52 protein-coding genes and 1 tRNA gene (2 of these 53 running past the window's edge) are annotated in these 56,438 nt (G+C 65.1%); 28 read left to right on the top strand and 25 right to left on the bottom strand.

Going from position 1 to position 56,438, the window contains the following annotated elements:
- Together U1700_RS06080 and U1700_RS06075 are read right to left on the bottom strand one after the other, a co-directional pair.
- Nucleotide 1, bottom strand: a 1-nt sliver of a protein-coding gene (locus U1700_RS06080) for a hypothetical protein (RefSeq protein WP_332751020.1). Its footprint begins 194 nt before the window's first position; a 1-nt sliver of its 195-nt coding sequence is all that appears in the window; only part of the start codon is in view: it crosses the left edge, with 1 base visible at nt 1; the stop codon falls past the left edge of the window.
- A 347-nt stretch (nt 2-348) separates the two neighbouring features.
- Complete coding sequence (locus U1700_RS06075) at nt 349-561, bottom strand: hypothetical protein (protein WP_332751018.1); 213 nt, start codon at nt 559-561, stop codon at nt 349-351.
- A gap of 1,062 nt (nt 562-1,623) precedes the next feature.
- Between U1700_RS06075 and U1700_RS06070 the strand changes: the two genes are divergently transcribed.
- The 5 genes from U1700_RS06070 to U1700_RS06050 all read left to right on the top strand — a co-directional run bounded on the left by U1700_RS06070 (nt 1,624) and on the right by U1700_RS06050 (nt 10,386).
- Nucleotides 1,624-2,043 (top strand): hypothetical protein, encoded by a 420-nt coding sequence (locus tag U1700_RS06070; protein ID WP_332751016.1) that lies wholly within the window; start codon nt 1,624-1,626, stop codon nt 2,041-2,043.
- A gap of 1 nt (nt 2,044) precedes the next feature.
- Nucleotides 2,045-3,088, top strand: a complete 1,044-nt coding sequence (locus tag U1700_RS06065; RefSeq protein WP_332751014.1) for a hypothetical protein — start codon at nt 2,045-2,047, stop codon at nt 3,086-3,088.
- A complete protein-coding gene (locus U1700_RS06060) occupies nt 3,088-8,328 on the top strand; it encodes a hypothetical protein (RefSeq protein WP_332751012.1) in 5,241 nt (1,746 codons plus the stop codon). The genes U1700_RS06065 and U1700_RS06060 overlap by 1 nt, the downstream gene beginning before the upstream one ends.
- Nucleotides 8,329-8,544: 216 nt before the next feature.
- Nucleotides 8,545-8,736 (top strand): hypothetical protein, encoded by a 192-nt coding sequence (locus U1700_RS06055; RefSeq protein ID WP_332751011.1) that lies wholly within the window; start codon nt 8,545-8,547, stop codon nt 8,734-8,736.
- 33 nt (nt 8,737-8,769) lie between these two features.
- Nucleotides 8,770-10,386, top strand: coding sequence for a hypothetical protein (locus U1700_RS06050; RefSeq protein ID WP_332751009.1), 1,617 nt, complete (start codon nt 8,770-8,772; stop codon nt 10,384-10,386).
- Between the two features lie 237 nt (nt 10,387-10,623).
- On the opposite strand, the gene U1700_RS06045 is transcribed toward U1700_RS06050, so the two are convergent.
- Nucleotides 10,624-10,699 (bottom strand) — tRNA-Thr (locus tag U1700_RS06045).
- A 166-nt stretch (nt 10,700-10,865) separates the two neighbouring features.
- Here U1700_RS06045 and U1700_RS06040 point away from each other — a divergent pair.
- Complete coding sequence (locus tag U1700_RS06040; RefSeq protein WP_332751007.1) at nt 10,866-12,128, top strand: PAS domain-containing protein; 1,263 nt, start codon at nt 10,866-10,868, stop codon at nt 12,126-12,128.
- A 163-nt stretch (nt 12,129-12,291) separates the two neighbouring features.
- Complete coding sequence (locus U1700_RS06035; RefSeq protein ID WP_332751006.1) at nt 12,292-12,468, top strand: hypothetical protein; 177 nt, start codon at nt 12,292-12,294, stop codon at nt 12,466-12,468.
- Nucleotides 12,469-12,485: 17 nt separating this feature from the next.
- Here U1700_RS06035 and U1700_RS06030 read toward each other — a convergent pair whose 3' ends face one another.
- A complete protein-coding gene (locus U1700_RS06030) occupies nt 12,486-13,133 on the bottom strand; it encodes a response regulator transcription factor (RefSeq protein WP_332751004.1) in 648 nt (215 codons plus the stop codon).
- Between the two features lie 181 nt (nt 13,134-13,314).
- Between U1700_RS06030 and U1700_RS06025 the strand changes: the two genes are divergently transcribed.
- Both U1700_RS06025 and U1700_RS06020 read left to right on the top strand, forming a co-directional pair.
- The gene (locus U1700_RS06025; RefSeq protein WP_332751002.1) at nt 13,315-17,925 is read left to right on the top strand and encodes an NAD-glutamate dehydrogenase; all 4,611 of its coding nucleotides are present in this window, start codon (nt 13,315-13,317) and stop codon (nt 17,923-17,925) included.
- Nucleotides 17,922-18,791 carry an ATP-grasp domain-containing protein gene (locus U1700_RS06020; RefSeq protein WP_332751001.1) on the top strand — a complete coding sequence of 290 codons (870 nt, stop codon included), beginning with the start codon at nt 17,922-17,924 and terminating at the stop codon, nt 18,789-18,791. Before U1700_RS06025 ends, U1700_RS06020 begins: the two co-directional genes overlap by 4 nt.
- Here the strand turns inward: U1700_RS06020 and U1700_RS06015 are convergent.
- The 5 genes from U1700_RS06015 to U1700_RS05995 all read right to left on the bottom strand — a co-directional run bounded on the left by U1700_RS06015 (nt 18,705) and on the right by U1700_RS05995 (nt 24,644).
- Nucleotides 18,705-18,986 carry a ribbon-helix-helix domain-containing protein gene (locus tag U1700_RS06015; RefSeq protein ID WP_443025886.1) on the bottom strand — a complete coding sequence of 94 codons (282 nt, stop codon included), beginning with the start codon at nt 18,984-18,986 and terminating at the stop codon, nt 18,705-18,707. The genes U1700_RS06020 and U1700_RS06015 overlap by 87 nt on opposite strands.
- A gap of 10 nt (nt 18,987-18,996) precedes the next feature.
- Entirely contained in the window at nt 18,997-19,719 is a 723-nt protein-coding gene (phbB, locus tag U1700_RS06010) for an acetoacetyl-CoA reductase (RefSeq protein WP_332751000.1), read from the bottom strand.
- An 82-nt stretch (nt 19,720-19,801) separates the two neighbouring features.
- Nucleotides 19,802-20,818 (bottom strand): ferrochelatase, encoded by a 1,017-nt coding sequence (gene hemH, locus U1700_RS06005; protein ID WP_332751152.1) that lies wholly within the window; start codon nt 20,816-20,818, stop codon nt 19,802-19,804.
- A gap of 8 nt (nt 20,819-20,826) precedes the next feature.
- Nucleotides 20,827-22,980 (bottom strand): molybdopterin cofactor-binding domain-containing protein, encoded by a 2,154-nt coding sequence (locus tag U1700_RS06000; protein WP_332750999.1) that lies wholly within the window; start codon nt 22,978-22,980, stop codon nt 20,827-20,829.
- Nucleotides 22,977-24,644 carry a class I adenylate-forming enzyme family protein gene (locus U1700_RS05995; RefSeq protein WP_332750998.1) on the bottom strand — a complete coding sequence of 556 codons (1,668 nt, stop codon included), beginning with the start codon at nt 24,642-24,644 and terminating at the stop codon, nt 22,977-22,979. The genes U1700_RS06000 and U1700_RS05995 overlap by 4 nt, the downstream gene beginning before the upstream one ends.
- A 60-nt stretch (nt 24,645-24,704) precedes the next feature.
- On the opposite strand from U1700_RS05995, the gene lgt reads away from it, so the two are divergent.
- The 5 genes from lgt to U1700_RS05970 are packed head-to-tail and all read left to right on the top strand — an operon-like array spanning nt 24,705 to nt 29,183.
- Nucleotides 24,705-25,580 carry a prolipoprotein diacylglyceryl transferase gene (lgt, locus tag U1700_RS05990; protein ID WP_332750996.1) on the top strand — a complete coding sequence of 292 codons (876 nt, stop codon included), beginning with the start codon at nt 24,705-24,707 and terminating at the stop codon, nt 25,578-25,580.
- A gap of 12 nt (nt 25,581-25,592) precedes the next feature.
- Nucleotides 25,593-26,570 carry a class I SAM-dependent methyltransferase gene (locus tag U1700_RS05985; RefSeq protein WP_332750994.1) on the top strand — a complete coding sequence of 326 codons (978 nt, stop codon included), beginning with the start codon at nt 25,593-25,595 and terminating at the stop codon, nt 26,568-26,570.
- Nucleotides 26,567-27,076: a GNAT family N-acetyltransferase gene (locus U1700_RS05980; RefSeq protein WP_332750993.1), complete on the top strand. Its 510-nt coding sequence runs from the start codon at nt 26,567-26,569 to the stop codon at nt 27,074-27,076. The genes U1700_RS05985 and U1700_RS05980 overlap by 4 nt, the downstream gene beginning before the upstream one ends.
- Nucleotides 27,073-27,828, top strand: coding sequence for a peptidoglycan editing factor PgeF (gene pgeF / locus U1700_RS05975; protein ID WP_332750992.1), 756 nt, complete (start codon nt 27,073-27,075; stop codon nt 27,826-27,828). The genes U1700_RS05980 and pgeF overlap by 4 nt, the downstream gene beginning before the upstream one ends.
- Nucleotides 27,829-27,875: 47 nt before the next feature.
- Nucleotides 27,876-29,183, top strand: a complete 1,308-nt coding sequence (locus tag U1700_RS05970) for a cystathionine gamma-synthase family protein (protein ID WP_332750991.1) — start codon at nt 27,876-27,878, stop codon at nt 29,181-29,183.
- 109 nt (nt 29,184-29,292) lie between these two features.
- Here U1700_RS05970 and U1700_RS05965 read toward each other — a convergent pair whose 3' ends face one another.
- Together U1700_RS05965 and U1700_RS05960 are read right to left on the bottom strand one after the other, a co-directional pair.
- Nucleotides 29,293-29,961: an HAD family hydrolase gene (locus U1700_RS05965; protein WP_332750989.1), complete on the bottom strand. Its 669-nt coding sequence runs from the start codon at nt 29,959-29,961 to the stop codon at nt 29,293-29,295.
- Nucleotides 29,958-30,737 (bottom strand): NTP transferase domain-containing protein, encoded by a 780-nt coding sequence (locus tag U1700_RS05960; RefSeq protein WP_332750987.1) that lies wholly within the window; start codon nt 30,735-30,737, stop codon nt 29,958-29,960. Before U1700_RS05960 ends, U1700_RS05965 begins: the two co-directional genes overlap by 4 nt.
- A gap of 84 nt (nt 30,738-30,821) precedes the next feature.
- Between U1700_RS05960 and U1700_RS05955 the strand changes: the two genes are divergently transcribed.
- Genes U1700_RS05955 through U1700_RS05940 form a run of 4 tightly spaced genes read left to right on the top strand, consistent with a single transcriptional unit; the run spans nt 30,822 to nt 34,337 of the window.
- Nucleotides 30,822-31,922: an ABC transporter permease gene (locus tag U1700_RS05955; RefSeq protein WP_332750985.1), complete on the top strand. Its 1,101-nt coding sequence runs from the start codon at nt 30,822-30,824 to the stop codon at nt 31,920-31,922.
- On the top strand, nt 31,919-32,779 hold the full coding sequence (locus tag U1700_RS05950; protein ID WP_332750983.1) for an ABC transporter ATP-binding protein: 861 nt from the start codon (nt 31,919-31,921) through the stop codon (nt 32,777-32,779). The genes U1700_RS05955 and U1700_RS05950 overlap by 4 nt, the downstream gene beginning before the upstream one ends.
- Nucleotides 32,779-33,732 carry an MlaD family protein gene (locus U1700_RS05945; protein ID WP_332750981.1) on the top strand — a complete coding sequence of 318 codons (954 nt, stop codon included), beginning with the start codon at nt 32,779-32,781 and terminating at the stop codon, nt 33,730-33,732. Before U1700_RS05950 ends, U1700_RS05945 begins: the two co-directional genes overlap by 1 nt.
- Nucleotides 33,732-34,337, top strand: coding sequence for an ABC-type transport auxiliary lipoprotein family protein (locus U1700_RS05940; RefSeq protein ID WP_332750979.1), 606 nt, complete (start codon nt 33,732-33,734; stop codon nt 34,335-34,337). Before U1700_RS05945 ends, U1700_RS05940 begins: the two co-directional genes overlap by 1 nt.
- 220 nt (nt 34,338-34,557) lie before the next feature.
- Here U1700_RS05940 and U1700_RS05935 read toward each other — a convergent pair whose 3' ends face one another.
- The 3 genes from U1700_RS05935 to xseA all read right to left on the bottom strand — a co-directional run bounded on the left by U1700_RS05935 (nt 34,558) and on the right by xseA (nt 39,516).
- Nucleotides 34,558-37,641 (bottom strand): TonB-dependent receptor plug domain-containing protein, encoded by a 3,084-nt coding sequence (locus U1700_RS05935; protein ID WP_332750977.1) that lies wholly within the window; start codon nt 37,639-37,641, stop codon nt 34,558-34,560.
- A 257-nt stretch (nt 37,642-37,898) separates the two neighbouring features.
- On the bottom strand, nt 37,899-38,114 hold the full coding sequence (locus U1700_RS05930) for a DUF2093 domain-containing protein (protein WP_332750975.1): 216 nt from the start codon (nt 38,112-38,114) through the stop codon (nt 37,899-37,901).
- A 4-nt stretch (nt 38,115-38,118) separates the two neighbouring features.
- Nucleotides 38,119-39,516, bottom strand: coding sequence for an exodeoxyribonuclease VII large subunit (gene xseA, locus U1700_RS05925; RefSeq protein WP_332750973.1), 1,398 nt, complete (start codon nt 39,514-39,516; stop codon nt 38,119-38,121).
- Here xseA and purD point away from each other — a divergent pair.
- The 3 genes from purD to U1700_RS05910 all read left to right on the top strand — a co-directional run bounded on the left by purD (nt 39,509) and on the right by U1700_RS05910 (nt 41,733).
- Nucleotides 39,509-40,756: a phosphoribosylamine--glycine ligase gene (purD, locus tag U1700_RS05920; RefSeq protein ID WP_332750971.1), complete on the top strand. Its 1,248-nt coding sequence runs from the start codon at nt 39,509-39,511 to the stop codon at nt 40,754-40,756. The genes xseA and purD overlap by 8 nt on opposite strands.
- Nucleotides 40,753-41,067 carry a hypothetical protein gene (locus tag U1700_RS05915; protein ID WP_332750969.1) on the top strand — a complete coding sequence of 105 codons (315 nt, stop codon included), beginning with the start codon at nt 40,753-40,755 and terminating at the stop codon, nt 41,065-41,067. Before purD ends, U1700_RS05915 begins: the two co-directional genes overlap by 4 nt.
- 120 nt (nt 41,068-41,187) lie before the next feature.
- Nucleotides 41,188-41,733, top strand: a complete 546-nt coding sequence (locus U1700_RS05910; RefSeq protein WP_332750968.1) for a hypothetical protein — start codon at nt 41,188-41,190, stop codon at nt 41,731-41,733.
- A 51-nt stretch (nt 41,734-41,784) separates the two neighbouring features.
- Here the strand turns inward: U1700_RS05910 and U1700_RS05905 are convergent, their stop codons facing one another.
- From U1700_RS05905 to U1700_RS05895, 3 genes are read right to left on the bottom strand one after another with little or no spacing between them, the layout of a single operon-like run.
- Complete coding sequence (locus tag U1700_RS05905; RefSeq protein WP_332750966.1) at nt 41,785-43,116, bottom strand: hemolysin family protein; 1,332 nt, start codon at nt 43,114-43,116, stop codon at nt 41,785-41,787.
- Between the two features lie 48 nt (nt 43,117-43,164).
- Nucleotides 43,165-43,623 carry a nucleoside deaminase gene (locus U1700_RS05900; RefSeq protein ID WP_332751150.1) on the bottom strand — a complete coding sequence of 153 codons (459 nt, stop codon included), beginning with the start codon at nt 43,621-43,623 and terminating at the stop codon, nt 43,165-43,167.
- A gap of 46 nt (nt 43,624-43,669) precedes the next feature.
- Nucleotides 43,670-43,999 (bottom strand): hypothetical protein, encoded by a 330-nt coding sequence (locus U1700_RS05895; RefSeq protein WP_332750964.1) that lies wholly within the window; start codon nt 43,997-43,999, stop codon nt 43,670-43,672.
- Nucleotides 44,000-44,156: 157 nt separating this feature from the next.
- On the opposite strand from U1700_RS05895, the gene rpmB reads away from it, so the two are divergent.
- A complete protein-coding gene (rpmB, locus tag U1700_RS05890) occupies nt 44,157-44,450 on the top strand; it encodes a 50S ribosomal protein L28 (RefSeq protein ID WP_332750962.1) in 294 nt (97 codons plus the stop codon).
- A 15-nt stretch (nt 44,451-44,465) separates the two neighbouring features.
- Here the strand turns inward: rpmB and U1700_RS05885 are convergent, their stop codons facing one another.
- The 4 genes from U1700_RS05885 to U1700_RS05870 form a co-directional block, all read right to left on the bottom strand.
- The gene (locus tag U1700_RS05885; RefSeq protein WP_332750960.1) at nt 44,466-45,482 is read right to left on the bottom strand and encodes an esterase-like activity of phytase family protein; all 1,017 of its coding nucleotides are present in this window, start codon (nt 45,480-45,482) and stop codon (nt 44,466-44,468) included.
- A 140-nt stretch (nt 45,483-45,622) separates the two neighbouring features.
- Entirely contained in the window at nt 45,623-47,443 is a 1,821-nt protein-coding gene (gene cobT, locus U1700_RS05880; RefSeq protein ID WP_332750958.1) for a cobaltochelatase subunit CobT, read from the bottom strand.
- The gene (gene cobS / locus U1700_RS05875) at nt 47,440-48,444 is read right to left on the bottom strand and encodes a cobaltochelatase subunit CobS (RefSeq protein WP_332750956.1); all 1,005 of its coding nucleotides are present in this window, start codon (nt 48,442-48,444) and stop codon (nt 47,440-47,442) included. Before cobS ends, cobT begins: the two co-directional genes overlap by 4 nt.
- A gap of 32 nt (nt 48,445-48,476) precedes the next feature.
- A complete protein-coding gene (locus U1700_RS05870; RefSeq protein WP_332750954.1) occupies nt 48,477-49,139 on the bottom strand; it encodes a winged helix-turn-helix transcriptional regulator in 663 nt (220 codons plus the stop codon).
- A 125-nt stretch (nt 49,140-49,264) separates the two neighbouring features.
- Here U1700_RS05870 and U1700_RS05865 point away from each other — a divergent pair, with 125 nt between their 5' ends.
- Genes U1700_RS05865 through U1700_RS05840 form a run of 6 tightly spaced genes read left to right on the top strand, consistent with a single transcriptional unit; the run spans nt 49,265 to nt 52,265 of the window.
- A complete protein-coding gene (locus tag U1700_RS05865; RefSeq protein WP_332750952.1) occupies nt 49,265-49,495 on the top strand; it encodes a DUF4287 domain-containing protein in 231 nt (76 codons plus the stop codon).
- On the top strand, nt 49,492-49,860 hold the full coding sequence (locus tag U1700_RS05860; RefSeq protein WP_443025885.1) for a DUF1428 domain-containing protein: 369 nt from the start codon (nt 49,492-49,494) through the stop codon (nt 49,858-49,860). Before U1700_RS05865 ends, U1700_RS05860 begins: the two co-directional genes overlap by 4 nt.
- Nucleotides 49,857-50,651, top strand: coding sequence for a VOC family protein (locus U1700_RS05855; protein ID WP_332750951.1), 795 nt, complete (start codon nt 49,857-49,859; stop codon nt 50,649-50,651). Before U1700_RS05860 ends, U1700_RS05855 begins: the two co-directional genes overlap by 4 nt.
- Before the next feature lie 11 nt (nt 50,652-50,662).
- Entirely contained in the window at nt 50,663-51,154 is a 492-nt protein-coding gene (locus U1700_RS05850; protein WP_332750949.1) for a VOC family protein, read from the top strand.
- Nucleotides 51,151-51,609: an SRPBCC domain-containing protein gene (locus U1700_RS05845; RefSeq protein WP_332750947.1), complete on the top strand. Its 459-nt coding sequence runs from the start codon at nt 51,151-51,153 to the stop codon at nt 51,607-51,609. The genes U1700_RS05850 and U1700_RS05845 overlap by 4 nt, the downstream gene beginning before the upstream one ends.
- A complete protein-coding gene (locus U1700_RS05840) occupies nt 51,609-52,265 on the top strand; it encodes a glutathione S-transferase family protein (RefSeq protein WP_332750945.1) in 657 nt (218 codons plus the stop codon). The genes U1700_RS05845 and U1700_RS05840 overlap by 1 nt, the downstream gene beginning before the upstream one ends.
- Here U1700_RS05840 and U1700_RS05835 read toward each other — a convergent pair.
- The 4 genes from U1700_RS05835 to U1700_RS05820 form a co-directional block, all read right to left on the bottom strand.
- Nucleotides 52,262-53,119, bottom strand: a complete 858-nt coding sequence (locus tag U1700_RS05835; RefSeq protein ID WP_332750944.1) for a MipA/OmpV family protein — start codon at nt 53,117-53,119, stop codon at nt 52,262-52,264. The genes U1700_RS05840 and U1700_RS05835 overlap by 4 nt on opposite strands.
- Before the next feature lie 165 nt (nt 53,120-53,284).
- Entirely contained in the window at nt 53,285-53,623 is a 339-nt protein-coding gene (fdxA, locus tag U1700_RS05830) for a ferredoxin FdxA (RefSeq protein ID WP_332750943.1), read from the bottom strand.
- A gap of 203 nt (nt 53,624-53,826) precedes the next feature.
- Nucleotides 53,827-54,090, bottom strand: coding sequence for an RNA-binding S4 domain-containing protein (locus tag U1700_RS05825; RefSeq protein WP_332750941.1), 264 nt, complete (start codon nt 54,088-54,090; stop codon nt 53,827-53,829).
- Nucleotides 54,091-54,092: 2 nt separating this feature from the next.
- A protein-coding gene (locus tag U1700_RS05820; protein ID WP_332750939.1) for a helicase-related protein crosses the window boundary here: on the bottom strand, nt 54,093-56,438 show its 3' portion. It continues 165 nt past the right edge of the window; 2,346 of the gene's 2,511 nt are visible here — the last part of the coding sequence; its start codon lies beyond the right edge, outside the window — the gene reads right to left on this strand; the stop codon is at nt 54,093-54,095.

The following is a 56,438-nucleotide window of genomic DNA, read 5'->3' as shown; positions in this document are numbered from 1 at the left end:
TGGCGAGAGGCATCTGCTGGGTCTCAAGGCTTAAACGTCCTCGCGTCCGGCGGGTGCCAAAAGTTTCACCCGCGTTACGGAAGCGATCAACCTAGCCATTGTGCGCCCGCTCCGTTCGCATTGGGGATTAGGTATTTGCCAAACCCGCAATCAGAAATGCGGCTGCACCGACGCAAATGGCTGCGTTGAATGCCGCCGCGAGCCAGAACATGATTGGCTGCTTCGATCGGGTGTATCGTGCGTAAGGGACCCCAGCCGCGTCCATGGTGCCCGTTCGAAAGCCATGCATTAGCGACCACCCCATCAGCGGAACGCCCACAATGAGGATGACCAGCATTAGCCCATCTCTCATTCAGGCTTCTCCACCGGCTTATGCTTCACCAGCTTCTTTATCGGCCCGTCAAAGCGCGCCACGTCATCTTCCAATTTAGACACGCTTCGTTCGAGCCGGTTAATCAAACTCAAATCCTGCCGACCACTGTCGCGTGCAATGCTCAGCTTTATGCGGAGGTGGTCCATTTCCGCCAACAAGCGATCCAGCTCGGCGTCGGTCGGTGTCATTCGCATATGTTGTCATTCGCACTAAGGAAAGTCGGGCTGGCCATTGGGACCGAATGCGCTGCATCAGCCTCCTGAATCATGGGCCAGCGCCAGTCTTGCTTTTGCTCGGCCGCTTGGTCAGCTTGGTCCATCGCACGAAGTAAATCGCCGAAACAGTGTGTCTCATCAACCGGGTACGCACGTGCAAATATCGGGCTCAGAAACTCCGACCCTTCTTGCGTTACTGCTGCGCAGGCAGCGATTTGTTTCGGCACGACAAGCTCTCTCTTCTCATGCCAAAACGCTTTTAAAATGTGATCGTGCCAATTGTTACGACGCCGCGTCATTCTCACGGACGGGCGAGCGCCGAGTCAGATCATGCGGAAAAAATGAGGGAAGCATCCGCGTAAGTTGGCCCCGTAGCTCCGCTTGATCGACCAATGCCTGATACTGCTTCGCGAGCTCCATGTGGATCACTGCTACGTTCGATCGGCTGGCCTCAAGTGCACGGTAGCGTTCGTCAATCGCCCTTTGGCGATAATAGGCAACGTCTGAGTCGTCCATTTCACCTCTCCCACTTAGGCGGCAACCACTGGATCGCTCCAGCGCTTCACCAAAGCCCAATAATTATCCGCATTGCGCGAGGAGTCGAGTCATCGAGGCGGGGGCGGGGGAAGCACTGCCAGCCTGGCCTCGCGCTGACCGCAGCGCGCACACCGCAAGCGCCCTTGCAGGGCGCTTAGCTGCCCGCTGCCGCCCAGTGACGCCGCAGCGTAGCCGTCCACAGTGCGTGATGAACCACATGACCCGCAGTCGATCCTGAGACCGCATCGGAACCTGACGAGATCAGCAACTGTGCGGACGTGCTTCGTGGACATCACGCTAGCGTAGGCTCGGCGGAACGATTCGGGAACAAACTTGCGGATGAGACTTGCTTTTTCTGTGGATTTGTGCTAGCGGCATGTCATCGCTGTTTTGGGGACGGGCATGGAAGTGAATCACTGCCAACTTGGGCAAGCGCCCTCCGCCTATTTCAGGGCCGCTCGTGGTGACCATGATGCGCAGGCGGCGATGGCCAACTTGATGATCGAGCAGGGGCTGGCCGGTGATGTCCCGCTCGACGCCGCAATCACGATGGCGCTGATCTGGAGCCACATGGCGACGACCTCGGGCAAGGCGACCCACCTTCTTGGGTATGCTGGCCTGCTTCTTGCGCAGGTCAGCCGCGCGCCAGTCGAGGCGTACGATTCTGGCGTGTTCGATGATTACTTCGCGACAGCCCTCGCGATTACCGACGCGGTGGCCGACGCTGGGCACAGCCGCGCCGAGATCATTGCTTTCGCGCTGGCCTCCCGGTTGTCCCCGGCAGTCATCGCCAAGGCGGTCGAACTGAAAAGACAGTTCGCGGTCGCACCGCTTTCAGATGACGATAAGCAAGGTGACATCACCGCAATGCAATGCGTCGTGGACGCACTTGGCGCTGATGAAATGGGGAGTTGTTAAGATGGCAATGATCGGCGCCAAGCGCATCGTCCCGATGGCAGTACAGCCGGGCCCATCTGCACCGGTGGCGGGTGGTGCGGTCGATAGCCGTCCCTCCCTTTCGTTCGCCTCGAACGCTTCCCCTGCGCTCATGGGCGGCAACATCCCTTCGCCCTATCAGCCCGCGATGGCGAACATGGGCCCGGCCAACGATCAGGGGTCGCCGAACGCTGCGCTACTGTCCGCCGCGATGCGATCGGCAGCACCGGGCGGGGCGATGTCACTCCCCGACATGGGGCCGATGACTGTCGGCAATGAGCAGATCACGATGCCGACGCCCAAGCCGCATCATTCGTTTTTCATGGCTGACGGCTCCGGTACGGGTAACCGTATCCTCGGGATGATCGGCGACGGCTTGCTAGGCGCGGCGGGACAGCCGGGAACCTATGCCAAGACGATGGAAGCGCGTCGGCAGGACCAGACGGCATTCGAGCGTGGCGAGGTGCAGTACCAGCGCCGCCGTGCGGACGAGCTTACCGATCGCGCGGCGGACGCGAACAAGGTCCAGTATTTCAGCGGGAACGAGGACCGTGTTGCCTATGATCCAAGCACCGGCACGGCGCGGACGCTCTATGACGCCCCTACCGCGCCCCAGGCCTACGCGACGACGCTGGGGCTCACACCGGGAAGTCCAGCCTACTCCAGTGCGATCAAGGATTATGTGCTTCGCTCCAATGGTCCGACCGCATTCGAAGGACGCGATGCGCTGCAGACGGAGCGCTATGGGTTCATTGGTCAGCTACAGGCGCCTCGTCTTGCGAACTCTCGTCGCAACACCGACGCGCGGATTGCAGGCTCGACTGCGAACAGCATGCGGACGACTGCTGCTCGCCAGCGCGGACAGGACCTGACCGATGCCCGTGTCCGTGGAAGTGCTGGGTATCAGGGACGTAACGCACGTGGCGGAGGCGGTGCCGCCGCTGTTGCAGTGGGGCCAAACGGCCATCGCATAGTCGTGAAAGGCGGGCGCTGGGTTGATGCGCAGACTGGCGCCCCGGTTCAATAATGGCCGACCTTCCGCCGTTGCCGCCCGGGTATGCGCTCGATGGTCCGCCGAAAGCCGATCCGAACCTGATCAGGCCACTGCTCGATGCGGGAGTGGTGCCGACCAACGGCTATCGCACGCCGGCCGATATTCAACGGCTGCGGTCGCAAGGGTATCATCCGGCCTCGAACTCGTTGCACCTCAATGGCGATGCGGTCGATCTGACCCCGGGCTCGTCGGGCATGAGGCTTGGCGACGTGCAAACCCGCGCCCAAGCCATCGCAACCCATTGGCCCGGCGGGAGGGCGCTGAACGAAGGCGATCACGTCCATCTGCAGCTTCCGGGCTGGGGGATGGCACCGGGAACGCCTGGCACGCCCAACTCCGGGCTTCCTCCGCTCCCCTCTGGCTACTCGCTCAAGCAACGCGGTTCACTGAGCGGCGGCAACTATGTCGCGTCGGGCGCGGTGCATGATGGTGACACGCTGAGCCTCAAGGGCGGCGGCAATGGTCGCGTGCTGGGTATCGATGCTTGGGAGGTCAATCAGCAGGGTCGCCGCGCCGATGGCTCGCTGGTCCCACTGGGCACGCAAGCCCGCGACGCGCTGGCTTCGCAAGTCACGTCAGCGATGCCCGTCACCGGCATGGGAGCGCAATCCTATGGTCGGCCGATCGTCACGCTCGGCAGTCCGGGCAATGATCCAGCGGAGGGCTTGCTTCGCTCTGGAAATGCACTGGCTGAGCCGCAATATCTGAACGGCGATCCCCGGTTCGCGCCGTACATGGAGGCCGAGCGCCTGGCGCGACTTAACCGTCTGGGTGGCCACGGCACCAATGCCGAAACGCCGGAGCAATATCGCCATCATGACGGACCGTGGAAGGGGGCCCAACCGGGCGCCTACGGCGAAGGTGCGCAGGCAGTATTCGGCGATGAGGCCAGTCCTAACTTTGGCGTGCGCGACGACATCGCCAAGGCCTATGTCGAGTTCTCCCGCAATCCTGCCCATGGTGTCGAGGACATCATCGCCTTCGGCAAGGCCAATGGGTTCGTCGTTCCCCGTAAGGGCACAGAGAAGTTCGTCGCGGCCCGTGCCAAGGGTGCGGTGGTCGGCGATCATCCCGAATATGTCGCGCCCCCTCAGCCGTCGATCGATCCCGGCGACGGCAAGTTCGGAACGACCCTGCGCGGCGTTGCCGATCCATTCAACATGATCGACGAATTTGGCGGCGTTGCCGACTCGCTTGGTGCGACTGGCGGCCGTGAGAATATCTGGAACAGCGACCGCCGCTTCGGCGACATGCTGTGGAACAACATTGATCAGAACCGGGCGATTATCGCGCATGATGAAGACACCCATCCTTATTATCGGCTGGGCGGTCAGCTGGCGGGCGGATTGACCGTGCCCGTGCTGGGAGAAGCGAGGACCGTTGCTCAGCTTGCCAAGATCGGGGCAGTCGAGGGCGGTATCTCCGGCTTTGGCGCGGGTGAGGGCGGCATAACGCAGCGCCTGCCGGGCGCGGCGCTTGGTGCAGGCGTCGGTGCTGTAGGTGGCGTTGTCCTTAGTGGCCTCGGCCTCGGTGCCGCGCGTGGGGCTAGGTGGATGCGCAGTCGGTTTGCCGATGAGGCTGCAGTGCCCGGCTTGCGCACGGCCAGCGGCGACGCCTCCGATATTCCTGCGCCGCCGCCGGGCTATACGATCGAAGGTCCCGCACCGGCGGCGGCGATAGGCAACAATTCGCGTCCCGTCCTAAATGGGCCAACGCCCATTCGAGCCTATCACGGGACCAACGCCCCTGACCTCTCCGGCTTCGATCCGTCGGCGAGTCGGGAGGGCCTCAGCTGGTTCACCAAGAATCCGTCGGACGCCGGGCGTTTTGGGACGCGCGTGATCCCGACGGACCTGAACCCGCAGAACCTACTTCGCGCTTCGGATGACGTGCATGGATGGGTGACTTCCAAGCAATACGATCCCGCCGCCCCGTGGTCCCAAGATGCGATCCTGCAAGCAAAGCGCGCAGATGGGACGATGAGCGTCGCGGACCTTAACCAAGCGTTCGGTCGATGGCTGCGCGACCAAGGGCACGACGCCGCTTATTTCCCTCAGGACGGGCGCTTCGCAGTGGCTGATGGCAAGGCGGTTGCGATGGCATCGGACCCAATGCCTTCGATCTCCGGCGAAGTCCGTCAACGCGATTACATCAACGTGGGCCCGGAGACAGCGACCCCACTCCCCTCGCTGCCACCGGGTTATGTTCTTGATAACCAGTTTGGCATTACCCGCAAGACCAGCGATCCACTCGATAGCAGTGACATTGCCAAGCTTGCCGAGGGCGTCGATCCGGCATCTGTCCTACCGCGCCCGGCAAGCCAGGTGGACACGATGGAGGAAGCGTCGCTCGCCAATCCCGGTCCTTTCCGCGACTTGCAAGCGCCCGACGAACATGCGCAGCTCGACGTTCGCAAGGTCGGCAATGGCGTTCGGGTTCGTGGACCGTTCGACATTACGCAAACGCTTCGCGCCAAGGGCGGCGTCCGCGATGAAGGCGGCACGCTTGCGCACCTCGGCATAGGCAATGCGCCCCGTCGAATGGACTTCGGCAGCAACGAGCAGTTTCTGGGCAAGCTGGTCCATGATCAGGGGATGCCACTCGACGATGCGGCGCATGCGCTGTGGGAAGAGGGCTATTTTCCCGAGTTCCGTGAAAGCCCCACCGGGCACGATCTGATTGACAGGCTGCATCTAGAAGCAAGCGGCGCAAACCGGTTCTTCCACCCTGACAGCCTTGATGAAGTCGCACGCTTCGAGGATGCGCAATCGCAGCGGTTCGCGGTCGAGCAGGCGCAACACAACGGCGCGCCGCTAACTGAGAACATTGGCCAGCATATCACGCTCGACGATCTGGAGGCCAACCGCGCGCCGGTGTCCGCCTATGAAGACACGCCGCGCCTTGTCGGCAAGTTGGGCAACATCAACCTCGATCGACTTGAGAACCCCGGCGACGTGGCGCAGTTGATCGACCAGGTGCAAAAGCGCGTGGGCGGGTTCGATGCTGCCAGTCGCGGGCGGGTAACCAATGAACAAACCCGCCTGATGGCCGACGAACTTGGCCTGTCCCCCGAGATGCTTCTCAAGCGCAAGGGAGGGCAGGCTCTCAATGCCGAGCAGCTCTACGCAACCCGCGCGCTGGTTCAGAAGTCGCGCGGGTTGGTCGGCAAGCTGGCACAGAAGGCCGTTGGTGGCTCCGATGAAGACGTGCTTGGCTTCCGCAAGGCATGGGTCCGCCACGTCGCACTTGAGGAGCAGGTGACCGGCGCGACTGCAGAGGCGGGTCGTGCGCTGCAGCAGTTCAAGATGCTGGCCAAGGCAGGTGACGCTCGTGGGGCGGCGGTGAAGTCATACCTCAAGGGCGCTGGTGGCCGGGAGTCGATCGAGGATGCGGCAAGGGCGATTGTCGATCTGATCGAGGATCCCGCACAAGCCAATCACTTCATGCGCGAAGGTCTCAAGCCCACGTGGAAGGACAAGTTTAACGAGCTATGGATCAACTCGTTGCTGAGCGGCCCCAAGACGCACGTGGTCAACTTCGTCGGCAATGCGCTCACCTCGATCTACTCGCTGCCCGAGCAGGCGTTGACCGCTGGCATCGGCAAAGCGCTGGGCTCGGCTGACCGCTCGTATCTTGGCGAAGTCGGGGCGCGAGTGTCGGGCCTCGCCAATGCATCGGTGGAGGGGCTGGCGCGGGCAAAGAAGGCATTCGTGACCGGCGACGCTGCCGATGACGTGATGAAGGTCGATAGCCATGTGCAGGAAGCCATCGGGGGCACACTCGGCAAGATCGTCCGCCTGCCGACCCGTGCCCTCACTGCGGCGGATGAGTTTTGGAAGTCGATTAACGCTAGTGCCGAGCTGCATGCTTTGGCGTATCGCAAAGCCACCAAGGAGGGCGTCGATGCGGCCGATCGCAAGGTCCGGTACGAGAGCCTGGTCAAGGCACCGACCGGCGAGATGGCAAAGGCTGCCGAGGACGCCGCCCGCTATTACACGTTCCAGCGCGAACTCGGGACTGCGGGCCAGGCTGTCCAGAACCTCTCGAACAAGGTGCCCGGCCTCAAACTGGTCATCCCGTTTGTCAGAACTCCCGCCAACATCGTCAAATTTGCGGGCGAGCGGTCCATCTTTGGTGTTGCGATGCCTGAGGTCCGCGCTGCGCTGGCTGCTGGCGGTCGCTCGCGGGACGAAGCGCTAGCCAAGATCACGCTTGGCTCCGGTCTGTCCACAGCGGCGGTCCTTGCGGCCATGCACGGGCGTCTGAGCGGCAGCGGGCCTTCTGACCCCCGTGAGCGTGCATCACTCCTGCAGGCGGGCTGGCAGCCCTACAGCATCAAGGTGGGCGACCGTTGGGTGTCTTACTCCCGGTTCGACCCGCTCTCGATGCTGGCAGGCGTTGCAGCGGACTTTGTCGAGGCTGGGCACACCGCCAAGCCGCAGGAGGCCGACAAGCTTGCGGTTCACCTCACGCTCGGCATTGCCAAGAACCTGACCAGCAAGACGTGGCTCTCGGGCGCTGCGGACTTCTTCCAGATGCTCGACGATCCCGATCGCTACGGTGATCGCTACTTCCGCAATCTCGCTGCGACTGCTGCGGTGCCGTCGATCCTCAACCAGACGGCTCAGGCGATCGATCCCAACTTACGCGATGCGCGGACGCTGATGGATGCGATCAAGGCTCGCACGCCCGGCTTGTCTCAGTCGGTCATGCCCCGTCGCGACATGTGGGGCGAGGCGATCACGCGCGGGGACTCGGTCGGGCCTGACATTGTGTCGCCGCTGTACGCGACCAACGTCACCTCTGATCCGCTGCGGGCGGAGATTGCCCGGCTTCGGGCGCCGGTGTCGATGCCGCAGCGCGATGTAATGGTGAACGGCGAACGAGTGCCGCTCAACGCGCAGCAGTACGACGAATATCAGCGCACGGCTGGGTCCTTAGCCTCGCAAGCGCTGCGACCGTTGGTCTCGTCGCCACAGTGGAAAGCCCTGACCGACACGGACAAGGGCGAGGCCATCAAGGATGCGTTCCAGTCGGCACGGCATGATGCACGTGACACGCTGTTGGCAAATCATCCCGAACTTCGGGCCGCCTCGCTACCGCCTCTGCCGCCTGGCTATGGTTTGCCGGGGCAAGGGCTATCGAGGTCGGCTAGGAGCTCGCCGACCTCGGGCATTCCGCCGTTGCCTTCGGGATTCATCATCAGCCGATAGAATTATATATGTTTTCTAGTGTTAAAGGCGCGGATGGATCGCACGCCTTCCAATCGCTAGCCGGGTATTGTGGAACGGATTGTAGCGTTACGGATTCACCGTTCACAAAGAAGTTTCGGGCAATCGGATCTGACAACCGGGCCGATTGCGTCCCGATTCGAACGCTGATAGAGCAATGCAATCGAGTTGCCGTGTCTCTGACGAAAGGCAAATCAGATGGAGAAGACTGACACCATGCCCCCCGGCGGCCTCGCAAACAATCGTCATGGACGCGTCGAGATTGCAGATCCTGCCATCTTTGAACGCCTGAATCTTCGTCTGACGGACGCGGTGGTACAGCAGATCCGCCAGCTTGAGGAATCGATTCAGACGGCGGAGCAACGGCTCGGCACGTTCCGCGTCGGCTAAAAACCTCCCCTCAGGACAGGAAGCTGGGGGTCGATGAAAGCCGGCATTTCGGTCCACGCTTTGAAAGACGATGCGCAGTGGGCGGCTTTCGTCTCTTCACTGAACGGCGTGCCAAATCTCTTACTCCAGAACCTAGCTGATCGGCTCCGCGCAGCCGGAGCTATTAGTGCGCTTTGGGAAGGTGCTTACATCGATCGCGACTTCTCGGCCGCGTATTCAGCTTTCTACTCAACGCTGTTTCGCCCGTACCGGAAGTTCTGCAGCCGCGTCCATTTCTTCGCGTCGGATGTGGCTCCCATCCTTGCTCTGGCCAACGTTTCGGAGGTCGTAGCCGGGATTGAGGCTGTAGCGAAAACCTACCTAGGGGACATCGTGTTGCGTCCCTTGGCACATGCACCAGTCAGCTCGGCGCACTTGGCGGCGGTAGCGCTTGCCGGAGATCCCGTCCAAGAAGTCTCGGTCCGGTCGGTTTTCAAAATCCACTTGCTCGGAGTGGAGTTAAAGGTCGACGCGATGCCGCTCACGCAGCAGGATACGCGCACCGGCGCCTGCGCTCAGGCCACGATGTGGATGGCGGGCCGCCACTTTCACAACCGGCACTCTGCACCCTGGTTCTCGATGCCAGACATCACTGAGATCGCGCTAAATCCGACAGACAGCGGGATAACGCGGTCACTACCGGCCGGATCTGAGTATTTGACGCAGGACAATATGGTTAGGGCTTTGCGCGCCATGGGGCGGCACCCAGTCATGTACGCCCCCGATGAGATCGTAGCAGGCGCCTTGGTGTGGCAAAATGTTCGGCCGAAGGACATTGTCGCTCGCTATGTGGACTCGGGCATCCCGGTCTTGCTTGGGGTGCAAAGCGCCGGAACGGCGATCGGTCACGGTCTGGTAGCTGTCGGCAGCGAGCGGGATGCCGCAAAGGACTTAAGCACGATCGCGGCCGGGTCAACGACGGCAGAGTTTCTGACCCATTTTTTGGTTAATGACGATCAACGTGGCGCCTACAACCGTCTACCTATCTCAGCGACCCAAAAGACTGGCAACGACCCGTTTTGCCTCGAAACAGACATCAAGTTCATTCTCGTCCCACTACCCGAGAAGGTCTTCATGACCGGCGAAACGGCAGAGCTAATCGCAAAAGACATGATGGGACAGGTTGCTGCTAGCCGCCAAGTGCTTGCTGACCAAGCATTGGGTGCGGGAAGCGGGTGGGATGTTGAGCCGGGGACCTACGCGGCGGTCGCGGCGGGAACGCTCGTGACCCGGACATACCTGACATTCGGGTGGAAGTACAAAGCTCGCACCTTGCGGAATGGCGTGTCAGAGCATCTGAAGAAAGAGTTGCTGATGACTCAACTGCCCAGGTATGTCTGGGTAACTGAGTTTTCTCAGCCAACTGAGGCAAGCGACGTTGATACTTGCAAACGATTAGTTAGAGGTCATGTCGTTGTTGACGCGACGGGCAGCCGCTTCTGGGACAGCACGTTGATAATCGATGCTCCCGGCCTGTCGGTTCTGTGGCACTTTGACCCTGTTACACCTTCGTCACCTCCGTCCTTAATTGTAAACGCTGACATGGTCAGCACGCCCTACTGGCCGAAAATTAGAGGTGACCTCGAATACGCCAGTTGCAAGGTCACGTGATGTAGCCGTTTTGCCTGAGATTAGGTCGGCCTCAGCCGCCGATCAGCAAAGAGTGCCCCACCGATCGGCGAAGGTCTAATGGTGATCTATTGTCCAAAGGTCTGACGCGCTCATTCGCTGACGCAGAAGCATTTGATCCGCAGCGAAACAATGATCCGTGCTTGCTATATGATTGCTAGCGCGGAAAAAAGGAATCCCTTGCCACACCCGCAAGCTTGCTAAGTCATTGATTTTAGGTGGTGCCGCCTACAGGACTCGAACCTGTGACCCCCGCATTACGAATGCGATGCTCTACCAACTGAGCTAAGGCGGCGTATGGACCAGCGCTGCGCCCACTATCAGGCGTTGCGTGAGGCGGCAAGCGGCTTGGCGGTGGGGGCGCAATCGGGTCCGCGCCCAAGATGCTTAACGGTTTCGCAACGGCTTTGCGGGCATTGGTATCTCCGATCTGGATTTACCTAAGGCGGACGCGACACACGATGGACAGCTTCAGCCCCACCGGCGCCTCGTTCGACGACGCCACGCTCGCCGGTGTTGCGGCGGGTCCCTCGCTCGAGCCTGAAGCGGCATTGGTGATCGGCAATGACGAACGGCGGATGCACGTTCGCGCCTATAATTACTGGGCAAGCTTGCTCGAGGAGCGCGATTTCCCCTCAATCGAGGACCTCGATCCCGACAGCGTCGCCGACTTCAGCGCGCATAGCGTATTGCTCGACTTCACCGCCGGGCGTGACAATCCCGCGACCCCCTATGTCGGGGCCGCGATCCGCGCCGAGTGCGGGCTCGACGGTGATGTCGCGACGATCGCCGGCGTGCCCCCGCGATCTTTGTTGTCGCGGCTTACCGACCATTATCTTCAGATTATCGCTAACCGCGCCCCGATCGGGTTCGAGGCCGAGTTCGTCAATCAGCGCGGCGCATCGATCTGCTATCGCGGTATCCTGATGCCCTTCTCGTCCGATGGCGAAACGATCGACTTCATCTATGGCGTGATCAACTGGAAGGAAGCCGCCGACGAGCCGAAGGAGGGGAGCGCGCCGCTGATTGCTTCGCTTGCCCCGGTCGACCCCGAGCCTGCCGCGACGGTGCCGCACCTTAGCTGGAACGATGGCCCGCTTCATGACGAAGGGGACGGCAGCAATGCCGTCGCGCTTGTCCTTGACCCGGAAGCAGGACTTGCCGACCGCTTGTGTGTTGCGCGCGCCAGTGCCGAAGTGTGCAAGGCGCAGGATGGCCGTAGCCGCGCCGCCCTCTATCGTGCGCTGGCCATGGCCTATGACTTTGCCGTCGCCACCCGCCGCGCGACGGCCGATTATGCCGAGATCCTCGACGATGCCGGGGTCAAGGCGCAGGCCCGCGCGCCAATGACCCCGATCGTCAAGCTCGTCTTCGGGATCGATTATGACAAGACCCGACTGACCGAATTTGCCGCTGCGCTAAGCAATGCCGAGCGCTGCGAGGTCGACTTCGGCGGTTTTCAGTCATTCATCGATCATCGCCCGGGCGGGCTCAAGGGCCTTGTCGCGGCCGAACGGATCGCGCGCCGCCCCGCCACAACGGAGGCCGCGGTCGACCCGCGCGACGCACTTCGCTCGGTCGCGTCGATGCGCCTCGAAGACCTTGCCACCAACCAGGAATTCGCGCTTGTGCTCACGCGGCGCGGCCCGTCGGGGGTCCTTGAGATTATTGGTTTGGTCCATGACGACAAGATGGTCGAGCGTGCCGTCCGTCGGATTGGCTGATCGGGCGACGCATCACCCGGATGTCGACCGGCACCGCTGACTTTTCCGACGTCCCGTATTTTCAACAGCTAGCGGTTAAACTCCCGAGGTTCGACATCACTCGTCGAACGATGAGGGGCCGCACGGTGACGATGCTTGCTCGCGTTGCGGCAAGGAGATCAAGGTGGGAAGCGGTTCCGCCGGTCATTACTGGGCTGAACGCCATCGCGACGCGCTGGCCAAGGCAGACCAGACAAGTGACCACGGACTGCGCGAGATTTATATCGAGCTTGCCGACCATTATCTGACGATGGAGCAACTGGTGACGGAGGCCGAGAAACGGGCTGCGGCCAGATTCTAGCTGGCCAGCGAGCGCCGTCAGTAGCGTCGATCCGCCGGCAATGGCCATGGCACGATGCCGCCGAGCATCGCCAGGTGAATCGCTTCGGCGGTGCTGCGCGCGCCCAATTTGGCAAGCATGTTGGCGCGGTGCATTTCGACCGTGCGCACGCTCAGGTCGAACGTCCGCGCGATGATTTTGTTGGGCGCACCGGCAACCAGCATGCGCAAGACCTCGCCTTCGCGCGGCGACAGGCTGGCGGTCCGGTCAAGCGCGTCCTGGCGGTCGGCGGTAGCGCCTATACGCTTGGCAAGCGCCGTCTGGGCGGAGCCGACGAGGTCAAGCAACGCACTGCTGGCGAACGGTTTTTCGATGAAGTCGAGCGCGCCGGCCTTGATCGATCGGACGGCTCGGCCAATGTCGCCATGGCCGCTGATCACGATCACCGCAAAGCGCTGGAGCAACAGCATATGCTCCTCGAGCAGGTCGAGCCCGCTAAGGTGCGGGATCCTCAGGTCGAGCAGCAGCACGCCCGGCGGAACCGTGGGCGCCACCTTTAGGAATTCCACGGCACTGGCATAGCCGCTGCTGTGATAGCCGACCGATGCCAGCAGCGCGACCATCGACGTCCGAAACGACGGGTCGTCGTCAACGACGTAACAGGTGCCAGTAGCGCCAGGCGACACACAACTCTCCCACCCAAGCCCGCTTCTCGTTACCCTCATTACGTTAACATGGTTTAGCGACCATGGCCCAGCTTATGCCTGCACCGTAACGGGCCGGGCGTTTTTGCATGGGGTTGGCTAGCGTTCATGGCAGGGTCTATAGTAGCAACGACCCTCAACGACTTTGCTGGAGCTTGCCGCGATGACCGCCGAAACCCTCGTCGACGACTCGATCGCCGACGCGATTCGCCGTGCACTGGTCGGGCATGCGCTTCCCGGCGAGATTGCCGGCTTCGACAAAGCGGCGCAGACCGAAGCGGCACTGTTCATCGCCTTGTTGATTACCACCCGCCCCCCCGGAAAAATCGCGATTCGCCTCGAATCGATTGGTGGGGAGGCGGGGCATCGGCGGATGCGGCTGGGTATCGTCAATGACGACATGCCGTTCCTGGTCGACAGTATTTCAGGCGCAATCTCGGCCAAGGGGCTGGCGCTTCACCGCCTGCTTCACCCGATCGTTCACGTCACCCGCGATGCAGAAGGCAAGCTGGTTTCGATCGGCAAGGGCAATGCTGAATCAATCGTCTATGTCGAGCTTGACCGCGCCGATGCCCGTGCTCGTCATGAACTTGAGAATGAACTGGAGGACGTGCTCGGCGACACACGCGCGGCGGTTGCCGACTGGCCCCGGATGACCGCGACGATGGTCGAGGATGCCGCCTCGCTCGATGGCAGCGATGCCGAGGGCGCGGCGCTCCTGCGCTGGCTCGCCGACAATCATTTCACGCTGCTCGGCCATGCCCTGCTCCGCGCCAACGGCAAGGTCGAAGGGCGGCTCGGCGTGCTCAAGCGCAGCGTCGCCTTGTGGGAGGGCGAGGACGATGCCGTCATCGACCATTTGGCAATGACCAAATGGCCGGTCCAGATTTTGAAGGCCGACCGGATCTCACCGGTTCACCGCCGCGTGCCACTCGATGTCGTGCTGGTGAGACATGGCAAGGACAGCGTGTCGATTTTCGCCGGACTGTGGACCAGCGCCGCGCTGCGCCGTCCGGCAGGCGATGTGCCGGTCCTTCGCCAGTGGCTCAAGGAACTCGACGCGAGCCTTGGCTTCGCCACCAACGGCCATGCCGCCAAGGCGCTGACACACGCCATTTCGACCCTGCCCCATGACGTGCTGATATCCCTCGGTCCCAATGAAGTGCGCGAAGCGGCGCTGACCGCTATGTCGCTCGCCGATCGTCCGCGACCGACGCTACTGCTTCTCCCGGGCTCGCTGCGCCGCCATTTGTTTGCCTTCGTGTGGCTACCCCGCGACGAGCTGACCACCCGCCGCCGCCTCGCGATCGGCAAGATGATCGGCGATGCCGCACGATCGACCGTGACCAATTGGTCGGTCGAGCTTGGCGACGGTGAGCTTGCGCTGATCCGATATACCCTGCCGCTCGCTCCCGGCAGCGCCACCCCCGATGCCAAGGCGCTTGATGCCCAGCTGGTCGAGATGGTCCGCGGCTGGACCCCGGCGGTCGAGGCCGAGCTCGCCACTCTCGCCGGACCGTCGCGCGCAACCCGCCTCTCGCTGACCTATTTGTCCCAGCTTCCCGACGACTATCGCCAGCGCACCCCGGCGCGAGAGGCCGCGACCGACATCCTCCGCCTGGCCGACCTCCACGAAAGCGAGCGCGGCGCGCGGCTGGTGCGGATGGCGAGCGATGGCCAGGGCCAGTTGCACCTCAAGACTTACCGCCGCGACGGGCTGATCGCGCTCAGCGAAGCCGTGCCGGTGCTCGAGAATTTTGGCTTCCGCGTGCTTGAGGAAATACCGACCCCGCTCGGCGACGGCAATCATGGCACGATCCATGATTTCCTGCTTGAGCTCCCTCCCGAGACCAACCTTGACGCGCTGATGGCGCGTGCGACACTGATCGAAGATGCAATTGCCGAAGTGCTCGGTGGCGGCGCCGAGAATGACGCCTTCAACCAGCTAGTGCTGTTCGCCGGGCTCGACCCCAAGCCAGTAGTCTGGCTGCGCGCCTGGTTCCGCTACCTGCGCCAGACCGGGGTCGCTTATGGCCTCGCCACGGTGGTCGACGCGCTTCGTCGTGCCCCGCAAGCGACCGAAGCGCTGATCGCGCTGTTCGGCGAGATTCACGATCCGGCGAAAAAGGGCCGCGACGCCGATCGCCAGCGCTCCGGCTTCGATGCCGCATTGCAGGCCGTCCGCGGGATCGACGACGACCGCATCCTGCGCCTGCTCCGCGCAGTTGTCGAAGCGACGCTGCGGACCAACGCCTTCGCCCCCGCCGCAGCTGAGGCGATCGCCTTCAAATTCAACTCCAGCCTTGTCCCCGGCTTGCCCGTGCCGGTGCCGTGGCGTGAAATCTGGGTTTATTCACCGCGCGTCGAAGGCATTCACTTGCGCGGCGGCCCGGTGGCCCGCGGAGGGCTTCGCTGGTCCGACCGGCGCGATGACTTCCGTACCGAGATCCTCGGGCTGATGAAGGCCCAGCTGGTCAAGAATGCGGTGATCGTGCCGACCGGGGCCAAGGGCGGTTTCTATCCCAAACATCTGCCCCCCGCGTCGAACCGCGACGCGTGGCTGGCCGAAGGCACCGAAACCTACCGCATCTTCATCCGCGCTCTCTTGTCGATCACCGACAATATCGTCGATGACAAAGTCACCCATCCCGATGGGATTGCCGTACTTGACGGCGACGATCCCTATTTCGTGGTTGCCGCCGACAAGGGCACTGCGACCTTCTCGGATGTCGCCAACGCGATCGCGCTGGATCGGGGTTTCTGGCTCGGCGATGCGTTCGCATCGGGTGGCTCCAACGGCTATGATCACAAGGCGATGGGGATCACCGCCAAGGGCGCGTGGATCTCGGTCCAGCGCCACTTCCGCGAGGCCGGAGTCGACGTTCAGGTCGATCCGGTACTTGTCGCGGGCTGCGGCGACATGTCGGGCGACGTGTTCGGCAACGGCATGCTGCTGTCGCAATCGATCAAGCTGGTCGCCGCCTTTGACCATCGCCACATTTTCATCGATCCCAATCCCGATGCGGCCAAGAGCTTTGCCGAGCGGACGCGCATGTTCGCCCAGCCCCGCTCGAGCTGGGACGATTATGATCGCAAGGCGCTGTCAAAAGGCGCGATGATCATTCCGCGCTCGCTGAAATCGATCGACCTGACCAAACAGGCCGCCGCCGTGCTCGGCCTTGCCGATCGCAAGACCGACCCGACCGCGCTGATCAACGCGGTCCTTAAAGCGCCGGTCGACCTGATGTGGTTCGGCGGCATCGGCACTTACATCAAGGCCTCGACCCAACCCCATGGTGCGGTCGGCGACCCGGCCAATGATGCGCTTCGGGTTGACGCTACCGAACTCCGCGCCAAGGTCATCGGCGAAGGTGCCAACCTCGCCATCACCCAGGCCGCGCGGATCGAGTTTGCCGCACGCGGCGGGCGGATCAACACCGACTTCATCGACAATAGTGCCGGGGTCGATTGTTCGGACAACGAGGTCAACATCAAGATCCCGCTCAACCGCGAAATGCGCGAAGGGCGGCTGACCGAGGACAAGCGCAACAAGCTGCTGGTCAAGATGACCGACGATGTCGCCGAGCTGGTGCTTGAGGACAACCGGTTGCAAAGCCTTGCCTTGTCGATCGCCGCGGCGCGCGGAGCGACTGGCCTGCCCGGCTTCGTGCGGACCGTCGAAATGCTGGAGGCATCGGGCCGGCTCGATCGACGGGTCGAGGGGCTCGAGACGAGTGAGGCGCTGCTTCGCCGGGTGTCGGAAAATCGTGGCCTGACCCGGCCCGAACTCGCGGTGCTGCTGTCGATGTCGAAGATGGCGCTTCAGTCGGCGGCCGAGCGGCTGCTACTCGCCGACGATCCGATCCTCGAGCCCGAGCTGTTTGCTGCCTTCCCCAAGCCGATGCAGAAGGAACATGGCGACGCGATCCGCCGCCACCGCCTGCGGCACGAGATCATCGGCACCAAGGTCGCCAACCGCCTCGTCAATCGCCTGGGACCGAGCATGGCACTCGACCTGACCGAGGAAGAGGGTGTGTCGCTCGGCCAGGTCGTGGCGGCGTTCCTCGTTGCCGAGCGATTGCTCGACCTCGACATGTTGTGGACCCGCATCGAGGAGGCCAGAATTTCCGAGCTGGCCCGAATCCAGCTGTTCGCGACGGCTGCCCAGGCCATCCGCAGCCATTTGTCCGACGTGCTTAGATCAGGTGGGAGCGAGACCAGGGTATCGACGCTGATCGAACTGCTTGCCCCGGGCTTTGCCAAGGTCGCCAAGGGCCGCGCGACGCTGATCCGCAGCGAGGTGCAGGCCGAGTCCGCCGCGCGACGTGAGCAATTGCTTGGCATGGGCGCGGGTGAGGTGATCACCGACACGCTCGTGCGCCTGTTCGAGCTCGACGGCGTCTTCGCCATTGCCGCGCTCGGGGCCCGACGCGACGTCGACGAGCTTGCCCTGACGAAAGCTTACACCAGGCTGGGTGAAGCGCTCGGACTCGACTGGGCGCAGCAGCAGGCAGCGCGCATCATGCCCGCCGACCCCTGGGAGCGGTTGCTCGTCGCCGGGCTCAACCGCGACTTCGAACAGCTGAGGATCGACTTCCTCGGCCGCACCCGCAACGACGATCCCGATGCCGCGGTCGATCGCTGGGTTGAGCGCAACCAGGCGCGGATCGACCAGTTCCGGCGGCTGGTCGCCCGGGCGCGCGGGACGGGAGCGGTGTCGGTGCCGATGCTGGCCCAGGTCGCGGCCCAGGCGCGGATCCTGCTGGCACGATGATGAAGGCCGTCCTGCTGTGCCCCGCGCCCGATTATCCCGAGGCGTTCGACTGGGCCTATGACAACCAAGCCGCGGCGTTGGAGCAGGCGGGGTTTGAGGTGGTCGGGCGGCGCTGGACCGACGAGGCGCCCGAGGCGGGGGCCGACATCGTCCTGCCGCTGGTGGCGTGGGGCTATCATCAGCGGGTCGCCGAATGGCACCGCTTGCTCGACCGGCTCGAGGCCGATCGGGTGCCGCTGATCAACCCCGTCGCGCTGCTCCGCTGGAACAGTGACAAGGCCTATCTGGAGGAACTTGGGCAAGCCGGAGTGGCGGTCGTTCCGACGATGCGAAGCGACACGCTTGGACACGGTACCCTGGCCGCCGCCAGGGCCCGGTTCGGGGTCGACGATCTGGTCATCAAGCCGCCGGTCAGCGCGGGGGCCGATGGGACTTATCGGATTGGAATCGGGGATGAAATTCCGGTTGACGTGTACGGAAAGGCGATGCTGGTCCAACCTTACCAGCGATCGATCGGGAGCGTCGGCGAGCTGTCGATCTTGATGTTCGGCGGTACCTATTCGCACGCGCTGATCAAGCGGCCAAAGGCGGGGGATTACCGCGTCCAGCCGCACCTCGGCGGAACGGAGCAATTGTGCGACGCGCCAGTGGAAGCGATTGCGGTAGCCGAGGCGGCGCTGGCCAAGGCCCCGGCACGCCCGATCTATGCCCGCATTGACCTGATCGCCGACGATGCGGGCCAGTGGCAGCTGATCGAACTGGAGCTGATCGAGCCTGCCTTATGGCTGGGGCTCGCCCCCGGCAGCGCTGCCCGTTTCGGCGATGCGATCCGCCGCGAGGCCGAAGAGATATTGGCGAAGCGCTGAGGTCAAGTTCGGAACGCGCGTCGCCGACAATCGCGCCGCATCGACCTCCGCCACCACCGCCGCGAGCGCCCTGCCCTGCCGCGCCGCCTCTGTCTCGAGCGCCGCCCAGAAAGCCGGCTCGAGGCTGATCGAGGTCTGGTGCCCGGCGATGGTCATCGATCGCTTGAGCGGCGGGTGATAGTCGGGACGCGGCACGCGGCGCCCGTCAGTACATATGCTGGCCGCCGTTGATGCTGAGTGTCGAGCCAGTCACAAACCCCGAATCCTCGCCGGTCAGGAAGACCACGCCTTTGGCGATCTCGCTGGCCTTGCCGAGGCGGTTGACCGGGATTTTGGCGACGATCTTGGCGAGCACTTCCTCGGGCACCGCCGAGACCATGTCGGTGTCGATATAGCCCGGCGCGATGGCGTTGACGGTGACGTTATTGCGTGCGCCTTCCTGCGCCAGCGCCTTGGTAAAGCCGTGGATGCCCGACTTGGCGGCGGCGTAGTTGACCTGGCCATATTGTCCGGCCTGGCCGTTGATCGAACCGATGTTGACGATCCGGCCATAGCCGCGCGCCTGCATGCCCTCGAACACCGCTTTCGCCATGTTGAAGCAACCGCCAAGGTTGGTGTCGATGACGTCCTGCCACTTCTGGTGGTCCATCCGCTTCATCGTCGTGTCGCGGGTAATGCCGGCGTTGTTGACGAGGACATCGACCGGGCCCAGATCGGCCTCGACCTGCCGGACACCCGCCATGCACGCTTCGTGGTCGGCGACGTCCCAGCGATAGACTTTGATCCCGTTGGCGACGCTGAAGGCGTTTGCCCGGTCGTCATTGCCCGCGTAGGTGGCGGCGACGGTCATTCCGGCTTCCTTGAGGGCAAGACTGATTGCCTCGCCGATCCCGCGCGTGCCCCCGGTGACGACTGCGACTCTGCCCATGATGCTCTCCTGTTTTTCTGGCCTGATTTTCTGGCCTGATTTTTGCCAAGGCTAGAGGCTGATCGGCGGTGGGGGAAGCCTTTTACGCGAGCGAATTGCCCGGCCACCATCCACCCAGTTCCCGGCGAGTGATTTTCTCAAGCATTGCCATCCCGGCCTCGCCGTCGTTGAGACAGTCGAGCCGCGCGAAATGAGTGCCCCCGGCTTCGATAAATTGCTCGCGACCGCGAATGCCGAGCTCCTCGATCGTCTCGAGGCAGTCGGCCGAAAAGCCCGGCGCGGCGATGGCGAGCTTTTTGACACCCTTCCCCGGGAGCCCGGCAAGCACGGTATCGGTCGCGGGTTCGAGCCATTTGGCGCGGCCGAAGCGCGACTGGAAGCTGACTTCGGTGGCGATCGAGAGCTTCTCGCCGACCAGCCGCGCAGTCTTGCGGCAATGGCAATGATAGGGATCACCGAGAGTAAGCGTGCGCTGCGGCATGCCATGGAAGCTCAGGAGGAGGCGATCGGGGGTGAAGTCGAGCCCGTCCAGCTGGCGACCGAGGTCGGACGCCAGCGCGTCGATGTAAAGCGGGTCGTCATGATAGGGCGGGAGCGTGCGAAGGGCGGGCTGCCAGCGCTTCGAGGCGATGGCGGCGAAGATGGCGTCGTTGGCACTGGCCGTCGTTGCGCCGCTATATTGCGGGTAGAGCGCGGCGGCGAGAATGCGGGTGCAGCCCTGGGCGAACAGCCCGTCGAGCGCGGCGAGGATGGCGGGATTGCCGTAGCGCATGGCGTAATCGACCACGACATCGGGGCCGAGGCGCTGTTGGAGCGCGCGTGCCTGGCGCTTGGTGATCGCGGCAAGGGGGGAGCCGTCCTCGCTCCACACCTGCGCATAGGCATGGGCGGATTTCTTGGGGCGGGTGCGGAGGATGATGCCGTGGAGAATCGGTTTCCACGCGATGGCGGGGATTTCGATCACGCGGCGGTCGCTGAGAAACTCGGCGAGGTAGCGGCGCACGGCCTTGGCATCGGGGGCGTCGGGGGTGCCGAGGTTGATCAGCAGGACGCCGATTTTTGCGGGCGGGATGGCCGGGTGGTCGGCGGGGAGCGGCATGGCGTCGATCATGCGGTTGCACTTAGATTGAACGGCAGTTGGCGCAAGCGGCGACCGGCCGAGGCGAGGGCATTGGCGACGGCGGCGGCGAGCACGGTCGAGGCGAGGCCCGACACGCCGCCGGGGGGTTCGTGGCTGGGGATGAGTTCGACCTCGATCTTCGGCGCAGTGGCGAGGGTGACGAGGCCGAGGGCGCGGCGCGGGCGGGCGCGGGGCATGGCGGCAACGATTTGCGGCGCGAGCGCGGTGGCGGTGTCGAGCGCGGCGAGGAGTCCACCCTCAATCTGCTGGCGGACCAGCGCCGGGTTGATGGCGCGCCCGCAATCGACCGCAGCGACGAGCCGGTCGACGATGACGTGCTGATCAGGGCCGATGTGCGCCTCGGCAAGCAGGCCGATGTGCGAGCCGAAGGCGCTGGCGCAGGCGAGGCCCTTGCTGCCACCGCCGCCGCCGTCCCAACCGCCGATGGTCGAGGCCGCCATCAGCGCCTTGGCCAGCCGGACATTGCCGCCGAGCAGGCCGATGCGGAACGACAGCGGCTCGGCGCCCTGCGCGCGGGCGAGTTCGTCGATAAAGCTTTCGCTGAGGAAGCTGGCCACGCCGTCGAACCCGCCGCGCAGATAGCCGGTGCGGATCGGCAGAGTGACGGGAACGCGGTCGATGCGGATCGTCGGGACGCCATAGGGAATGATCGCGGCGGCGAGGTCTGGTGCGGGGAGCGCGGTGCCGGCGAGGGTCGCGAGCGCGCCCTCGATCCCGGGGGCGGTGACGATCCGCGCGCTCCACGCCGACAGACCCCCGCCGGGGGCAGGCAGCGCGGCGAGGCGGGCAAGGAGTGGTGGGCGGAGCGGTTCGTGGTTGGTGGCCACGCTGTGCGGGATGGTCAGCTGGACGGGGCGGCCGGTCCGCTTGGCGAGGGTCACCGCGATGGGGACGGCGTCGGCTTCCAGCGCGCGACCCGAGGCGCTTCCGACGGGCATCGGGTAGAGGGTGATCGCGCCGAGCGGGGCGCCGGCGGCTTTCGCGGCGGCGGCGCGGGCGAATTCGGGGGCTTGCGTGGGCGCCCAGACTTCGAGCCGGTCGCCGGTGAAGCGGGCGGTGGCTGAGAGCGGTTCGAGCCCGAGATGCTGGGCGGGGGCGATGCGGTAGGTCGCGGTCAGCGGGCGAGTGCCGGCGACGGCCTTGGCATAGTCACCGCGCTGGAAGAAGGTGTCGCCGCCGTCGCCGTCGAGTGCGGCGGTCATGGCGGCATCGAGGTGGCGGCTGTCGGCGTTGCTCGGCCCGGTGAAGCGCGGGTCGGCGGCGATGAGGGCGCGATCGGCAGCATCCCAGGTGTCGGCGATGACCGCGAGCCAGGCGTCGGTGACGACGACGTCGCGGACCCCCGGGATACGGCGCGCGGCGGGTTTGGAGAAACCGGTAAGGCGGCCGGCCGGGGGCGCCATGCGGAGCGAGGCGAAGACCATGCCGGGGAGGCGGACGTCGGCGGCGAAGCGCAGGCTGCCGTCGATCTTCGGCGGAAGGTCGAGGCGGGGGAGCTCCTGGCCGGCGAGCTTCTGGGGTCCGCGCGGCGGGACGTCGGCGGGATCGCGATCGGCGGCGTCGGCGGCAAGTTTGGCGAAGGGAAGCGATTTCCCCTCATGGGTGACCGCCCCTTCGGCGGTGTCGCATTCGGCCGGGGGGACCTTCCAGTGTCGCGCGGCGGCGGTGATGAGCAAGGCGCGGGCTCCGGCGGCGGCGGCGCGGAGCGGCTCCTCGAAGGCGCGGATGCTGGTCGATCCGGCGGTGATCCGCAGGCGGGCGCGGGTCTCGCGGACGGTCCAGGGTTTCAGGCCGGGGACGTCGATCAGGCGATTGGCGTAGAGCGGCGACGAGGGCGCGGGCTCGACCGCCATTTGCTCCCAGCTCGCGCCGAGTTCGTCGGCGACGATCTGGGCGAGGCCGGTCCATGTCCCCTGCCCGGTCTCGGCCTGTGGCATGGCGACGGTGACCCGGCCATTCTCGGCGATCTTGATGAACGCGCCGAGGACGGCTTCTTTGCCATTCCGCGCGGCGAGCCCGCTGCCGATGCGGCGCGGCCAGGCGGCGTAGGCGACGATCAGGCCGACCCCGACCCCGCCGCCCACCAGCAGCTGTCGGCGGTCGAGGTCAGCGAAGCTCAATGGCCGTACATTCCCTTGAGCGTGACGCGGTCGATCTTGCCCGTGCCGAGGCGGGGCAGCGGGTCGGGGTCGAAGGTGAAGCGCGCGGGGATCTTGAACCTGGCCAAGCGCGGTTCGAGGAAGGCCCGAAGCTCGGCCTCGTCGAGGGTGTGGCCTTCGGTGACGTGGACGACCGCGACGGGGACTTCGCCAAGCCGGTCGTCGGGGGCGCCGAAGACGCACGCCTCACCAACCGCGGGGCAGGTGTAAAGTGCGGCCTCGACCTCGGCGCAGGCAATATTCTCGCCGCCGCGGATGATGATGTCCTTCTTGCGGTCGACCAGGAACAGATAGCCCTCCTCGTCGAGGTAGCCGACGTCGCCGGTGCGGAACCAATGGTCGGCAGTGAAGGCGGCAGCGGTCGCGGTGGGGTTCTTCCAATAGCCGCGAATATTGGCAGCCGAGCGGATGGCGACTTCCCCGCGCTGGTTGGGGGCAAGTTTCACGTCGCCGTCACCGAAGATCGCCAGCTCGACGAACGGCGGCTGGGCGCGGCCGGTCGAGGCGGGTTTTTCGGCGTAATTGCTCCAATAGTTGGAACAGCCCACGGCATTGGTCTCGGTCAGTCCATAGCCAAGCGCGGGCTGGGCATTGGGAAATTCCTCAGCCAGCCGCTTGACATGGGCGACCGGGCGCGGCGCCCCGCCGGCGGTGATGTCGGTCAGCGTCGACAGGTCGTAATTGCCGTGATCGGGGTGGTTCATCAGCTCAAGGCTCATCGTGGGGACGCCGACGAAATAGGTGATCTTCTCCGCCTCGATCAACTTCATCGCCTCGACCACGTCCCACTTTGCCATGACGACCATGCCGCGGCCGATGACGAAGCTGTTGAGCATCAGCGGGATTTCGCCGGTGACGTGGAAGAAGGGCACGCTGACGAGGGTGCGCGGCGGGTTGACCGGGGGGCGGCCCTCGCGCGTGAGGATGCCGAGCAGGGTCATGAGGCCCGTGGCATAGGCATAGACGGCGGTGGTGACCGCGCGATGGGTCGAGACCGCGCCCTTGGCATCCCCGGTCGATCCCGAGGTGAACAAGATGGTGGCGTCATCGGTTGGCAGGACGGTCGGCAGCGGAGCGGGGGCGACACCCTCAATCAGCGGCGCAAGCGCTTCGGCCAGCGGACACTCGATCGGAAGCGTGACCAGCTCGGCGGTGCTGCCGGATGCCTCGATCCGCGCGGCGCGGGGAATGTCGGCAACGATCAGTCGCGGGTCGGACAGGGTGAGGCCGTGGCTCATTTCGTTAGCCTGCCACCAGCCGTTGACGAGGGTCGCGATGGCGCCGGCCTTGACCACGGCCATGTAGACCACCAGCCACGACGGGCAGTTGCGCATGGCGATGGCGATCCGGTCGCCCTTGACGATCCCGCGCCCGACGAGTGCGCCCGCGACCCGGTCGGACCAGTCGTTGAGCTGGGCAAAAGTCAGCCGCTCGTCGCCCGCGACCAGCGCCTCGACCGCGCCGTTCAAGGTGCAAAAGGTTTCGAAGAAACTCGGCAGGGTCGCCGGCAGGTTGGTCGCGATGGGCAGCCCCTGCTCGTCCTGTCCGACGACGACACGCCCGCCAGGCCCCAAAACTTCGGCCAGCGATTCATCAAACTTGGCATCGAGCAGCGAACGCATCATCCCTCCTTTGCCTTTATGGCTGAGGCCCTTATGAGGCGGCAACGCCGGAGGGGGAAGCCCATGTTGACGATGATTATCGGGTCGATCGACTGGACCCGGCTCCACCTCGATCCCGTCGCCGTCAACCTGGGTTTCTTCCAACTTAAATGGTACAGCCTCGCGTATCTGGCGGGGATTTTCTCGGCTTATTATTATCTGCTGAAGCTGATTGACCAGCCGGGATCGCCGCTCGCCCGTCGCCATGCCGATGATTTGGTATTCTATGCCAGCCTGGGCGTGATCATCGGCGGGCGCGTCGGCTATGTGCTGTTCTACAACCTAGGCTACTATCTCCAAAACCCGATCGACATGGTCAAGCTGTGGGACGGGGGAATGAGTTTTCACGGCGGAGTCGTGGGGGTCACCGTCGGGATCCTCTACCTGGCGCGCAAGAACGGGCTCAACTGGCTTCGCGTGCATGACTATGTCGCTTGCTGTGTGCCGCCAGGGCTATTTTTTGGGCGGCTCGCCAATTTCGTCAATCACGAGCTGTGGGGCGCACCGACCACCGTACCGTGGGGGGTTCGCTTTCCAGAGATCATCGGCGGGATGCAGGGGCTCGGACCGGCGCGGCACCCGAGCCAATTGTACGAAGCGCTGCTCGAGGGGCTGCTGCTGTTCATCATATTGGCAGTCATGTTCTGGCGGACGCAGGCGCGTTACCAGCCGGGCAAACTCGTCGGCGCGTTCATTTTTTTCTACGGCATCTTCCGCTTCGGGCTGGAATATATCCGCGAGCCCGATGCCCAGCTGTCGCGCTTTGCCGAGGCGACGGGCTTGCACATGGGGCAATGGCTGTGCGTGCCGATGATCCTGGGCGGGATTTACCTGATGGCCACGGCCAACGGGCGGCGGCACCGGGTCGAGCCGATCGCGGGCCCTGCCAGCATTGCCTGAGCTCCGCGTCGGGTGAGCGAATTTTCGGACCGGTTGAGGGCGCGGATTTCGGCCGAGGGGTCGATCGGGCTCGATGCCTATATGGCGGCATGCAACGACCGTTATTATGCGACCCGCGATCCGCTTGGCGCAGCGGGCGATTTCACGACCGCGCCCGAAATTTCGCAGATGTTCGGCGAATTGATCGGGGCGGCGCTGGCCGATGTGTGGCTCCGAGCCGGGGCGCCGGGGGAGGCGATTTATGCCGAGCTCGGGCCGGGACGGGGGACGCTGGCGGTCGATGCGCTGCGGGTGCTGAGGTCGGGCGGGTTCGCTGGCGGGGTCGAACTGGTCGAGGCATCGCCGGTGCTTCGCGGGTTACAGAAGGAGAGACTGCCGGACACGGTCCATCGCGCAATTGGCGAGCTGTCGGCGGCGCCCCTGCTGCTGGTCGCCAACGAGTTTCTCGATGCGCTCCCGATCCGCCAGACGGTCGGCGGGCGCGAGCGGCGGGTGGTCATCACGGGCGATGGCCTTGGCTTTGATATCGCTGGCGAAGTCCGCGAGACGGCGCCGGCGCGGGACGAGGCGGTGCGGCGGGTGGCGGGGCATCTGGTGCGCCATGGCGGGGCGGCGCTGATTGTCGATTATGGCTATCGCGACGGGGCGCCGGGGGACAGTTTCCAGGCGGTGCGCGGGCACAAATATTCCGACCCGTTGGTCGACCCCGGCGAGCAGGACCTAACAGCGCACGTCGACTTTGGCGCGGTGGCGCGGGTGGCGGTGGAAGCGGGCGCGCTGGTTAGTCCGGTGGTGAGCCAGGGCACCTTCCTCGAGCGACTCGGAATAGCCGCGCGGGCGATGGCGCTGGCGGCGAAGAATCCGGCGCGGGGCGAGGAGGTGGTCGCAGGCCGGCGGCGATTGTGCGACGGTGCCGAGATGGGCGAATTGTTCAAGGTCATCGCGATATATGCGCCGGGCTGGCCCGAGCCGGCGGGGTTTCGCGGATGACGATCATGCTTCGCGACGTGACGGTCGATGATGCCCGGCTGGTCTGCGCCGTGTTTACGACCGGTTTCAAGGCGACTTTCGCGCATCTTTACGCGCCCGAAGACCTTGCCCTGTTCATGAGCCAGGTGACCCCCGATGCGTTCATGCGAGAGATCGCCGACCCCGAGTTTCGCTTCCAGCTAGCTGAGGTCGATGGCGTGGCGGCGGGGTTCGCCAAGGTCGCGCCGCCGGGCCTTCCGGGTTTCACACCTGCGGCCACGCGCGAGCTTCGCCAGCTGTACGTACTCGACCAATTCATGGGCGCGGGCGTCGGGCCGGCGCTGATGGACTGGGTCATCGCCGACGCCAAGGCGTGGGGCGCACGGCACCTCCAGCTGAGCGTCTATGTCGACAATGCGCGCGCCAGGCGCTTTTATGAAAAGCGCGGGTTCAGGGTGATCGGGCCGTACAAGTTCATGGTCGGCAACCATGCCGATGAGGATGTCATCATGCGGGTGAAGCTGTGACCGTTGAGGTAATCCGCGCCGCGGGGCTGGCGGGGATAGCGCACGGCTTTCTCGGACGGCGCGGGGGCGTGTCGACGGGGGTCGTGGCGGGGCTCAACGTGGGATCAGGAAGCGAGGATAATCCGGCCGCCGTGGCGCAGAATGTGCGGCTGGCGTGCGCGGCGGTGCTGCCCGGGGCGGCGATGGCGCGGGTTTACCAGGTCCATTCGGAGGTCGCGGTGGTGGCCGAGGAGTGGGCGATGGACGAGCGGCCGCGGGCCGATGCGCTGGTCACTGACCGGCCGGGACTGTTGCTCGGCATCGTCACCGCCGACTGCGCACCGGTGTTGCTCGCCGACCGCGAGGCGGGGGTAATCGGCGCGGCGCATGCCGGGTGGCGCGGGGCGCTGGACGGGGTGACCGATGCGGCAATTGTCGCGATGGAAGGACTTGGCGCGCGGCGGGAGCGGATCGTCGCGGCGGTCGGGCCGTGCATCGGCCAGGCGAGCTATGAAGTCGACGAGGGATTTCGCGAACGGTTCCTTGCCGCCGACCCCAGCAATGCGCGCTTCTTCCGCGCACTGCCGACGCCGCATTTCGATCTTGAGGCTTATGTGCTGGCGCGGCTTCAGGCGGCGGGGATTGGCGCAATTGAAGGTGTCGGGCTGGATACATATGCCGACGAGCAGCGCTTCTTCAGCTATCGCCGGGCGACGCATCTTGGGCAGGGCGATTACGGTCGGCAGTTTTCGCTGATCGGCCTCGCACCCTAGCCCTGCGGCGGATTTCGGGGTAGGTGTTAGTTACAGGAGAAACCAACGTGCCCAACCAGTCGACCGACAGCAAGAGCCCGACCAGCCGCCGCCCCAAACCTGCGCGCACCAGCATCGGCAACCACCAGCTGAGCCCCGCGACCTTGATGATGGGGCATGGCTTCGATCCGGTGCTGTCGGAGGGATCGCTCAAGCCGCCGATCTTCCTCACCTCGACCTTCGTGTTCGAAAATGCTGCCGAGGGGAAACGCTTCTTCGAAGGCATCACCGGCAAGCGACCGGGCGGCGCCGAAGGGCTGGTCTACTCGCGCTTCAACGGCCCCAACCAGGAGATACTCGAAGACCGGCTGCGCCTGTGGGAAGAGGCCGAGACCGCGCTGACGTTCTCGAGCGGCATGTCGGCGATCCACACCCTCTTCATGACCTTCGTCCGCCCGGGTGACGTGATCGTCCATTCGGGCCCACTCTATGCCGCAACCGAGGGACTGATCGCCAAGATCATGAGCCAGTTCGGGATCAAATACGTCGATTTCCCGGCGGGTGCCGAGCAGGCCGAGATCGATGCCGCGATCGCCAAGGCCAAGGCGATGGGCCGCGTGTCGCTGATCTATCTCGAAAGCCCGGCCAACCCGACCAATGCGCTGGTCGATGTCGAAGCGGTGGCGGCGGCGCGGGCGGCGGCGTTCGCAGGTGAGGAAATGCCTCCAATCGCAATCGACAACACGTTCCTGGGGCCGCTGTGGGCAAAGCCGCTGGCGCAGGGGGCCGATATTTCGGTTTATTCGCTGACCAAATATGCGGGCGGGCATAGCGACCTCGTCGCGGGCGGACTCACCGGCTCGAAGGCGCTGCTCGACAAGGTGCGGATGATGCGCAACACGATCGGCACGATCTGCGATCCCAACACCGCGTGGATGTTGCTGCGCAGCCTCGAAACGCTCGAATTGCGGATGACTCGGGCGGGCGAGAATGCCGAGAAGGTGTGTGCCTTCCTGCGCGACCACCCCAAGGTCGAGAGCGTTGGCTACCTTGGCTTCCTCGAGCCCGGATCGCGCCAGGCGGATATTTACAATCGTCATTGCACCGGAGCGGGATCGACCTTCTCGCTCTATCTCAAGGGCGGAGAAAAGGAGGCGTTCGCCTTCCTCGACGCGCTGCAGATCGCGCATCTGGCGGTCAGCCTTGGCGGGACCGAAACGCTGGCGAGCGCGCCTGCCGCGATGACCCACTTGTCAGTGCCCGACGATCGCAAGCTGGAAATGGGGATTACCGACAATCTGGTGCGGATATCAATCGGGGTCGAAAATGCCGACGATCTGATCGCCGATTTCCAAAATGCGCTGAACGCGGTCTAGCTTTGTCTTGAAGCGCGGTGCCAGTCCGCACCCCCACCCGGCCAACCCATAGAATACACTCGAGTGGGTTGGCCGGGTGGGGGTGCGGGCTGGCACAGTTCTTCGCGCACTAAGATCTCCAGTCAACAATTTCCCAGCCGCGCTTTTGAGCGAGCAACCGCAACGCGCGGCTGGGATTTACCGCAACCGCCTCATCGGCCCAGTCGAGCACGGGCGCATCAGACGCGTGGTCCGAATAGAAGCGGACGTGGCCGCGCTCGATTTGGGCAGTGGCGAACCACTCCTTGATCATCGCGAGCTTGGCCGGGCCATAGCAATTATTGCCATCGATGCGGGCGAGGAGGCGCCCGTCGGACCCGCGCACCGAGCGCGTCGCGATGACGTCGTCGAAGCCCAGTCGCTCGGCGATGGCGTCGACGTAAAGTGCGTAGCTGGCGGTGGCCATGACCAGGCGGCGGCCCTCCGCGCGGTCGCGGGCGATGGCGCGGATCGCGCCTGGCTGAATGTTCTTCGCCATGGTCGCCTCGGCGAAGCTGTCGACCAGCGGCTTCATCTCGGCGTCGCTGCGGGCGTAGCCGAGGAGCAGGCGATGGTTGATCTCCTTTAGTCGCGCGCGGTCGATCAGTCCCGCCGCATAGCCGGCCATCGACCCGGCGACCGCGGGGGCGAGCGCGAGCCGCCACGGGGCTGCTTGCCGTGCGCAATGGATCAGGAACGGGGTGTAGGTGGCGCGGCGCGTAATCGTCCGGTCCATATCGTAAATGGCAAGGTCGGTCATGCGGCCCCGGCGATGATTGCGGTGACGAGAGCAAGGTCGGCGGGCTTGTCGACGTCGACGGCGGCGAGCGGATCGGCCAGTTCGACCGCGCGCAGGCTGATGCCAAGCTTGTGCCCGATGGCGGCGAGCGACTGGTCGAGGGTGCGCAACCTGAGCACCGCGCCGAGCAGCAGTGCCGGGCCGAAGGCGAGCAGCATCCGCCAGCCTTTCTTGCGGTCCTGCTCGACTGCCGCCCACAGCGCAATGGCAGGGGCGGCACGCGGCGAGCCGATAGCGAAGAGGTTGGCGCCCGAGTAGCTGCCAGCCTTGAAACCTAACCAGGTGCGTTTCGTCTGAGGCAGGCGTGCGTCGAGAGCGCGGCGCTCGACCAGGCCGATGGCGAGGTCGGCTCCGGCCGCAGTGGCCAGGAATTGCTCGATCATGGCGGGCGTCAGCAGCGCGTGGTCGGCGGTGGTGACGAGCAATGGGTAGCACGTTGCGGGGTCGGTGAGGATCGCCTCGATCGTGGTCGCGATGGTCCGCCCCGAGGCCGCGATATTGACCCGGGGATCGGGCGGAATGACGGGCGTCAGTTGGGCGACGGTGTTGGTCAACACCCGCACCTCGTCGATTGCCGCCACCGCCAGCAGGGCGCGCAGCGGGCGGAGCAGCATCGGCTCTCCGGCAATCGGGATCAACGGTTTGAGCTCGACTCCATTCGCCGCTGCGAACGGGTCGCCGCCGGGGCGCGATCCGGCGAGCAACAGGGCAGTCCAGCGGGAAGCGTCGTTGGCCATGACGAGCGCTATAGGCGAGCGGCGCGGCTAGAACAGTCCTGCGCTCTTGCCGCCACTCTCAAATTCGCGCACATCCTCCGACACATGGCCAGCCGCAACGATCTTCCCCCGGGCAAAGACATTGCCGACATGCGCTGCTCGGGCGCCCTGACGATCGCCCGCGCCGGATCGACCGCACGCGAGCTCGAGGGGTTGTCACAAGGCGGGACGATCGACCTCAGCGGTGTCGAGCGGATGGATACCGTCGGCGCGTGGCTGATCCACCGCACGCAGCGTGACCGTGACGCCAAGGTCGTCGGCGCCAATCCCGACGTCCAGGCTCTGCTCGACCAGGTCGCGGCCAACGACCATCCGGTGCTGGTCCGCCCCGACCAGCGCCCCGCGCCGACCCGCGCGCTGGAGGAGCTGGGCGCAGCGACCTATGACATCGGGCGGACGCTCATGGGGCTGCTCGGCTTTTTCGGCGCGACGCTGATCGGCTTCGGCAACGTCATCCGGCGGCCCAAACGCTTCCGCATCAACGCGGTCGTCCAGGCGTTCGACAGCGTAGGGGTCCGCGCGCTGGCAATCATCGGGCTGATGAGCTTCCTGATCGGTGTGGTGATCGGCCAGCAGGGCGCGGTTCAGCTCGCCCAGTTCGGCGCCGAAAGCTATACCATCAACCTGATCGGGCGGATCACCGTGCGCGAGCTTGGTCCGCTGATGACCGCGATCATGGTCGCAGGACGATCGGGATCGGCCTTTGCTGCACAGATCGGGACGATGAAAATCACCGAAGAAATCGACGCGATGCGGACTATCGGAGTGTCGCCGATCGAGGCGCTGGTCGTGCCGCGCGTGCTCGCGGCGGTATTGATGATGCCGCTGCTGGCGTTTTTCGCGATGCTCACGGGGATCATCGGCGGCGGCATTTTCTGCTGGCTGAGCCTGAAAATCCCGCCGGCGAGCTATGCCATGCGGATCAGCGAAGTGGTCCCCGTGCGCGACCTGTATGTGGGTCTGATCAAATCGCCGGTGTTCGGCTTCATCATCGCGCTGGGCGGCTGTTTTCAAGGGATGCTGGTCAAGGGCAATTCGGAGGAAGTCGGGCGGCGCACGACCAATGCCGTGGTCCAGTCAATCTTCATGGTCATCGTGCTCGACGCGATGTTCGCGGTGTTCTTCAGCTCGATCGGCTGGCTGTGAGCGAGCCCGAAACCGTCATTCGCGTAGCCGGGCTGAAGAACAGCTTTGGTGAGCAACTCATCCATGACGGTCTCAATTTCGAAGTCCGTCGCGGCGAGATATTCGGAGTCGTCGGCGGGTCGGGCACTGGCAAATCAGTGCTGATGCGGTCGATCATCGGGCTGCAGATTCCGACTGCGGGCGAAATTGACGTGCTCGGCGAGGACATGATCGGGCGCAGCGAGGATGAGGCCAAGAATATCCGCCGTCGCTGGGGAATCCTGTTCCAGAATGGCGCGCTCTTCTCGACCCTGACAGTGGCCGAGAATGTCGAAGTGCCCATCCGCGAATATTTCCCATTCATTAAGCCGCCACTGCTCGACGAGATCGCCGGGTACAAGATCGCCATGTCTGGTCTAGACGAGAGCGCGGCGCCCAAATATCCGTCCGAACTGTCGGGCGGCATGCGCAAGCGCGCAGGACTCGCACGGGCACTGGCGCTCGATCCCGAGCTGTTGTTCCTTGACGAACCGACCGCCGGGCTCGACCCGATCGGCGCGGCCGCGTTCGACGAGCTGATCCAGAACCTCCAGAAGCAGCTCAACCTGACGGTGTTCCTGATTACCCATGACCTCGACACGCTCTATGCGATCTGCGACCGGGTGGCGGTGCTGGCCGACCACAAGGTCATTGCGGTCGGAACGATCCCGGAATTATTGGCGTTGGACCATCCATGGATCCAGGAGTATTTCAACGGGCCACGCGGTCGGGCCGCCGTTGCACACAAGGGCGGCGGCAATGACAATGCCGCCCAACAGGGCAAGCGCCACGCGGGCGCGGACGAGGGGACAGTCGGCGTGAGCGGGACAAAAAGCTGATGGAAACGCGCTCCAACCATGTGCTGGTCGGCACGGTCGTGCTGGCGTTGCTGGCCGGAACCTTGCTGTTCACCGTCTGGCTCGCCGGGCTGTCGACCAAGGCCACCAACTGCTTCGACGTCTATTTTAGCCAAGGCGTCGGCGGCATTTCCAAGGGCACCGCGGTCAATTATTCGGGCGTGCCGGTGGGCAAGGTCGAAAAGATTTCGCTATTGCCCAACCGCCCCGAATTCGTGTGGGTGCGGATCGAGGTCGATGGCGAAGCGCCGATTCTCCAGGGCACCACTGCCCAGATCAAAGGCGTCGGCTTTACCGGCGCGAGCGAAATCAGCCTCGACGGCGCGGTCAAGGGCGGCAAGCCCATCGACCAAGCCGGACCGCAGGGCTGCCCCGTCATTCCGTCGGGATCGGGCGGGCTTGGCGCCTTGCTCAACTCGGCCCCCGAATTGCTCGACCGGATCCAGCGGCTGACCGAGCGGCTGACCGAATTGCTGAGCGACAAGAACCAGAATTCGATTGCCGATATCCTCGATAATTTTGACAAGACCAGCAAGGTTCTGGCCGACCGTGCCCCCGACCTCGCCAAGGCAATCGGCCAGGCGCAGGTCGCGGCGCAGAATGCCGGGATTGCCGCCCAGCGCGTCGGAATCCTCGCCGACAGCACCAACCGGCTGGTCAACGAGCAGGGCAAGCCCGCCGCCGAAGATCTCCGCAAGGCGATCGCCTCGGTCCAGCGCGCCGCCGACAATCTCGACTCAGTGGTGTCCGAGGCCAAGCCGGGGCTGAATAATTTCACCAAGTCGACCCTGCCCGAGGCCAACCGCCTGGTCCACGATCTGCGCGATCTGTCGAGCAGCATGCAAGGCTTTTCGGATCGACTGAACCAGGGCGGCGTGGGCAGCGTGCTCGGCGCGCCCAAGCTGCCTGATTATAAACCTGGAAAGCAACGCTGATGCGCGCCACCAAGCCGAACCTTCCGCTCACCGCCCTGACGCTTAGCGCGACGCTGCTGCTGTCGGCCTGCCTTGGCGGCGGCAAGGTGCCCCCGGTGCTGATGTCGCTCGCCACAGATGCCCCGGCCAGCGCCGACATGGCGCGTTCGGCGGGCGCCGGAGAGACTGTCACGGTCGACGATCCCGTGACCCCCAAGGCGCTGAAATCGCTGCGGGTGCCGGCGCAGGTCGGTGACACCGCGATCGCCTATATCAAGGATGCGCAGTGGATCGACACGCCCGACCATTTGTTCCGCCAGCTGCTGACCGAGACATTGAAGCGCACGACCAACCGCGTCGTCCTCGACACGCGCCAGTCGACGCTCGACCCCGGCCTCAGGGTGACGGGGACGCTCGACCGGTTCGGCTATGACGCCCAGGCCGGAGCGGTGATCGTGCGCTATGACGCCGCGCTCGCCGCGACCGCGGGATCGCGCGTTGAAACCCGCCGGTTCGAAGCGCGCGAGCCCTCGGCCGGAACCAAGGACGACGTCGGCCCTGCGCTCAACCGCGCCGCCAACCGCGTTGCAGCAGACGTCGCCAAGTGGATCGGCAACCACGGGTAGCGACTGAGCCCTGCTGGCGTCGGGTGCGACGCTGGCAGAACATCAAGCCATCGACGGGAGGGCAGGGCAACCGGCGGTCTGCGGACCAGCCTGCCTTGCCATGCGCCTTCATCCTGCAACGTCCTGACGCCCGGTCGCCAGCTCACCCCCCGCGCCCATCGGACACAAAAAAGGGGGCAGTGCCGAAGCACCGCCCCCGATTTTTACGTGTCCGCTCGGATCAGAGGTCGAGCTTCACACCGGCACGGAAGTAACGGCCGATGAACTGCGAGTCCTCCCAAGCCGGGTTGAACTGATAGAGGCCGTAGGCCGCATTCGGCTCATAGTGGGGCTTGGTGTTGAGGATGTTGAGCACGTCACCATAGAGGGTGAAGCGATCGCCAATCTTAACTTCGGCGTGACCGTCCATGTAGAACGACGACTTGGCGCGGCACTGAACCGGCGTGCCATCGTTATAAGCGACGATCTGGCCATTGTCGGTGCTGGCCTGGCAATCGCCATAGACCCCCCCGGAGTCGGTCGCGACTTCGGAGTAGCCGCTGGTGTAGTAGGCGGTCAGGCTGATGTTGCCGCGATGGTTGAAGTCCAGCGTGTTCTGCCAGTTGGCGCGCCACTTCGGAGCACCCGAGCATGACGTGATGTTGCAGGCGCCGAGCGAGCCATCATACCGGCTGATCGAACCGTCTTCGTTGGTCTGCTGGAGGCGGATCAGCATCGAGGCATTGGCACTCGACTTCCACTGAACACCATTGCCGACCGGAACGACGATGCTGCCCGACAGATCGATGCCCTTGGCAAGGAACGAGTCGGCGTTCTTGTAGGAACCCTCGATCGTGCCGAGCAACGGCAGTGCCGCCGGGTTGTTCGGATCAGCAACACCCGGGGTGGTCACAAGACCCGGCTGCGTCGCAACGCCGTTCGTGCTGGCGTAATATGCAGCAATCAGGGCCGAATTGGCGCTCGCAGGGATGATCACGTTGGTGATCTTGGTCGACCAGTAATCGGCGGTCAGCGTGATCCGGCGAGTCGGAGTGAACACAATACCCGCCGTCATCGACGTCGACAGTTCCGGCTTCAGGTTGGCGTTGCCGCTCGACGTCAGGCCATAGCTGTAGCTGCCCTGATAGTAGGACGGGTTACTGGCATGGGCGGCGCAGAAGGCAGTGAAGGTCGCCGAGTTGCAGTTGATCGAGGCCGATACATAACCGGTGGTTGGAAGGGCGAACGATTCGCTGAAGCTCGGAATGCGGAAGCCCTTCGAGTAGGTGCCGCGAAGCTTCACTTCCTTAACCGGCTTGAGCTCGGCCTCGAACTTCGGCGAGAAGCGCGACTGACCGGTCGAGTAACGGTCATATGCACCCAGTGCCTTCACCTTCAGGATCGGCAGGATCGGCGCCGTAATTTCATAACCGGCTGACCAGACGTTGCGCTTGCCGTCCACACCGACGGCATTGACGCCATAGTAGCGGTCGTTCGGGTTGACCAAGTTGGCCGGGTTGGCGCTGGGGTTATGGATCGCTTCATAGCGATACTGACCCGTAACCGCGGCATTGAGCATGCCGCCCGGCAGGCTGAACAAATCCTTGTTCAGCGATGCCTGGATCTGCGTCAGCTTCGAACTCGAGCGATTGTGGTTGTCGGGAAAGACGCTCTGGATCTGGGCTGCAGTATTCGCATTCTGATCAACGAAGTTATAGGTGCCGCGCGCGATCGCGTTGATCAGGCTCTGAAGCTGCACATAACCCTTGTTGGTCAGGTCGAGAGTCACCTTCGACGCGGTGGCGCCGATATTGAAGTTGAAGCCGTTCCCAAAGGTACCGTCGATCCCGCCCGACAGGCGATAGGTCTTGCTGCTAGCAACGGTCGTCCGCGGAAGCACCGAGAGCGCCGAGAGGCGAGCAAGGTTGCCCGCCGCGGCGAACGGGTTGTTCGGGTTGAGCGTGCCATTGGCCGCGGTGCAGCCCGACGAGATCAGGTCGCCGCCGGCTGTCACCGAACCGGTGCCTGCTGCGCAGACGTAGGTCGGCAGGAAGACGCGGCTGACGGTGACGACCGTGCCACCCGCTGCCGTCGAACCGGTGAACCCGCTCGGCGTCGACGAATTGTTGGTCCGCACATTGTAATAGTTGGCCATGACATAAGCCTCGGCGTTATCGCCGAGCTTCATCGTTGCCTTGATCGTGCCGCCCTTGCGCTCGGTTTCCGAGTTGTACAGGCGGTACTGCTTGACCAGATCCTGCTGGCAGACGGTCGCCGGGGTGATCGTGCCAGCACGCTGCGCCGGAGTCAGCGTGATTGCAGTCAGGTCGCGGCAACCCGCGGCCGGATCGGCCAGCTGATAACCACCGAGCGACGAGCGACCCTGAGTGTAAGGACGAACGAAGGTCGTCGTCGTGGTCTGGAAACCGGCATAGGTGCCGTCGGCCTGGATGCCGTTGCGGATGCCGTTGAACAGGCAGTCGCCGGGACCCTGGCAGATCGAGCTCTGGTCGGCCGTGTTGAACGGCGCGCCGCGCTGACCGAGGCGAAGCTGGTCATTGTGCTGATATTCGACGTTGGCGAAAATGTTGAAGCCCTGCGTGCGGAGCTTGCCATAGCCGACGGTGGCACTGGCGCGACGCTCTGCGGCATCGCCCTGCTGCGAGATGCCGAGCGAACCGTTAAGGTGCACGCCGGACACTTCGCGCTTGACCAGGACGTTGACCACGCCCGCGATCGCGTCCGAACCATAGGTCGCCGAGGCGCCGTCCTGGAGGACGTCGATGCGGTCGACGATCGATTCCGAAATCGAGTTGATGTCGACAAAGTTGCGATAGCCGTCATCGCCCAGCGGGTAAGGCGCCGAGCGCATGCCGTTGAACAGGGTTAGCGTGTAGGCATCGTTGAGGCCGCGCAGCGAGGGTGCGCTGGCGCCAGTGGCGAAGCCGAACGCCGACCAGCTCGGCGGAGCGGTACCGGCATTGTTCGACGCCAGCGTCTGAAGCGCGCTGGCAACCGTGGTGATGCCGCGGTTCTTGAGATCGTCCGAGGTCAGCGAGACGACCGGCGAGGCGGTTGCCGCGGCCGGATTGCGGGTGATCGAGCCGGTGACGATGATCGCTTCGCCGTCATCCTTGGCCGTCTCGGCAGCAGCAGCAGCAGTCTGCGGCTGAGCCTGGGCGGGGGCGACATTGCCCGGGGCCGTCGGCGGCAGGGTCGCGGTCGTCGCGTTACCCGTGGCCTGCGCAAACGCCGGAGTCGCGATGGCCATTCCGGCAATCACGGTCGTCGCGAGCAACGAACCCTTGATGAAGCGAGTCGACATTCTATTCTCCCGGAGAAGACGGCCCCCGGGGCCGCCGAACAAAATCAGAGCCCCAAAGGGTGCCCAACGCCTCCGCTTTGATCGGTAGAAGCGCTCGCTGTAAAGTTGCACTGTCAACTAATGACGCTTTTATGACCTCACTGTGGCGACTGGGACACAGAGGGTAAGCGCCCCAAATCTAAGATCAATGTTCGACTTTTTGGGATCCCGTCTGTGGCGTGGCAGAGCGAGGATGCGCAAAATAGATGCCCTTGCGCCTAGCGCCCGATCGCCCCCGCGCGGCGTTCGCCTTCAAGGCTGGCGGTGGCGTCGGCATAAGGCTCCTGCCGCGCGACACTCCAGTAGCGCAATTGCTCGAGCGGGATTCGCGTGGCCGTCACGGCGCAGCGGACATGGTCGCCCGGCGAGAGCAGGCGGAAGGTCCCGGCCATATAGTGAATGCGCGCCTCACGGCCGCCCTGATTCATCAGCATCGCGTCATCCCTCGGTGTCGAACAGGCCGCCTTGCCCTGCGACATAGGGGCGCGGGCGCTTGCGCTCAAGGCGGGCAGCGGCAGCGGGTGCGGCACCATCGACGGTCGCCGCCACCCCGCCATCGGCAAAGCGCAATTCGAGTGCGGCCGCCTCGCGCGCGGCAGCGGCAGTGATAAGCGTGCGACCATGGCGGTCGGTGATCCGGGCAAAGCCGCGCGACAGCGGCCGATCGGGGTGGACCAGCTGCGCCATCTTCCACAGCGCGCCGAGCCTTTCCGACGCGCGCCCGATCTTCTGGTCGATCAATTCGCGGCGGAGGCGGGGCGCGACCCCGGCAAGGTCGGCGCGGGCATGGCCGGTGCGCGCGGCGAGGGCGCGGGGAAGCCGGTCGCCAATCTCGTCGAGCCGCTGGCGGGGGACGGCGATCAGCGCGGGCGGATCGGGCAGGCGGCAGGTCGTAAGCGCCAGCCGTTCTCGCGCACGATCGGCCCCGCGTGTCAGGCAACGCCGGCTCCGCGCCGCCAGTTCTTCGAGCGCGGAAAGCAGGTCGGCGCGGACCGGCACCGCGATTTCGGCGGCAGCGGTCGGGGTCGGCGCGCGGCGGTCGCTGGCATGGTCGATCAGCGTGGTGTCGGTCTCATGCCCAACGGCCGAGATCAGCGGGATGGGCGACGTGGCGGCGGCGCGGACGACCTCCTCCTCGTTGAACGCCCACAAATCTTCGATCGAGCCGCCCCCGCGCGCGACGATGATCAGGTCGGGTCGGTCGGGGCCTACGATCGCGCCGAAGCCACGAATCGCCGCGGCGACCCTGGCAGCGGCGCCCTCGCCCTGAACCGGGACGGGCCAGACGATGACCCGCGTCGGGCAGCGTTCGGCGAGGCGGTGCAGGATATCGCGAATCACGGCCCCGGTCGGCGAGGTGACGACCCCGATGGTCCGCGGCAGGAATGGCAGCGGACGCTTGCGGGCGTCGTCGAACAGGCCCTCCGCAGCGAGCGCACGGCGGCGCTTGTCGAGCAGCGCCATCAGCGCGCCTTCGCCGGCGAGCTCCATCCGGTCGATCACCAGCTGATATTTCGAACGCCCGGGATAGGTGGTCAGCTTGCCCGAGGCGATGACTTCGGCGCCGTCCTCGGGGCGGAAGGCCAGGCTGGCCGCCGATCCGCGCCACAGCACCGCGTCCATGCACGCGTTCTCGTCCTTCAGGCTCATGTAGCAATGGCCCGAGGCGTGGCGCTTCCACCCCGAAATCTCGCCGCGCACGCGGACATGGCCATAGGCGCCCTCGACGGTGCGTTTCAGCGAGGCCGAAAGATCGGACACGGTGAACGGCGCCGCGTTGTCGCCCGGCTTTTGCTGCGCTAACAAGTTTGGCGTGACATCTTCCAACATGACCATCCTGCTGCTGGGTTCGGGCGGGCGCGAAGATGCGCTGGCGTGGCGGCTGGCGCAATCGCCAAGCTGCCAGCGCCTGATCGCCGCACCCGGTAACCCCGGCATAGCGCGCTGGGCGCAATGTGTCGCGCTCGATCCGTGCGATGTCGTGGGCGTTGTGGCGCTGGCCAGGGCCGAGGCGGTCGATTTCGTCGTCGTCGGACCCGAAGCGCCGTTGGTCGCAGGGGTCGGCGATGCTCTGCGCGCTGCCGGGATCGCGGTGTTCGGGCCCAATGCCGACGCCGCACAGCTTGAGGGGTCGAAGGGCTTCACCAAGGACCTCTGCGCCGCCAACGCCATTCCAACCGCTGGCTATGTCCGCGTCGCGACCGTCGCAGAGGCAATGGCGGCACTGGACACTTTCTCGATCCCGGTCGTCATCAAGGCCGACGGACTCGCCGCAGGCAAGGGTGTAACTGTCGCCATGACCCGCAACGAAGCGGTCGACGCCATCACTCGCGCCGGCGACGGAGCGATGGTCATCGAGCAGTTTATGGAGGGCGAGGAAGCGAGCCTGTTCGCGCTGGTCGATGGTCCCCACGCGGTCGCCTTCGCCTCTGCGCAGGATCACAAGCGCGTCGGCGAGGGCGACACCGGGCCCAACACCGGCGGCATGGGCGCCTACTCCCCCGCCCCGGTGCTAACCGCCGCGCTCGAACGCCGCGCGATGGACGAGATTATCCTGCCAACCGCGCGCGCGATGGCGGCGGCGGGGACACCCTTTTCGGGGGTGCTGTTCGCCGGGCTGATGCTGACCAGGGACGGGCCCAGCCTGATCGAATATAATGTTCGCTTTGGCGACCCCGAATGCGAGGCGATCATGCCCCGGGTCGAGGGCGATTTCGCCGCGCTGCTGTACGGCGCCGCGACCGGCGCTTTGTCTGCGCCAGTCCTGTCCGACGACACCACCATGACCGTCGTCATCGCCGCCAGCGGCTATCCCGGCACCCCGATTGCGGGCGGCACGATTCGCGGGATCGACAGCGCCGAACAGCTTGGCGGCGTGTCCGTCTTCCATGCAGGGACCCGGCTTGACGAGCATCGACTGGTCGCCAGTGGAGGCCGGGTACTGGCCGTCACCGCCAAGGGATCGAGCCTCGCCGACGCCCATGCGCGCGCTTACGCCGGGGTGGCGGCGATCGACTTTGCCGACGGTTTCCACCGCCGCGACATTGGTTGGCGCGAGCTGGAGCGGGTGTCGTGAACCGGGCCGCGATCTTCTTCGGCGGGCTGGTGCTGGCGATGGCCGCGACCGCGCTGTGGCATGGCCCGCTCGGCACTGGCGAGAAGCTTGCGACCCAGATCGAAACCAACACCCGCGCCCAGCTCGATTTTGACGAAATGACCCAGGTCCAGGCGAAAATCGAACGCGATCCGCTGACCCGCATCGTCCACCTGTCGGGCCCGGCGGACAATTTCCAGCGCGGCGAAATCGTGCGGCGGATGCAGGCCTTGCCGGGGGTCGGCGAGGCGCGATGGGACGCAGGGTCGCTACCGATGGAGCAGCGCCGATGATCCCGGTCATCGTCGAGGCTGAAATTATGACGCTCGCCGCCTTCGCGGTCGGGCTGCTGCTGGGCTATCTGGTCGAAATCAGGCGCCGGAACCGACGCTGGTAATGAGGGAAGGATAGGAATGGCCGACGTGTTCGACCTGTATTGGCCGGTAATCCTGCTGGGCGTGGTGATCGGCGCGATCGTCGGCTTTCTGGTCTTTCGGCCGCGCCAGCGGGTGCGGTTGAGCGATCAGGCGCCGCGCCGGCCGCACATGACCGGCGAGCCGGCGAAGAAGGACGCGGTCGAGGCGATGCGCCCGGTGGCGACGATCCTTCGCGATTCCCAGCGCGATCCCGGCAGGGGACTTTCGGACGAAGCCGCCGCCGCGGTCAGCGATGTCTCGGGCGCAATCCTTGGCACCAACGTCCATGGCGCGCTCGACGACGCTGCCGACGATCTCCAGCGATTGAAGGGCGTCGGCCCCAAGTTCGTCACCCTGCTCCACAGCCAGGGCATCTTCCGCTTCGACCAGATCGCGCGGCTGACCCCCAACGAGGTCGATCGGATCGACGCCGCGATGGGTGCCTTCCGCGGCCGCTTCACCCGCGACCGGATCGTCGAGCAAGCCGACTATCTCGCGCGCGGCGACCAGGACGGCTACGAACAAATGTTCGGGAAGCTTTAGGAGGGTCTTTGTTGCGAAGAACGGCACCGAACCAGCGAAGCGCAACAAAAACTATTCCGGGTCGGTTGCCCTTTTCCGGGGCAGGCGGCTGGCGATCAGCTTGTCGATCTTGCGGCCGTCCATGTCGACAACCTCGAATTTCCAGTCCTGATGGACGAACGTTTCACCGGTCTCGGGCAGCCGCTTGAGTACCGACAGGGCGAACCCGGCGACCGTGGCGAAGTCGCGCTCCTCGGGCATGTTCATGCCCAGTCGGTCGGACAATATGTCGGCGTTGGCCGCGCCTGAGAGCAGATAGCTGCCATCCTCGCGCTCGACGATCGGCGGGTCGTCGTCAGCGTCGGCGTCGCTCGCGAATACCCCGCTCAGCGCCGCCAGGATCGATCCGGGGGTTACGATCCCGTCAAGGTGGCCATATTCGTCATGGACCAGCGCCAGCGGAACCTCGGCCTGGCGAAGCACCGCCAGCGCGTCCATCGCGTCCATCAAGTCGGGGATTACCTGCGGCACCCGGGCCAGCGCGCGCAGGTCGAGCGGACGTCCATCGAGCTGGGCCAGCAGCAAATCCCGCGCGGACACCACGCCTATAATCTCCTCGACCGATCCTTCTGCAATCGGCAGTCGGCTGTGCGGCGTATCGGCCAGCGTCGCGCGGATCTGTTCGGCATCGGCATCGGCATCGAGCCAGTCGATCTCGGTTCGCGGGGTCATGACTTCGCGCACCGGCCGGTCGGCCAGCCGGACAACCCCCGAAATGATCGCCCGCTCGCTTTCCTCGAGCACACCCGAGCTGTGTGCCTCGGCGACAACCAGGTGCAATTCCTCGGCGGTGACATGATTTTCCGACTCGCGGGTAATCCCGATCAGCGCGAAGATCCCCGCGCTCGTGCGGTCGAGCAGCCACACGAACGGCGCGGTCGCTTTCGCCAGCCAGCGCATCGGCACCGCCATCGCCACCGCGATCGGCTCGGGATTGCGGAGCGCGAACTGCTTGGGGACCAGCTCGCCGATGACCAGGCTGACGAACGTCGTCAGGACGATCACCAGCCCAAAGCCCAGCTGCTGGGAGGTTTCGTGCGCCATGCCGATCAGCTCTAGCCGCTGCGCCACCGGATCGCCCAGTCGCGACCCCGAAAAGGCGCCGTTGAGCACTCCGATCAGCGTGATCCCACTTTGCACCGACGACAGGAACTTGCCCGGGTCCGACGCCAGGTCGAGCGCGCATTGCGCTCCCCTGCTGCCACCCTTGGCAAGCCCCTTCAATCGCGCCTCGCGCGCCGACACAATCGCCAGTTCGCTCATCGACAGCAGGCCGTTGAGGGCGATCAGCGCCAGGATCAGCAGCAGGCTGAACCACGGGAAAGGAAGAAGGGGTGCGCTCATGGGGTAAGTGGCGTCTAACCGCCAATCGCCCGCCTTAACAAGGGCGCGTCAATATCGCCGCGCCACGAAAAAGTCGCGCAATTGCGCCGCAGCAGCTTCCTCGCCAATCCCGCCGAGCACCTCGGGACGGTGGTGGCAGGTCGGCTGGGCGTAGAGCCGGGGCCCGCTGACCACTGCGCCACCCTTGGGATCTTCGGCGGCGAACACCAGCTTCTCGATCCGCGCCAGCCCGATCGCGGCGGCGCACATCGCGCATGGCTCAAGCGTCACCCACAGGGTGCAGCCATCGAGCCGCGCCTGTCCCAACCGGGTCGCGGCATGGCGAATGGCGACGATCTCGGCATGCGCTGTCGGGTCGAACGTCCCGCGCATCGCGTTGCGTGCCTCGCCAAGGATCTCGCCGCCTTTGGTGACCACCGCGCCGACTGGTACTTCGCCCGCCGCCGCCGCTTCGTCGGCCAGCGCAAGCGCGCGCGCCATTGCGGCGGGGAGCGGGAAGCCGGCCATCGCCAGCGACCTAGCCGATCGCGCGGCCAGCGTCACTTGGCCGCATTCACTTGACGGGAGCAGCCCCGTTAGCGGCGGCGGAAGTGGCTTGAGCCGCCTTCTGCGCATCGCTCCCCGGACGATTGACCTGCACCGATGGCAGCGGCAGCGCCACCTTGGGCAGCGTCACTTCGCGCTGCTGAGTGCCGACCGCGACCGATCCGGTCTCGACCTCGAACGACGGCGCCCGCCCGCCATGCGCCGTCACCGCGCCATTGCCGACCGACAGGCCTGGCACCTGCGCGCTCTGGGTCTGGTTGAGGTGGAGAAAGCCACTCGAAAAGGCGATAATCGCCCCGACGACGATGACGATCAGCAGCAAAATAATGGCGCGCATGACAAATTGGTCCTTCCCGGTTAGGTCGTCAACGCGACTCGACGCCGCTGGTTGCGTTGCTCGGGTTCACTCTAGTCGCGGTTGACGCTTAACGCTCCTCCCGCTATCGGGCCGGTCTTTCCGGGCGCTTGTCGTCCGCTCAACTCAGGAATTTATCATGTCGCGCGTTTGCGAGCTGACCGGCAAGGGCCGTCAGGTGGGTAACAATGTTTCTCACGCCAACAACAAGACCAAGCGGACCTTCCTGCCCAACCTGCAGAATGTCACGCTGATCAGCGATTCGCTTTCCAAAAGCGTCAAGCTTCGCGTTTCGACCCACGGGCTTCGCTCGGTCGAGCATGTCGGCGGCCTCGACAATTGGCTGACCAAGACCCGCGCCGAGAAGCTCAGCCCGCGCGCTGCCAAGCTAAAGCGCGAGCTCAAGAAGAAGGCCGGCGAAGCCGCCGCCTAAGCTTCTGCTAAAAGGCTATCCGACGGCCCGTTCTCCACCCGGAGAGCGGGCCGTTGGCGTTAAATCGGCGCCCGTCCACCTCCCTGGGGGCACATCGAGTGCGACCAGCATCGTCTTCATCGGCGGCTGGAAATTATCGTCGGTGATCAGCCACAGCCGGGTGCCGCCATCGCCCCGCCGCTCAACCGCAATCCCCTCGAAATTGGCGAACATGCCGAAAAGAAGCGGCATCCGCCGCTCGACCCGCCAGCCGTCGGCTCGCTTGACCAGAGCGCCGAGCGACGTCCGAAACCCGGTCGGACCGATGTCGCGCAGCAGCAGCAGCACCTCGCCATCGGGCAGCCGTACCATGTCCGAAATCTTGTTTCCGACGCCCGTTAGCGGCTCGCTCCGCGCCTGCCCGTTCGCCACGGTCACCACTTCATGCGCCAGCTCGGGGACCAGCATCAGCCGATCGCCCGTTCCGGTCATCATCGCCTCGATACCCAGATTCTCGGGCCAGCGATCCTCGCCGAAATCGATCGTGCGAAGCGTGCGCGTGAAGCCGGGGTCGAACAGCCGCAGTTGGTTGCGGGTTTCGAAACCCACCCACCAGCCGCGCCCCGCCGCATCGCGGACCAGCGATTCGCTGTCACGATTCATTTTGAAGCGCGGCGAGCCCGGACCCCCGGGGAGTTCGGACATTCGAACGATCGCCGGGCCAGCACTCAGGCTCGCAAAGCGCGCCAGCACGCCGCTGTCGCTAAGTGCGAGCAACTCGCCATGATCGATCGCCAGCGCCGAGAGCCCACCAAAGCGCGGGTCATCCGCCGTCAGCCGCCACGCCCCCGCGATTCGCAGGGGCGATGCCGCGTCGGCGGCGATCGCGATCCGCTCGAAATGAATCGGGACGCTTGCCGGCGGCAAGGGGAAGCGATTGGGATCGCCTCGCCACTCCGCCGCCAGCGCCAGCACCAGCGCGACGATTGCCGCGCACCCCACCGCCACCGCAAAGCTGAACCGCGACTGCATGCGGCGTTCAGCTTGGTTCAACCCGTCCTCAGGCATAACTCTTTCCATCGACGCGATTTTCCCCCTTTTTCGAGTCGATCTGTAGCCTGCGTATCGGCAAAAAATTCCTCGTGTCGCGTATTGAGGGAGGGTCGGCCCGGAAACGGGTCGGCCCAACTCGCTCAGCGCAACTCGAACAATCCCGCCAGCTGCTCGACCAGCGCCCCGCCCAATTGCTCGGCGTCCATGATCGTCACCGCGCGCTTGTAGTAACGCGTGACGTCATGGCCGATACCGATCGCCGCCAGCTCGACACTCGACCGCTGCTCGATCCACCCGATTACGGTCCGCAAATGCGCGTCGAGGTACGACCCGCTATTGGCCGAAGCCGTCGAATCGTCGACCGGCGCCCCATCCGAAATCACCATCAATATGCGCCGCTCCTCGCGACGCGCCATCAACCGGTTATGCGCCCACAGTAGCGCCTCGCCGTCGATATTCTCCTTCAGCAGCCCCTCGCGCATCATCAGCCCAAGGTTGCCGCGCGCATGGCGATAGGGCTCGTCGGCGCGCTTGTAGAGGATATGGCGAAGGTCGTTGAGCCGCCCCGGCGTCGCGGGTCGCCCTTCCGCCAGCCACGCCTCGCGGCTCTGACCGCCTTTCCACGCACGGGTGGTGAAGCCGAGGATCTCGGTCGCCACCCCGCACCGCTCGAGTGTCCGCGCCAAAATATCCGCGCTCATCGCCGCGATCGAGATCGGTCGTCCGCGCATTGATCCGCTATTGTCGATCAACAGGCTGACCACCGTGTCGCGAAACTCGGTCTCGCGCTCGATCTTGTAGCTGAGCGCATGCCCCGGCTGGACGATTACCCGCGCCAGCCGTGCGGCATCGAGCAGCCCTTCCTCTTGGTCGAAGTCCCAGCTGCGCGCCTGCTGCGCCATCAGCCGCCGCTGCAACCGGTTGGCCAGCCGCGTTACCACCCCCTGGAATGCCGCCATCTGCAGGTCGAGCGTCGCCCGCAATCGCGCCAGCTCGTCGGCATCGCACAGGTCGGCGGCGGCGATCTGCTCGTCGAACCGCTCGGTATAGGCATGATAGTCGGTCGACGGCGCTTCGTCCCAATTGCGCCGGCCGGGGCGCGGCTGGGCCTGCTCGTCGCCGTCCTCGCCGCTGCTCGATTCGTCGCCATCATCGTCATGGTCGGAACCGTCGTCCTGATCGCTCTCGGCGCTGTCCTCTTCGGCGCGCATCTCGACATCGCCGCCCGATGACGCCCCCTCGTCTCCCGCGTCATCGGGCTCGTCGGCGCCATCGTCATCGCCCGGATCCTCGTCGCCGCCCTCGTCGGGCTGGTCCTCAGTGGGCTCCTCGGGCTCGGCGAGTTCGAGATCCTCGAGCAACCGCCGCGCCAGGGTTGCAAAATTGGCCTGGTCGTCGATCGTCAGCGCCAGCGCATCGAGCTCGGCGCCCCCGCGCTCCTCGATCCACGGCGCAATCATCGCCAGCCCCGTTCGCGCCGCCTCAGGCGGCTGCGTACCCGTCAGCCGCTGCCGCGCGAGCAGCCCGATCGCGGTCGCCAGCGGTACTTCCTCGGCGGTTCGTGCCCGCGTGATCGCGTCTCCCCGCACCCGCGCGATGGCCAGCTCGGCCAGATTGCCTTCGACCCCGGCCATCGCCCGGCTGCCCAGCGCCTCGACCCGCGCGCCTTCCAGTGCATCGAACACGTCGCGCGCGTCACCCGCCGGCGGCGCTCGCCGCGCATGAAGCGCCGCATCCGAATAGCGCAGCCTTAGCGCCATCGCGTCGGCCGCCCCACGCGCCTCGGCAACCATTCGCGGGTCGAGCCCGGGTCCCGGCGATGGCACCCGCGCGACCTTGCCCAATGCCGCGCTCGACGACTCGCTGCCGAACGTCACCTCCGCCTCGACGTCGCGCGCGATCGCCCGCGCCGCGCCCGACAGGACCCGGCGGAATTTATCGAGGGAGTCGGGCTCGCTCACGCCTTGCCGACGACGCTCTCGGGAAGGTCCTTGCCGAACACGCGCTGGTAATATTCGGCGATCAGCGGGCGCTCGCTTTCGTCGCACTTGTTGAGGAAGCTCAACCGGAAGGCGAAGCCGACGTCGCCGAAGATCATCGCATTCTGCGCCCAGCTGATCACCGTTCGCGGGCTCATCACGGTCGAAATGTCGCCATTGATGAAGCCCTGCCGTGACAGGTCGGCGACCTTTACCATCTTGACCACCGCCGCCTTGCCGTCGGGATTGTCATATTCGCCCGATTTGGCGAGCACGATCTGCGCCTCGGTCGCGGCGGGCAGGTAATTCAGCGTCGCGACGATGTTCCAGCGGTCCATCTGGCCCTGGTTGATCGCCTGCGTGCCATGATAAAGCCCGGTCGTGTCGCCCAGCCCGATGGTATTGGTCGTCGCGAACAGCCGGAACCAGGGGTTGGGCCGGATCACGCGGTTCTGGTCGAGCAGGGTCAGCTTGCCTTCGACTTCCAGCACGCGCTGGATCACGAACATCACGTCGGGGCGCCCCGCGTCATATTCGTCGAACACCAGCGCGACGGGATGCTGCAATGCCCATGGCAACAGCCCCTCGCGGAACTCGGTGACCTGCTGACCGTCCTTAAGCACGATCGCGTCGCGCCCGACCAGATCGATCCGGCTGATATGCGCATCGAGATTGATCCGCACTGTCGGCCAGTTGAGCCGGGCTGCGACCTGTTCGATATGGGTCGACTTGCCGGTGCCGTGATAGCCCTGGACCATCACCCGCCGGTTGCGCGCAAAGCCGGCGCAGATCGCCAGCGTCGTATCGGGATCGAACACATAGGCGGGGTCGAGGTCGGGAACCCGTTCGTCGGGCTCGCTGAACGCGGGCACTTCCATGTCGCTGTCGACGCCGAATGCGTCGCGCACCTTCACCATCTTGTCGGGGGTAGCGAGAATCGTGTCCGAACGGCTGTCGGGGGCGATGTTGGGGAGGTCGGTCATAATGTCGGCTTTAGGCGGATGGCGCGCGCCCCTCAACCACCTGCGCCGACTTTCGGGGGCAGCACGAACAGGGTGGTGAATTTTTCGGCAAGCCCGCGGTCGCCCGAGACCCCGATCAGGTCGATCGGCTGGCCGCCATAGACCACGGCGGCGAGCGCGGCGGGCGGGCCCGAGAAGACCACACCGCACTGGCCGATATCGCCCCGCGCGACCTTGATCACCCCTTTCTTGATCCGCGCGACATAATCGTCGGCGCCAAAGCGGAAGCCGATCCGCGCATCGACCCCCTTGGCGCGCTTCGCCGAGATCATCGTGCGGAAGGACAGCAGAATCGATACCCCGCTGATCGGCAGGGTCGGGTCATGCCCCGGAGATCTTGCTGCCCACCGCCCGAGCGCCTGGACGATCGGCTCAGCCTCGATCCCCCATGCCGTTGCTTCATAAACCTGAACCGACGCCGGCGGGGCAAGCTTGCGGCGACGGACCAGCCCGCGTTGCTCGAGTTCGGCCAGCCGCTGGGTCAGGACATTGGCGCTGATCCCGGGAAGGTCAACGCGAAGCTCGGAAAAGCGCCGCGGCCCGAGCATCAGCTCGCGCAGGACCAGCAGCGTCCAGCGCTCGCCAATCAATTCCAGCGCGTGAGCCGTGCCGCAGGCATCATCATAGCGCCGCTTGTCGTCCCTCGCGCGTGGCATGTCGGTCAAAGTGGTTATGTTTTCTAACTTCACAGTTGTTATATATGACCTAATCGGATATCTAACAAGCATAATCGAGTCGCAGGAGAGCTTTCGAAAACGCTCCCCTTACCGCGGAGGCCCCGATGTCGTTCCAGTCCTACCTTGACAATATCCAGGCCAAAACCGGCCAGTCCCCGGCCGACTTCCGCCGCCACGCCGAACAGCGTGGCTTCGCGACCGACGCCGGGCTGGCCCCGGGAATCAAGGCTGGCCCCATCGTCGACTGGCTCAAGAAGGATTATGATCTGGGTCATGGTCACGCGATGGCGATCGTCGCCCTGCTCAAGGGCAGCAAGAAGGAAGGAGACGCATGATGGCCTATATCGACGGTTTCGTGACCCCGGTCCGCGAGGATCGCAAGGACAAATACCTCGCCCACGCTCGCGCCATGACCCCGTTGATGCGCGAGTTCGGCATCACGCGAATGGTCGAATGCTGGGGCGACGATCTCATGCGTGGGCAGCAGACCGACTTCTACCGCTCGGTCGCGGCGCAGGACGGCGAGACCGTCGTCCTGTCGTGGATCATATGGCCCGACAAGGCCGCGCGTGATGCGGGCTGGGCGCAGATGATGGCGGATCCGCGCATGAAGGACATGGGCGAACCGCCCTTCGACGGCAAGCGCATGATCTATTCGGGTTTCCAGCCGATCTTTGACAGCATGGGCGAAATGGCATGACCAATTCCCACGGTAACTTCATCTGGTACGAACTGCTCACCCCCGACCCGGATGCCGCAAAGCGATTTTACGACGCGGTCGTCGGCTGGGACATCGAGCCCGCCCCGAGCGGCGACATGGACTATCGCATGATTACCATCCCCAAGGCAGGCAACGTCGGCGGAGTGATGCGCCTATCGCCCGAGATGGCGAAGATCGGCGCCCGCCCCATTTGGCTCGGCTATCTCGGCGTCAATGACGTCGACGCGATGGTCGCATCGGTCGAGCATGTCGGTGGGAAGACGCTGATGCCGGCCCACGACCTGCCCGGCGTCGGCCGCTTCGCGATGATCGTCGATCCGCAAGGCGCGCCTCTTTATATCATGGCCCCGACCCCGCCCCCCGGGCAGGAAGATGCCGCAAGCAACGCCTTCTCGGTCGACCAGCCGATGCATGTCCGCTGGAACGAGCTAGCGACCTCGGATCCCGATGCCGCGATCCACTTCTACCAGCGTCACTTCGGCTGGCACCAGCAGGGCGACATGGATATGGGCCCGATGGGCAAATACCGCTTCCTCCAGCACGGCGGAGTCGGCATCGGCGCGGTGATGGCCAAGCCGCCCCAGATGCCCGCGAGCATGTGGAGTTACTACATCGGCGTCGACGACATTGATCGTGCGGCGAAAGCCGTGACCGACGGCGGCGGGACCATCGTCCACGGCCCGGTCGAAATTCCCGGCGGCGAATATTCGCTCAACGCTATCGATCCGCAACGGGCAATGTTCGGCCTCGTCGGCCCGCGCCGCGCGTGAAGGAGGCACAGATGACCAACAACAAGATGACGACATGCCTGTGGTTCGACGGTGCTGCCGAGGAGGCCGCCAATTTCTATGCCGCGACCTTCCCCGACAGCCGCGTCGGCAATGTCAATCGCGCCCCGCTGGATTATCCCGCGGGCAAGGCCGGCGACGTCCTGACGGTCGAGTTCACCTTGCTGGGTCGCTCATTCATCGGCCTCAACGGCGGCCCCATGTTCAAGCCCAACGAATCGGTCAGCTTCATGGTGCTGACCGACGACCAGGCCGAAACCGACCGATACTGGAATGCGGTCGTCGGCAATGGCGGCGCCGAAAGCGCTTGCGGGTGGTGCAGGGACCGCTGGGGATATTCTTGGCAGGTCACCCCCCGGCGCCTGCTCGAACTGACCACCTCGGCCAATAACGCCGACGCGAAGCGGGCGTTCGCGGCGATGATGACGATGAAAAAGATCGACATCGCCGCGCTCGAGGTCGCGGTCGCGGCAGCCGACGCATGAGCGCGCCGTTCGAACTGTCGGTCGAGCGCCACATCGCCGCCCCGCCGCCCCGCGTGTGGCAAATCATGACCGAGCGGATCACCGAATGGTGGTGCCCAAAGCCGTGGACGACCCAGATCCGCCGCCTCGAATGGCGCCCCGGCGGCCCCGCCGAAATGACCATGCGTGGCCCGAACGCGGGCGAGGTCAGCGAAATTGACGGCGTCGTACTCGAGGTCGTGCCCGGGCGCCGCTTCGTCTTCACTAACGCGCTCACCGCCCACTGGATGCCGCAAACGCCGACCATGGCCATGGTCGGGGTGTTTGAACTGACCCCCGACGGCGACGGCACCCGCTATCGCGCCACCGCCCGCCACTGGACCGTCGAAGCGATGGAACAGCACAGCGCAATGGGCTTCACCGACGGCTGGACCGCCGTCGCCCACCAGCTCGCCGCACTGGCGGAGGCAAGCTGATGGGACTGGAACTGTTCGCCCACCCATTCTCCTCCTACTGCATGAAGGTGCTGATCGCGCTGTGGGCCGACGACACGCATTTCACTTATCGAGCGCTCGATGAGCAGCATCCCGAAAACATGGTCGAGCTCAGGCGCCACTGGCCGTTCGGGCAATTCCCCCTGCTCCTCGACGACGGTGTCGTGGTGGCCGAGTCGACACCGATCATCGAACACCTCCAATCACTCTACCCCGGCCCCAACCGCTGGATCCCCGATGGCGAGACGGGGCGGCGTGTTCGCTTCCTCGATCGTTTTTTCGATCAATATGTCATGAACCAGATGACGGTCCCGGTGTTTAACGCGATGCGCCCCGACGATCAGCGCGACCCGTTCGCCGTGACCCGGGCGCGCGAACGCCTGCTCACTGCCTATGACTGGCTCGAAGCCAATCTCGGCGAGGGCCCATGGGCGGTCGGTGATGCGTTCACCCTGGCCGACTGCGCCGCTGCACCCTCGCTCTTCTATGCCGATTGGGTCGAGGAAATTGGTCCGGCCCGGCCACGGTTGGCGGCGTATCGCGCGCGCCTGCTGGCCCATCCCCAGATGGCGCGGGCAATCGAGGAAGCCCGGCCCTATCGCGCCTATTTTCCGCTCGGCGCGCCAGATCGCGATTAAAAGCTATAGCCCAGCCCGAGGGCACCGAGCCATTGCCCGGCCTTGCCGCGCTGCGCCACCAGCGGCGATCGCTTGAAATCGCCCTGCAGCCGCGAGTAGCCGAGCGTCCCACCGAGCGACAGCCCCTTGAGCAAATTACCGCTGAGCGACTGGACCGCAAGCAGATTGACCTTCCAGTCCTTGAGCCCGCCCTTCGGCGCGAATGCCGGCAGCCCGCTCAGCGCCGCATCCGCCGGGGTCACCCCAAAATAATAGCCTGCATAGCGGGTCGAAACAAAGTCGAGCCCGGCCGACAGCCCGACATAGGTGCTCCGCGAAAGTGGCGTCGAGAAATCGACCGACGGGCTGACGCTCGTCGAGCGGTGCGCGTGGCCGACGTCATGCATCACCGCGACCTTGGCGCCGAGCGAGTCATAGGGATTGGTGAGACCATGGATCGACCCGCCGACGAACCCGCCAAGCTCGATTGCCTTCTTGCGCCGGGGCAACAACGCGACCAGCGGATCCTTGATCTTGCCCGTGCGGTTCAGCCCGAGCGCGACAATCGGCCCCGCGCTGAACGAGAATTTCTCCTTCGATCGGGGGATCAAATTGAACTCGATCGCCGGCCCGCGGGTTGTAAAGCTGATCCCGCTGACCCGGCCCCGGATCACCGCCGCCGGGGTCAGCCGATAATGGCTCGACCCGGTATAGTCGGGCACGTAAGCCCCGCCGACCCCGATGGTGAGCTGGTCGCTGCTGTCGTTGGGATCGGGCAGCGTACTCGCTGCAGCGGGGGCCGCATCGCTACTCTGGGCAAGCGCCGGCACGGCGGCACTCGCCAGCGCGACGGTGATAAACGCAAGACGCAACATTGGATTTCCCTGTTCGATGACGTGCATCAAGGGACGCGCGCGCGACGCGATAGTTCCGCTGGCGCAATCACTTGCGTCACCCCGGGCTGGACCCGGGGCGCTTTCTTCTGGCACGGAAGTTCAGGTCCGGGTCAAGCCCGGGATGACGATCATGACGAGGTTAGATCAATCCCCCTGGCCGGGCTCGGCCGAGAAATATTCCTCAAACTTGCCCTCTTTGCCTTTGAACTCGTCGGCATCCGCCGGGCTTTCGCGCTTGCGGGTGATGTTGGGCCATTCGGCCGAATAGGTCGTGTTGAGCTCGAGCCACTTCTCCTGCCCGCTTTCGGTATCGGGCAGGATCGCCTCGGCCGGGCACTCGGGCTCGCACACGCCGCAGTCGATGCATTCATTGGGATTGATGACGAGCATATTGTCGCCTTCATAGAAACAGTCGACCGGGCAAACCTCGACACAGTCCATATATTTGCAGCGGATGCAGGCGTCGGTGACGACGTAGGTCATGGGTCGAAAGCTCCCTCACGTGGTGGGGGTAGCGCTAAGGAGCGAGGGCGGCGGCGTCAACGGGGTGGGGGCATAGGTTGGCCTGGCAAATGCGTGCTGAGCCCTCGGCGACGCCAGTTATCGTTTGCAGGCTTTGACCCAATCGCTATCTCTAACAACCTTTAAACGGGGTTCATCCTCTTAGGCATAGCTTGACGCCTGAGTCAGACACTCAGCTCTTGCGAAATCTCCTGATAAGCACACCTCACCTCGCTTGCCGGCCCGCGCCGTTCAGGCAACGCCATCACCCGAAACACCCGCACCCGGTCGTGGAGGGGAAGCGCGATGACGCTTCCGACCCGTACCGCCTCGCTCGGCTTGACCACGCGCTTGCCGTCGACCCGCGTCATCCCCTGCCCGATCACTGCCTGCGCCAGCGTGCGGCTCTTAACCAGCCGAATGCAGTGGAGATAGCGGTCGATCCGCAAGCTCAGCCGCCCCTCGGCTTGAGGCCCGCCAACGCGGCGAAGGCGTTGCCCGGGCGCGGCGGCGCGATTGGAGCGCGGTCCGGGCGCCGCCCCCGCCACCGCCAGTTCTGGCCAGCAGGAACAAACCCAATCTCGGCCATCAGCTTGCGCAACCCCTCGGCGTCGAGCCCGAGCGACACGATCAACGCCGGATCGATCGGCTCGGACTTGCCCGCCGCGCGCGCCGCATGGGCGTGAGTCGCAATCCGGTCGGCGAGGTCGATCCGCAGCCACGTCGCTCCGAACCGCCGATAGGCAAGCATCGCCCCGCGCGGGTCGGCGCTGCCCTGCACCGTGGCCGCCCCCGCCGCAGGCAGCAACGGCATCGCCTGCCCCGACCGAACACTCATCAGCGCCGCGCGCAAATGCTGCGCCCCCGGCTTGAGCAGCCCCGGCACGAACACGTCGAGCGCGCCAAGCCGCACCTTTAACCGCTGCAGCATATGCCGATCGACCTTGTCGAGCGCACCGATCGCCGCGACCAGCAGCTTGCGCGGCATCACGCCGCCGGCATCGGCCAGCATCGCCGCCACCGCGCGCACCCCCGGCGTCACCGACTTGTCCGCCGCCGCCTTGCCCAATGCCTTCAACGGCACCAGCTCGCGCGCCAGCAGCGCCTCAACCCACGCCTCCAGCCGCGCCCGCAATGCCGCGCGCCGCGCCGCACTCAACCGGTCGAGCGCCCGCGCGGTTCGCACTGCGGGCTCCATCAGCGACCGCCCCGGCGCCAGCCGCGCGAGGAGGTGGCCCTCCCACATAATCCCGATCGATCCGCTCGCCACCGTCAATGCGAACACCTCGTCGCCCGCCTCGCACAGCGCCCGCGCCCGCCGGTCGAGCTCATCTCCCAACCGCCGTTCGGCCGCCGCCAGCAGCAACCTCTTGTCCGCCAGCCGCGCCGCCGGATCGACCGTGAAGCTGAACCCCGCCAGATGCCCGATCGGCTCGGGGCCAACACTGACCTCGCCGTCCGCCGCGACCGTCACCGGCAAGGCATCGGCTCCGCGCGCACCGATATCGCGCACCAGCACCGCCGTCCGCCGGTCGACGAACCGCTGGGTCAGGGCGGCGTGAAGCGCGTCGGACAGTCGCCCCTCGACCTGCCGTGTCCGCTCGGCCCACTTCGCCGGCTCCTTCAGCCAGTCGGCGCGCTGCGCAATATAGGCCCAGCTGCGGATCCCCGCGAGCCGGTCGGCAATCGCCTCGATATCTCCCGCGACATTATCCAGCCGCGTGACTTCGGCCGCGAACCATTCGTGCGGGATATGCCCGCCCTCACCGACATAGGAAAAGATTCGGCGCACCATCCGCCCATGGTGCATCGGTCCGACCTTGCGGAAATCGGGCAGCCCGCACGCCGCCCACAATGCCCGCGCCTGTCGCCCGCGCTGCGCCGCCACCGCCGGATCCTCGGCGATCGACTTCAGCACCGTCAGGTCGAGCGCGACCGGGGCCGAGCGCAACAGCGGATCCCCGCTGGGCATCTCCAGGCTGCGGATCAGCGTCCGCACATCGGTGAAATCAAGCTCGGGATTGCGCCAGTAAAGATGCTCGAGTGGCCGAAACCGATGCTCCTCGATCGCCTCTATTTCCGCCTCATCGAACGCCGCCCCCTTCTCCCCGCCAAGCCCCAGCGTCCCGAACGTCCCGTCCTTCTGGTGCCGTCCCGCGCGTCCCGCGATCTGCGCCATTTCGGCGATCGTGAGCCGCCGGTCGCGCTTGCCGTCGAATTTCTCCAGGCCGGCGAAGGCGACATGGGTAACATCCATGTTAAGCCCCATGCCGATGGCGTCGGTCGCCACGAGATAATCAACCTCGCCGCGCTGGAACATCGCCACCTGGGCGTTGCGGGTGGCGGGCGACAGCGACCCCATTACTACCGCCGCCCCGCCCTTGAAGCGGCGCAGCATCTCCGCCAGCCCGTAAACTTGCTCGGCCGAGAAGGCGACGATGGCGGAGCGCGGCGGCAGCCGCGTCAGCTTAGTCGACCCGGCATAGCGCAGCGTCGAAAAGCGCGGCCGCGTGATGATCTCGGCGCTCGGCAACAGTTTGCGCACCAGCGGCTTCAAACTCTCCGACCCCAGGATCAGCGTCTCTTCGCGCCCCCTCGCACGCAGCATCCGGTCGGTGAACACATGCCCGCGCTCGGGATCGATCCCCAGCTGCGCCTCGTCGATCGCGGCAAAGGCGAAGTCGCGTTGTTCGTCTTCCTGGCGCACAGGCATCGATTCGGCCGTGCACAACCAATATCGCGCCTGGGGCGGAACGATCCGCTCCTCCCCGGTCAGCAGTGCGACCGAATTGGCGCC

It is taken from the genome of Sphingomonas sp. RB1R13 (assembly GCF_036663775.1).
GTDB lineage: Bacteria > Pseudomonadota > Alphaproteobacteria > Sphingomonadales > Sphingomonadaceae > Sphingomicrobium.
This window is presented reverse-complemented; position numbering and strand designations above follow the sequence as displayed.

Coding starts and splice junctions, on each gene's coding strand:
- U1700_RS05930 (WP_332750975.1), bottom strand. CDS start 38,114: ATGCTGATGAATCAGGGCGGCCGTGAGGCGCGCATTCACTATATGGCC.
- U1700_RS05895 (WP_332750964.1), bottom strand. CDS start 43,999: ATGCGCGCCATTATTTTGCTGCTGATCGTCATCGTCGTCGGGGCGATT.
- U1700_RS06025 (WP_332751002.1), top strand. CDS start 13,315: ATGACCGCCGAAACCCTCGTCGACGACTCGATCGCCGACGCGATTCGC.
- lgt (WP_332750996.1), top strand. CDS start 24,705: ATGTTGACGATGATTATCGGGTCGATCGACTGGACCCGGCTCCACCTC.
- hemH (WP_332751152.1), bottom strand. CDS start 20,818: ATGCCGCTCCCCGCCGACCACCCGGCCATCCCGCCCGCAAAAATCGGC.
- U1700_RS05835 (WP_332750944.1), bottom strand. CDS start 53,119: ATGTTGCGTCTTGCGTTTATCACCGTCGCGCTGGCGAGTGCCGCCGTG.
- U1700_RS05865 (WP_332750952.1), top strand. CDS start 49,265: ATGTCGTTCCAGTCCTACCTTGACAATATCCAGGCCAAAACCGGCCAG.
- U1700_RS05960 (WP_332750987.1), bottom strand. CDS start 30,737: ATGGCCAACGACGCTTCCCGCTGGACTGCCCTGTTGCTCGCCGGATCG.
- U1700_RS05845 (WP_332750947.1), top strand. CDS start 51,151: ATGAGCGCGCCGTTCGAACTGTCGGTCGAGCGCCACATCGCCGCCCCG.
- U1700_RS06050 (WP_332751009.1), top strand. CDS start 8,770: ATGAAAGCCGGCATTTCGGTCCACGCTTTGAAAGACGATGCGCAGTGG.
- U1700_RS05870 (WP_332750954.1), bottom strand. CDS start 49,139: ATGCCACGCGCGAGGGACGACAAGCGGCGCTATGATGATGCCTGCGGC.
- U1700_RS05905 (WP_332750966.1), bottom strand. CDS start 43,116: ATGAGCGCACCCCTTCTTCCTTTCCCGTGGTTCAGCCTGCTGCTGATC.
- U1700_RS06060 (WP_332751012.1), top strand. CDS start 3,088: ATGGCCGACCTTCCGCCGTTGCCGCCCGGGTATGCGCTCGATGGTCCG.
- U1700_RS05995 (WP_332750998.1), bottom strand. CDS start 24,644: ATGATGCGTTCGCTGCTCGATGCCAAGTTTGATGAATCGCTGGCCGAA.
- U1700_RS05900 (WP_332751150.1), bottom strand. CDS start 43,623: ATGGCCGGCTTCCCGCTCCCCGCCGCAATGGCGCGCGCGCTTGCGCTG.
- cobS (WP_332750956.1), bottom strand. CDS start 48,444: ATGACCGACCTCCCCAACATCGCCCCCGACAGCCGTTCGGACACGATT.
- U1700_RS05910 (WP_332750968.1), top strand. CDS start 41,188: ATGGCCGACGTGTTCGACCTGTATTGGCCGGTAATCCTGCTGGGCGTG.
- fdxA (WP_332750943.1), bottom strand. CDS start 53,623: ATGACCTACGTCGTCACCGACGCCTGCATCCGCTGCAAATATATGGAC.
- rpmB (WP_332750962.1), top strand. CDS start 44,157: ATGTCGCGCGTTTGCGAGCTGACCGGCAAGGGCCGTCAGGTGGGTAAC.
- U1700_RS06075 (WP_332751018.1), bottom strand. CDS start 561: ATGACACCGACCGACGCCGAGCTGGATCGCTTGTTGGCGGAAATGGAC.
- purD (WP_332750971.1), top strand. CDS start 39,509: ATGACCATCCTGCTGCTGGGTTCGGGCGGGCGCGAAGATGCGCTGGCG.
- U1700_RS05980 (WP_332750993.1), top strand. CDS start 26,567: ATGACGATCATGCTTCGCGACGTGACGGTCGATGATGCCCGGCTGGTC.
- U1700_RS05935 (WP_332750977.1), bottom strand. CDS start 37,641: ATGTCGACTCGCTTCATCAAGGGTTCGTTGCTCGCGACGACCGTGATT.
- U1700_RS05840 (WP_332750945.1), top strand. CDS start 51,609: ATGGGACTGGAACTGTTCGCCCACCCATTCTCCTCCTACTGCATGAAG.
- U1700_RS06065 (WP_332751014.1), top strand. CDS start 2,045: ATGGCAATGATCGGCGCCAAGCGCATCGTCCCGATGGCAGTACAGCCG.
- U1700_RS06040 (WP_332751007.1), top strand. CDS start 10,866: ATGGACAGCTTCAGCCCCACCGGCGCCTCGTTCGACGACGCCACGCTC.
- U1700_RS05850 (WP_332750949.1), top strand. CDS start 50,663: ATGACCAACAACAAGATGACGACATGCCTGTGGTTCGACGGTGCTGCC.
- U1700_RS06020 (WP_332751001.1), top strand. CDS start 17,922: ATGATGAAGGCCGTCCTGCTGTGCCCCGCGCCCGATTATCCCGAGGCG.
- U1700_RS05940 (WP_332750979.1), top strand. CDS start 33,732: ATGCGCGCCACCAAGCCGAACCTTCCGCTCACCGCCCTGACGCTTAGC.
- U1700_RS05855 (WP_332750951.1), top strand. CDS start 49,857: ATGACCAATTCCCACGGTAACTTCATCTGGTACGAACTGCTCACCCCC.
- U1700_RS05860 (WP_443025885.1), top strand. CDS start 49,492: ATGATGGCCTATATCGACGGTTTCGTGACCCCGGTCCGCGAGGATCGC.
- xseA (WP_332750973.1), bottom strand. CDS start 39,516: ATGGTCATGTTGGAAGATGTCACGCCAAACTTGTTAGCGCAGCAAAAG.
- U1700_RS06055 (WP_332751011.1), top strand. CDS start 8,545: ATGGAGAAGACTGACACCATGCCCCCCGGCGGCCTCGCAAACAATCGT.
- phbB (WP_332751000.1), bottom strand. CDS start 19,719: ATGGGCAGAGTCGCAGTCGTCACCGGGGGCACGCGCGGGATCGGCGAG.
- U1700_RS05945 (WP_332750981.1), top strand. CDS start 32,779: ATGGAAACGCGCTCCAACCATGTGCTGGTCGGCACGGTCGTGCTGGCG.
- U1700_RS05965 (WP_332750989.1), bottom strand. CDS start 29,961: ATGACCGACCTTGCCATTTACGATATGGACCGGACGATTACGCGCCGC.
- U1700_RS06070 (WP_332751016.1), top strand. CDS start 1,624: ATGATCGAGCAGGGGCTGGCCGGTGATGTCCCGCTCGACGCCGCAATC.
- U1700_RS05955 (WP_332750985.1), top strand. CDS start 30,822: ATGGCCAGCCGCAACGATCTTCCCCCGGGCAAAGACATTGCCGACATG.